The sequence below is a fragment of the Geodermatophilus sp. SYSU D00879 genome (assembly GCF_054050375.1).
On the sequence record NZ_JBJGZF010000010.1, the window covers coordinates 113,085 to 169,402 of the forward strand.

General features: G+C 71.6%; 54 protein-coding genes and 1 pseudogene (2 of these 55 cut by a window edge). 26 read left to right on the top strand and 29 right to left on the bottom strand.

The window, feature by feature from the left end:
• A protein-coding gene (locus tag ACI79B_RS14450) for an acyl-CoA dehydrogenase family protein (RefSeq protein ID WP_456928885.1) crosses the window boundary here: on the top strand, positions 1-466 show its 3' portion. Its footprint begins 608 nt before the window's first position; the window shows 466 of its 1,074 coding nt (coding positions 609-1,074); its start codon lies beyond the left edge, outside the window; it ends in the stop codon at positions 464-466.
• A gap of 45 nt (positions 467-511) precedes the next feature.
• On the opposite strand, the gene ACI79B_RS14455 is transcribed toward ACI79B_RS14450, so the two are convergent.
• Entirely contained in the window at positions 512-1,132 is a 621-nt protein-coding gene (locus ACI79B_RS14455) for a hypothetical protein (protein WP_456928884.1), read from the bottom strand.
• 139 nt (positions 1,133-1,271) lie between these two features.
• On the opposite strand from ACI79B_RS14455, the gene ACI79B_RS14460 reads away from it, so the two are divergent.
• The 7 genes from ACI79B_RS14460 to ACI79B_RS14490 all read left to right on the top strand — a co-directional run bounded on the left by ACI79B_RS14460 (position 1,272) and on the right by ACI79B_RS14490 (position 6,105).
• The gene (locus ACI79B_RS14460) at positions 1,272-2,006 is read left to right on the top strand and encodes a type 1 glutamine amidotransferase (RefSeq protein WP_456928883.1); all 735 of its coding nucleotides are present in this window, start codon (positions 1,272-1,274) and stop codon (positions 2,004-2,006) included.
• A 30-nt stretch (positions 2,007-2,036) separates the two neighbouring features.
• The gene (locus ACI79B_RS14465; protein WP_456928882.1) at positions 2,037-2,771 is read left to right on the top strand and encodes an alanyl-tRNA editing protein; all 735 of its coding nucleotides are present in this window, start codon (positions 2,037-2,039) and stop codon (positions 2,769-2,771) included.
• A gap of 118 nt (positions 2,772-2,889) precedes the next feature.
• Entirely contained in the window at positions 2,890-4,827 is a 1,938-nt protein-coding gene (locus ACI79B_RS14470; protein WP_457000178.1) for a hypothetical protein, read from the top strand.
• 321 nt (positions 4,828-5,148) lie between these two features.
• Entirely contained in the window at positions 5,149-5,319 is a 171-nt protein-coding gene (locus ACI79B_RS14475; protein ID WP_456928880.1) for a hypothetical protein, read from the top strand.
• A 50-nt stretch (positions 5,320-5,369) separates the two neighbouring features.
• Entirely contained in the window at positions 5,370-5,606 is a 237-nt protein-coding gene (locus ACI79B_RS14480) for a hypothetical protein (protein ID WP_456928879.1), read from the top strand.
• Positions 5,607-5,659: 53 nt separating this feature from the next.
• The gene (locus ACI79B_RS14485) at positions 5,660-5,830 is read left to right on the top strand and encodes a hypothetical protein (protein WP_456928878.1); all 171 of its coding nucleotides are present in this window, start codon (positions 5,660-5,662) and stop codon (positions 5,828-5,830) included.
• 53 nt (positions 5,831-5,883) lie between these two features.
• Positions 5,884-6,105 (top strand): hypothetical protein, encoded by a 222-nt coding sequence (locus ACI79B_RS14490; protein ID WP_456928877.1) that lies wholly within the window; start codon positions 5,884-5,886, stop codon positions 6,103-6,105.
• A gap of 60 nt (positions 6,106-6,165) precedes the next feature.
• Here the strand turns inward: ACI79B_RS14490 and ACI79B_RS14495 are convergent, their stop codons facing one another.
• From ACI79B_RS14495 to ACI79B_RS14525, 7 genes are all read right to left on the bottom strand, one after another.
• The gene (locus ACI79B_RS14495) at positions 6,166-7,221 is read right to left on the bottom strand and encodes a glutathione S-transferase family protein (RefSeq protein WP_456928876.1); all 1,056 of its coding nucleotides are present in this window, start codon (positions 7,219-7,221) and stop codon (positions 6,166-6,168) included.
• A gap of 142 nt (positions 7,222-7,363) precedes the next feature.
• Positions 7,364-7,789 carry a DUF1810 domain-containing protein gene (locus ACI79B_RS14500; protein ID WP_456928875.1) on the bottom strand — a complete coding sequence of 142 codons (426 nt, stop codon included), beginning with the start codon at positions 7,787-7,789 and terminating at the stop codon, positions 7,364-7,366.
• 81 nt (positions 7,790-7,870) lie between these two features.
• Positions 7,871-8,254 (bottom strand): type II toxin-antitoxin system VapC family toxin, encoded by a 384-nt coding sequence (locus ACI79B_RS14505; RefSeq protein ID WP_456928874.1) that lies wholly within the window; start codon positions 8,252-8,254, stop codon positions 7,871-7,873.
• Positions 8,251-8,472 (bottom strand): hypothetical protein, encoded by a 222-nt coding sequence (locus tag ACI79B_RS14510; protein ID WP_456928873.1) that lies wholly within the window; start codon positions 8,470-8,472, stop codon positions 8,251-8,253. The genes ACI79B_RS14505 and ACI79B_RS14510 overlap by 4 nt, the downstream gene beginning before the upstream one ends.
• A gap of 41 nt (positions 8,473-8,513) precedes the next feature.
• The gene (locus ACI79B_RS14515) at positions 8,514-8,795 is read right to left on the bottom strand and encodes a hypothetical protein (RefSeq protein WP_456928872.1); all 282 of its coding nucleotides are present in this window, start codon (positions 8,793-8,795) and stop codon (positions 8,514-8,516) included.
• Positions 8,796-8,967: 172 nt separating this feature from the next.
• Entirely contained in the window at positions 8,968-9,744 is a 777-nt protein-coding gene (locus tag ACI79B_RS14520; RefSeq protein ID WP_456928871.1) for a DUF6308 family protein, read from the bottom strand.
• A gap of 25 nt (positions 9,745-9,769) precedes the next feature.
• A complete protein-coding gene (locus ACI79B_RS14525; RefSeq protein ID WP_456928870.1) occupies positions 9,770-10,243 on the bottom strand; it encodes a TY-Chap domain-containing protein in 474 nt (157 codons plus the stop codon).
• 38 nt (positions 10,244-10,281) lie between these two features.
• Between ACI79B_RS14525 and ACI79B_RS14530 the strand changes: the two genes are divergently transcribed.
• Positions 10,282-10,851: a TIGR03086 family metal-binding protein gene (locus tag ACI79B_RS14530; protein ID WP_456928869.1), complete on the top strand. Its 570-nt coding sequence runs from the start codon at positions 10,282-10,284 to the stop codon at positions 10,849-10,851.
• Here ACI79B_RS14530 and ACI79B_RS14535 read toward each other — a convergent pair.
• The 4 genes from ACI79B_RS14535 to ACI79B_RS14550 all read right to left on the bottom strand — a co-directional run bounded on the left by ACI79B_RS14535 (position 10,848) and on the right by ACI79B_RS14550 (position 14,530).
• A complete protein-coding gene (locus ACI79B_RS14535; protein ID WP_456928868.1) occupies positions 10,848-11,858 on the bottom strand; it encodes a hypothetical protein in 1,011 nt (336 codons plus the stop codon). The genes ACI79B_RS14530 and ACI79B_RS14535 overlap by 4 nt on opposite strands.
• 81 nt (positions 11,859-11,939) lie before the next feature.
• Positions 11,940-12,506: a hypothetical protein gene (locus tag ACI79B_RS14540; RefSeq protein WP_456928867.1), complete on the bottom strand. Its 567-nt coding sequence runs from the start codon at positions 12,504-12,506 to the stop codon at positions 11,940-11,942.
• Between the two features lie 323 nt (positions 12,507-12,829).
• Positions 12,830-13,450 (bottom strand): hypothetical protein, encoded by a 621-nt coding sequence (locus ACI79B_RS14545; protein ID WP_456928866.1) that lies wholly within the window; start codon positions 13,448-13,450, stop codon positions 12,830-12,832.
• Between the two features lie 39 nt (positions 13,451-13,489).
• On the bottom strand, positions 13,490-14,530 hold the full coding sequence (locus tag ACI79B_RS14550; RefSeq protein ID WP_456928865.1) for a hypothetical protein: 1,041 nt from the start codon (positions 14,528-14,530) through the stop codon (positions 13,490-13,492).
• A 123-nt stretch (positions 14,531-14,653) separates the two neighbouring features.
• On the opposite strand from ACI79B_RS14550, the gene ACI79B_RS14555 reads away from it, so the two are divergent.
• The gene (locus ACI79B_RS14555) at positions 14,654-15,400 is read left to right on the top strand and encodes an enoyl-CoA hydratase-related protein (RefSeq protein ID WP_456928864.1); all 747 of its coding nucleotides are present in this window, start codon (positions 14,654-14,656) and stop codon (positions 15,398-15,400) included.
• Between the two features lie 6 nt (positions 15,401-15,406).
• On the opposite strand, the gene ACI79B_RS14560 is transcribed toward ACI79B_RS14555, so the two are convergent.
• From ACI79B_RS14560 to ACI79B_RS14570, 3 genes are all read right to left on the bottom strand, one after another.
• Positions 15,407-16,030: a hypothetical protein gene (locus ACI79B_RS14560; protein WP_456928863.1), complete on the bottom strand. Its 624-nt coding sequence runs from the start codon at positions 16,028-16,030 to the stop codon at positions 15,407-15,409.
• A gap of 135 nt (positions 16,031-16,165) precedes the next feature.
• Positions 16,166-16,627 (bottom strand): ester cyclase, encoded by a 462-nt coding sequence (locus ACI79B_RS14565; RefSeq protein ID WP_456928862.1) that lies wholly within the window; start codon positions 16,625-16,627, stop codon positions 16,166-16,168.
• Between the two features lie 93 nt (positions 16,628-16,720).
• Complete coding sequence (locus tag ACI79B_RS14570) at positions 16,721-18,265, bottom strand: acyl-CoA synthetase (protein WP_456928861.1); 1,545 nt, start codon at positions 18,263-18,265, stop codon at positions 16,721-16,723.
• Positions 18,266-18,497: 232 nt separating this feature from the next.
• Here ACI79B_RS14570 and ACI79B_RS14575 point away from each other — a divergent pair, with 232 nt between their 5' ends.
• On the top strand, positions 18,498-19,766 hold the full coding sequence (locus ACI79B_RS14575) for a diguanylate cyclase domain-containing protein (RefSeq protein ID WP_456928860.1): 1,269 nt from the start codon (positions 18,498-18,500) through the stop codon (positions 19,764-19,766).
• A gap of 40 nt (positions 19,767-19,806) precedes the next feature.
• Positions 19,807-20,391 (top strand): enoyl-CoA hydratase-related protein, encoded by a 585-nt coding sequence (locus ACI79B_RS14580; protein ID WP_456928859.1) that lies wholly within the window; start codon positions 19,807-19,809, stop codon positions 20,389-20,391.
• A 48-nt stretch (positions 20,392-20,439) separates the two neighbouring features.
• Here the strand turns inward: ACI79B_RS14580 and ACI79B_RS14585 are convergent, their stop codons facing one another.
• The 10 genes from ACI79B_RS14585 to ACI79B_RS14630 form a co-directional block, all read right to left on the bottom strand.
• On the bottom strand, positions 20,440-20,631 hold the full coding sequence (locus ACI79B_RS14585) for a hypothetical protein (protein WP_456926830.1): 192 nt from the start codon (positions 20,629-20,631) through the stop codon (positions 20,440-20,442).
• Positions 20,632-20,679: 48 nt separating this feature from the next.
• Complete coding sequence (gene brxL, locus ACI79B_RS14590; RefSeq protein ID WP_456926831.1) at positions 20,680-22,737, bottom strand: protease Lon-related BREX system protein BrxL; 2,058 nt, start codon at positions 22,735-22,737, stop codon at positions 20,680-20,682.
• Complete coding sequence (pglZ, locus tag ACI79B_RS14595) at positions 22,734-25,073, bottom strand: BREX-1 system phosphatase PglZ type B (RefSeq protein WP_456926832.1); 2,340 nt, start codon at positions 25,071-25,073, stop codon at positions 22,734-22,736. The genes brxL and pglZ overlap by 4 nt, the downstream gene beginning before the upstream one ends.
• A complete protein-coding gene (locus tag ACI79B_RS14600; protein ID WP_456926833.1) occupies positions 25,070-28,264 on the bottom strand; it encodes a hypothetical protein in 3,195 nt (1,064 codons plus the stop codon). The genes pglZ and ACI79B_RS14600 overlap by 4 nt, the downstream gene beginning before the upstream one ends.
• Entirely contained in the window at positions 28,264-31,710 is a 3,447-nt protein-coding gene (gene brxC, locus ACI79B_RS14605) for a BREX system P-loop protein BrxC (protein WP_456926834.1), read from the bottom strand. Before brxC ends, ACI79B_RS14600 begins: the two co-directional genes overlap by 1 nt.
• Positions 31,707-32,264, bottom strand: coding sequence for a BREX protein BrxB domain-containing protein (locus ACI79B_RS14610; RefSeq protein ID WP_456926835.1), 558 nt, complete (start codon positions 32,262-32,264; stop codon positions 31,707-31,709). Before ACI79B_RS14610 ends, brxC begins: the two co-directional genes overlap by 4 nt.
• A complete protein-coding gene (locus ACI79B_RS14615) occupies positions 32,261-32,860 on the bottom strand; it encodes a hypothetical protein (RefSeq protein WP_457000182.1) in 600 nt (199 codons plus the stop codon). Before ACI79B_RS14615 ends, ACI79B_RS14610 begins: the two co-directional genes overlap by 4 nt.
• A gap of 583 nt (positions 32,861-33,443) precedes the next feature.
• The gene (locus tag ACI79B_RS14620) at positions 33,444-36,551 is read right to left on the bottom strand and encodes a DUF3427 domain-containing protein (RefSeq protein WP_456926837.1); all 3,108 of its coding nucleotides are present in this window, start codon (positions 36,549-36,551) and stop codon (positions 33,444-33,446) included.
• Between the two features lie 47 nt (positions 36,552-36,598).
• A complete protein-coding gene (locus ACI79B_RS14625; protein ID WP_456926838.1) occupies positions 36,599-37,195 on the bottom strand; it encodes a GIY-YIG nuclease family protein in 597 nt (198 codons plus the stop codon).
• A gap of 314 nt (positions 37,196-37,509) precedes the next feature.
• On the bottom strand, positions 37,510-38,178 hold the full coding sequence (locus tag ACI79B_RS14630; RefSeq protein ID WP_456926839.1) for an HD domain-containing protein: 669 nt from the start codon (positions 38,176-38,178) through the stop codon (positions 37,510-37,512).
• A gap of 105 nt (positions 38,179-38,283) precedes the next feature.
• Between ACI79B_RS14630 and ACI79B_RS14635 the strand changes: the two genes are divergently transcribed.
• The 4 genes from ACI79B_RS14635 (at position 38,284) to ACI79B_RS14650 (ending at position 43,238) form a co-directional block, all read left to right on the top strand.
• On the top strand, positions 38,284-38,952 hold the full coding sequence (locus ACI79B_RS14635; protein ID WP_456926840.1) for an NUDIX hydrolase: 669 nt from the start codon (positions 38,284-38,286) through the stop codon (positions 38,950-38,952).
• A 115-nt stretch (positions 38,953-39,067) separates the two neighbouring features.
• Positions 39,068-41,530 carry an AAA family ATPase gene (locus ACI79B_RS14640; protein WP_456926841.1) on the top strand — a complete coding sequence of 821 codons (2,463 nt, stop codon included), beginning with the start codon at positions 39,068-39,070 and terminating at the stop codon, positions 41,528-41,530.
• Positions 41,527-41,931, top strand: a complete 405-nt coding sequence (locus ACI79B_RS14645; RefSeq protein WP_456926842.1) for a hypothetical protein — start codon at positions 41,527-41,529, stop codon at positions 41,929-41,931. Before ACI79B_RS14640 ends, ACI79B_RS14645 begins: the two co-directional genes overlap by 4 nt.
• Before the next feature lie 110 nt (positions 41,932-42,041).
• On the top strand, positions 42,042-43,238 hold the full coding sequence (locus tag ACI79B_RS14650) for a thermonuclease family protein (RefSeq protein WP_456926843.1): 1,197 nt from the start codon (positions 42,042-42,044) through the stop codon (positions 43,236-43,238).
• A 16-nt stretch (positions 43,239-43,254) separates the two neighbouring features.
• On the opposite strand, the pseudogene ACI79B_RS14655 reads toward ACI79B_RS14650, so the two are convergent.
• A pseudogene (locus ACI79B_RS14655) lies at positions 43,255-44,157 on the bottom strand (phosphorothioated DNA-binding restriction endonuclease).
• A 103-nt stretch (positions 44,158-44,260) separates the two neighbouring features.
• On the opposite strand from ACI79B_RS14655, the gene ACI79B_RS14660 reads away from it, so the two are divergent.
• The 4 genes from ACI79B_RS14660 to ACI79B_RS14675 all read left to right on the top strand — a co-directional run bounded on the left by ACI79B_RS14660 (position 44,261) and on the right by ACI79B_RS14675 (position 47,583).
• Positions 44,261-44,740, top strand: coding sequence for an HNH endonuclease (locus ACI79B_RS14660; RefSeq protein ID WP_456926844.1), 480 nt, complete (start codon positions 44,261-44,263; stop codon positions 44,738-44,740).
• Between the two features lie 170 nt (positions 44,741-44,910).
• Positions 44,911-45,777, top strand: a complete 867-nt coding sequence (locus ACI79B_RS14665) for a hypothetical protein (RefSeq protein WP_456926845.1) — start codon at positions 44,911-44,913, stop codon at positions 45,775-45,777.
• Positions 45,774-47,168, top strand: coding sequence for a DUF4407 domain-containing protein (locus tag ACI79B_RS14670; RefSeq protein ID WP_456926846.1), 1,395 nt, complete (start codon positions 45,774-45,776; stop codon positions 47,166-47,168). The genes ACI79B_RS14665 and ACI79B_RS14670 overlap by 4 nt, the downstream gene beginning before the upstream one ends.
• Positions 47,169-47,178: 10 nt before the next feature.
• The gene (locus ACI79B_RS14675) at positions 47,179-47,583 is read left to right on the top strand and encodes a hypothetical protein (protein ID WP_456926847.1); all 405 of its coding nucleotides are present in this window, start codon (positions 47,179-47,181) and stop codon (positions 47,581-47,583) included.
• A gap of 4 nt (positions 47,584-47,587) precedes the next feature.
• Here ACI79B_RS14675 and ACI79B_RS14680 read toward each other — a convergent pair whose 3' ends face one another.
• Complete coding sequence (locus tag ACI79B_RS14680; protein WP_456926848.1) at positions 47,588-48,106, bottom strand: HAD domain-containing protein; 519 nt, start codon at positions 48,104-48,106, stop codon at positions 47,588-47,590.
• Positions 48,107-48,250: 144 nt separating this feature from the next.
• Between ACI79B_RS14680 and ACI79B_RS14685 the strand changes: the two genes are divergently transcribed.
• The 5 genes from ACI79B_RS14685 (at position 48,251) to ACI79B_RS14705 (ending at position 53,105) form a co-directional block, all read left to right on the top strand.
• On the top strand, positions 48,251-48,727 hold the full coding sequence (locus tag ACI79B_RS14685; RefSeq protein ID WP_456926849.1) for a hypothetical protein: 477 nt from the start codon (positions 48,251-48,253) through the stop codon (positions 48,725-48,727).
• A 56-nt stretch (positions 48,728-48,783) separates the two neighbouring features.
• Complete coding sequence (locus ACI79B_RS14690) at positions 48,784-49,362, top strand: TerD family protein (RefSeq protein ID WP_456926850.1); 579 nt, start codon at positions 48,784-48,786, stop codon at positions 49,360-49,362.
• Positions 49,363-50,641: 1,279 nt separating this feature from the next.
• Positions 50,642-51,223 (top strand): TerD family protein, encoded by a 582-nt coding sequence (locus ACI79B_RS14695; protein WP_456926851.1) that lies wholly within the window; start codon positions 50,642-50,644, stop codon positions 51,221-51,223.
• 82 nt (positions 51,224-51,305) lie between these two features.
• A complete protein-coding gene (locus tag ACI79B_RS14700) occupies positions 51,306-51,947 on the top strand; it encodes a TerD family protein (RefSeq protein ID WP_456926852.1) in 642 nt (213 codons plus the stop codon).
• Positions 51,948-52,004: 57 nt separating this feature from the next.
• Positions 52,005-53,105, top strand: a complete 1,101-nt coding sequence (locus ACI79B_RS14705) for a DUF475 domain-containing protein (RefSeq protein ID WP_456926853.1) — start codon at positions 52,005-52,007, stop codon at positions 53,103-53,105.
• Between the two features lie 60 nt (positions 53,106-53,165).
• Here ACI79B_RS14705 and ACI79B_RS14710 read toward each other — a convergent pair whose 3' ends face one another.
• Together ACI79B_RS14710 and ACI79B_RS14715 are read right to left on the bottom strand one after the other, a co-directional pair.
• Positions 53,166-54,374 carry a hypothetical protein gene (locus tag ACI79B_RS14710; RefSeq protein WP_456926854.1) on the bottom strand — a complete coding sequence of 403 codons (1,209 nt, stop codon included), beginning with the start codon at positions 54,372-54,374 and terminating at the stop codon, positions 53,166-53,168.
• Positions 54,375-54,464: 90 nt separating this feature from the next.
• Positions 54,465-54,644: a type II toxin-antitoxin system VapC family toxin gene (locus ACI79B_RS14715; RefSeq protein WP_456926855.1), complete on the bottom strand. Its 180-nt coding sequence runs from the start codon at positions 54,642-54,644 to the stop codon at positions 54,465-54,467.
• A gap of 298 nt (positions 54,645-54,942) precedes the next feature.
• Between ACI79B_RS14715 and ACI79B_RS14720 the strand changes: the two genes are divergently transcribed.
• Positions 54,943-56,318: the 5' portion of a DUF4407 domain-containing protein gene (locus ACI79B_RS14720; protein WP_456926856.1), read on the top strand. 22 nt of this gene lie beyond the right edge of the window; the window shows 1,376 of its 1,398 coding nt (coding positions 1-1,376); the start codon lies at positions 54,943-54,945; the stop codon falls past the right edge of the window.

Here is a 56,318-nt window from a genome sequence, read left to right on the forward strand (position 1 = left end):
CCGCTACGCGCTGGCCCGCGCGGTGCAGATCTCCGCGGCGCTGGAGCAGGTGCTGGCCTGGACGGTGCAGTACGCCGGCGAGCGGCACCAGTTCGGCCGGCCGCTGGGCAAGTTCCAGGCGATCCAGGTGGAGCTGGCGCAGATGGCCGGGGAGGTCACCTCGACCGCCGCGCTGGTCGACGCCGCCGTCCAGGCCCTCGGCCGCGGCGAGGCGACGATCGGGCTGGCCGCGGCCGCCGCCAAGGTGCGCGCGGGGGAGGCCGTCGAGCGGGTGGCCAAGCTCGCCCACCAGGTGCACGGCGCGATCGGCTTCACCCAGGAGCACCGGCTGCACCACCTCACCCGGCGCTGCTGGTCCTGGCGCGACGAGGCGGGCAGCGAGCTGACCTGGTCGCGGTTCCTCGGCGCGGGCCTGGTCGCCGCCGGCCCGCAGGACGTCTGGCCGCCCTTCACCGCCGTCGTCTGAGCCGCCTGTCCGCCTCCCGCCCGCGGGAGGCGGACAGGCCCGGCCTCACACCGTCTCGGGCACCCGCAGGTGGGCGAGGACGAGGTCGAACTCCTCGGCGTCGGTGATCTCGAGCCTCATGGACCGGGCGAAGTCGTCCCGGGAGGCGCGGGCGTGGGCGCGGCCGGCGTCCATGTCCTCGCGGTCCTCGAAGGTCACCGCGGACGCGGCCCGGCCGCCCTCCCGGTCGACCATGAGGCTCACGCTGCAGAACCCGGGGTAGTCCTCCATCCGCGGCACCATGACGCTGCGGTAGGCGTCGAGCACCCGGTCCAGCCCGGCGGGGTCGGCGCGCCACCAGGTCACCCGGGTGCACGCGCCCGCCGGCGCCTCCGAGCGGCGGTGCATGACCGCGACCTCCCACTCCTGGACCGTGACGTCCCCGCCGAAGACCTCCGCGGCCTGCTCGCGCAGTGCGCGCGCCCGGTCGGCGCTGGCCCGCATCGACTCGACGTCGCGCCAGGACGAGGTGACGACGGCCCGGCCGCTGGCGCGGTCGGTGAGCATCGACAGGCCCACGAACCCGCGCATGTCGGCCAGCGCGGGCATGACCTCGTCGCAGACGAACGCGATCCCGTCGTCGAGCTTCTCCGGTGTGCCCGCGACGGAGGTCGAGCGTGCGTACATGGCCGCTCCTCTCTGGGGCGGCGCTGCCCGGGCGGCACCGCCGCGGGCGTCAGCCTGCTCCGGCGGCGGCCCGCCGGGAAGGGGGGCACCCCGGCGCGGGACGTCCGGGACCGTCGGTGAGCCCGCGGATACTGGGTGCATGCAGACCGCGCTCGTCCTCGTCCACGACGCCGACGCCTCCCGCGGGCACCGGCTGGTCGGCACCCTGCGCCCGGCGCTGGAGGCGCAGGGGCTGACGGTCGTCGTCGGGACGACGGTCGGCGACTCCCCGCTGCTCACCGACCTGCCCGACCCCGCCACGCTGCGCACGCTGGTCGTCATGGGCTCGGGCGCGGCCGCCTACGACGACACGGTGCCGTGGCTGGCCGCGGAGCTCGCCTACCTGCGGCGCGCGGTCGGCGCCGGGACGCCGGTCCTCGGCGTCTGCTTCGGCGGGCAGGCGCTGTCACGGGTGCTGGGCGGCGTGGTCGCGCAGGCGCCGCAGGGCGAGCACGGCTTCCTCGACGTCGAGACCGCCGACCCCGCGCTCGTGCCGGCCGGCCCCTGGTTCGAGTACCACGGCGACCGGTTCACCGTGCCGCCCGGCGCGGTGGAGGTCGCGCGGACCCACCGGGCGGTGCAGGCGTTCACCGCCGGCCCGCACCTGGGGGTGCAGTTCCACCCGGAGATCGACCCGGGCGCGTTCTCCGCCTGGGAGGAGACCTGGGAGCTGACCGGCCCGCCGCCGCCGGAGGCCGCCGCGCTGGTGCCCGGGCTGCGCCGGGAGATCGCCGAGCGGGAGCCGGAGGCCGCCGCGGCCTGCGCCCGGCTCGTCGAGGCGTTCCTCGACCGGGCCGACCGCGTGCGCCTGGCGGAGGAGGAGACGGCGGCCTGAGCCGGGGCGCGTTCGGCAGGATGGGTGCCCGTGAGCGCTGACCGGCACGGGCACACCCACCGCCTCGACCTCGACGACGCCACCGTGCGGGAGTGGGACGCGACCGTCGTCGCGGCCGACCCCGAGCAGGGGATCGTCCTCGACCGCTCGGCCTTCTACCCGGGCGGCGGCGGCCAGCCGCCGGACGAGGGCGTGCTGCTGTGGGGCGGCGTGCGCACCCGGATCGCCGGCACCCGCAAGGGCGACGAGCTGTACCTCATCCCGGTCGAGGGCGACCCGGTGCCACCGCCGGGCACCGCCGTCCGCGGGGCGCTGGACGACGAGCGCCGGACCGCGCTCATGCGCACCCACTCGGGCTTGCACGTGCTCACCGGCGTGGTGCTGCGCGACTTCGGCGCCAAGGTCACCGGGGGCAACATGGAGCCGCTGACCGCGCGGATGGACTTCGACCTCGCCGAGGTGCCGGCCGACTTCAAGGACCGCGTGGCCGAGGCGGTGAACGCCGAGATCACCGCCGACCGGCCGATCCGGGTCCGGACGCTCCCGCGCGACGAGGCGTACGCGATCCCCGACCTCATCCGGACCGCGACCGACCTGCTGCCGCCCGACATCGATCAGGTGCGGATCGTCGACATCGTCGGTCTCGACCTGCAGGCCGACGGCGGCACGCACGTCGCCTCGACGGCGATGGTCGGCCGGGTCGAGGTGGTCAAGATGGAGAACAAGGGCCGCGGGTTCCGCCGGCTGCGCATCCGCGTGGTCTAGGTCGGGTCGTTTGGGTCGGGGAGGTCCCGGTACGCCCCGTAGCCGTGATCGACGAGCATTTCGGATGGAGTCGTTCTAGTCTGCGTCCGTGCGGGAGGGGACTTCCACACGGGGGTCGGTGAGCAGCGCCGGAGTCGCTGACTGGGCCCGTCGGGTCCTCCTCCTGTGCGGCCTGGTGGCCGGCGTCTACACGCTCCTGGTGGTCGTCTCCAGCTCGGCGCGCGCCGAGGACCCGCCCGCTCCGGACGGCTCCCTGCTCGGCGGCGTGGTCGAGGAGGTCACCGCGACGGTCGACGAGGTCGCCGTCGAGCACGTGGTCGAGCCGGTCGTGGAGTCCGTGGTCGAGCCGGTCGCCGACGCTCCCGCGGAGACGTCCGAGCCCCCACCGGCGCCCGAGCCCGCTCACGTCCCCGAGCCCGCTCACGTCCCCGAGCCCGCTCCGGAGGCGGTCGCGGGCACTTCCGCGGAAGTGTCCGAGCCGGTCCTCGAGGTGCCCCTCCCGGTCGTCGACGACGTCGTCGCCCCGGTGGTCGAGGCGGTGGTCGAGCCGGTCGCTCCGGTGGTCGAGACCGTGACCGAGCCGCTCGCACCGGTGACCGAGCCGGCGACGGACCCGGTCGCGCCTGTCGTGGAGACGGTCACCGAGCCGGTCGCTCCCGTCGTCGAGGCAGTGACCGAACCGGTGGCCCCGGTGGTCGAGACCGTGACCGAGCCCGTGGCTCCGGTGGTCGAGACGGTCGTCGAGCCGGTCGTGGAGACCGTGACCGAGCCGGTGGCTCCGGTTGTCGAGCAGGTCGTCCCGCCAGTGGTGGAGACGGTCGCCCCGGTCGTCGAAGCGGTCACCGAGCCCGTCGTCCCCGTGGTCGAGGACGTCGTCGCCCCGGTGGTGGAGCCCGTCGTCCCCGTGGCCGAGGCCGTCACCCCGCCGCTGGTGCCGATCGTCGAGACGGTCACGGAACCGGTGGCTCCTGTCGTCGAGGTCGTCCCGCCGGTGGTGGAGACGGTGGCCGGGCCGGTCGTCCCGGTGGTCGTGGACGTCGTCGCGCCGGTGGTCGAGGTGGTCACCGGTCCTGTGGCTCCAGTGGTCGAGCCGGTGACGCCCGTGGTCGAGACGATCACCCAGCCGGTCGTGCCGGTCGTGGAGACGGTGACCGAGCCGCTCGTCCCCGTCGTCGTCGAGGACGTCGCACCGGTGGTCGGCACGGTGGTCGAGCCGGTCGCGCCCGTCCTCGAGACGGTCGTCGATCCGCTGGTGCCCGTGACCGATACGGTCACGGCGCCCGTCGTGCCGGTGACCGAGGTCGTCACCGGGACGGTCGGACCGGTCGTCGACACGGTGGTCGAGCCCCTCCTGCCCGTCGCCGTCCCGGTGGTCGAGGCGGTGACCCAGCCGCTCGTCCCGGTGGTCGAGGCTGTCGCGCCGGTGGTGGAGACCGTCGTCGCGCCGGTGGTGGAGGCCGTCGCGCCGGTGGTGGAGGCCGTCGCGCCGGTGACGGAGGCTGTCGCGCCGGTGGTGGAGGCTGTCGCGCCGGTGGCCGAGCCGGCCGCCGCCGCGGTCGAGACCGTGGAGACGCCGGCCGCCGGTGTGACCACTGCACCGGCCACCACCCCGTCGTCTGCTCCCGTCGCGGAGGCCGCCCCCGTGGCCGGGGCGGCGACCGTCGGGACCACGCAGGCCCCCGGGCTTGCCGTCGCCCCGGCGACCGTGGCCGTGCTGCTCATCGCCCCACGGGCCGAGTGCGGCGCGTCCGACGACGCCACCCCGAGCCCGGCGTCCAGGACCGCGCACCGGCAGCAGTCCACCGCTCCCCGGCCCGCCGACCCGCCGTCGCTCGAGAACGAGCTCCCCACCGAGCCCACGGCGCCGGTGGCGCCCGAGCCGCGGCCGATCGCGCCGCCGGCGCCCACCATGTCGGCCTCGACCTGGCTGACCACCCTGGCCGCGATCTGCCCGTCGGGCGTGCCGGCCACCGCTTCCTGCACCGTCCCGGTGCCGATGTCGGCTTCCGCCGTCGTTGCCGCCGTCCTGCGCGACCCGTCCTTCTCTCCCGACTGACCTCCCTGCCAGGCGCGCACCAGCCGCCGGCCGAGGTCGGGGATCCCTCCCGCACCGCACCGCCGACTGGGCGCTGCCTTCCCGGGCGTGACCCCGATCTGGCCACCGCTGGGCCGGGGCCACCGGGCGGGGAGGTATCGGGGCTGGGGGTTCCTCGCACAGGTCGGTCGCGCGGCACCCCTGACCTCCCCGCCCGACACTCCGGACGACGGGGGCGGCGGCGACACCGGCGCCCCGCCCCCGTCGACCGATCCCACCGTGACATCCGCGGGACGCCGGACCGCCATGTGCGCGTCATGTTGCTGTGCTAGTCATGACGTCATGACGACTTCGTGCGCGCTGCGCCCGCTGCCCGACCGCGCCACCGTCGTCGACGTGTACGGCTCGCGGTTCCTGCTCGAGTGGCTCGACCGGGACACCCTCGCCACCGCCGCGGCGACGGCCCGGTGCGCGGCCGAGGTCGAGCGCACCGAGGAGTGTGCGGCCGGCTGAGGCGCGTGGACCCCTGGCGCCCGGCCGACGCGTCGGGCACGGTGCCGCCCGTGCTCCCGTGGATCGTGATCGCCTTGGTCCTGCTCGTGCTCACCGCCATGTTCACGGCCGCGATACGCGCCGCCCGGCGCGGCGGCCGGCGCTCCGGCGGCGACGGCGGCGGCTGGTACGGCGACAGCGGGAGCTGGGGCGACGGCGGACACCACGGCCACCACGACGGCGGCGGCTGGGGCGGCGACTCCGGTGGCGGTGGGGGAGACGGCGGCGGCGGAGGCGGCGGGGACTGACCCGCGCGCCGACCCCTGGCGCTGCGGCCCGCCGTCCGGCACGGTGCCCGGCCGTGGCCGCGCTCTCGATCCTCGCCGTCGTCGCGATGGCGTTCTACTGCATCCTGTCCTGGCAGCGTCCCCGGCCCGGGGGCGGTGACGGGAGCTGGTCCGGCGGCGACTGGGTCGACAGCGGCTCCGACGGGGGCTCCGACGGCGGCGGGGACGGCGGCGGCGGGGACTGAACCGGGGTCGGAGGGCCCTGTCGTCCGGCCGGGACGCGCGGGACCTTCGCGCCATGACCGTGATCGTGGTGCTCGCGGCTCTCGCGATGTTCCTCTTCCTGGTCGTCGCGCTGCAGCGGTACGGCACGGGCGCCGAGGAGTGGCGTGGTGACGACTACGGCCTCGGCGAGCGGGGCGTTCGCCCCGACCCGTCCCGCTTCCCGCTCGGCGGCAGGGCGAGCGGCGACGTAGGCGCCGGCTTCGACGGTGGCGGCGGAGGCGGCGGAGGCGGCTGAGGCCCGGCCGCGCTGACGGCGTCGTCCCGCCCGGACGGCACCGTCAGGCAGCGGGGACCGTCAGCGGCGCTCGTCGTCGGGCCGGTGCCCGATGCCGCCGGGACCGTGTGACGCCGGCACCTCCTCGCCGGCGGCAACCGGCCCGGGCGGGGTGCCGTCGCCGAAGGGGGAGCCGCCGAGCTCCTCGCGCCCGTGCGGGGTCAGCCAGTTGGACGTGTCCGGGCCCATCGGGATGACCTGCGTCGGGTTGATGTCGGCGTGGACGACGTAGTAGTGCTCCTTGATCTGCGGGAAGTCGGTGGTGTCACCGAACCCCGGCGTCTGGAACAGGTCGCGCGCGTAGCCCCACAGCGCCGGCATCTCCGACAGCTTCTGCCGGTTGCACTTGAAGTGGCCGTGGTAGACGGCGTCGAAGCGGGCCAGCGTGGTGAACAGCCGGACGTCGGCCTCGGTGATCGTGTCGCCCATGAGGAAGCGCCGCGTCGACAGCCGCTCCTCGAGCCAGTCCAGCGCCGTCCACAGCCGGTCGTAGGCCTTGTCGTACGCGCGCTGCGAGCCGGCGAAGCCGCAGCGGTACACGCCGTTGTTGACCTCCGTGTAGACGCGCTGCATCACCTCGTCCATCTCGTCCCGCAGGTGCTCGGGGTAGAGGTCGGGGGCGCCGTCGCGGTGGTACTTGGTCCACTGCGTGGAGAAGTCGAGCGTCATCTGCATGAAGTCGTTGGTGACGACGGCCTTCGTCGGGACGTCGACCATCGCCGGCACCGTGATCCCGCGCGGGTACTCGGGGTCGCGGGCGAAGAAGGCCTCCTGCAGCCGCTCGTAGCCGAGCACCGGGTCGCGCCCGCCCGGGTCGAGGTCGAAGGTCCAGCTGCGCTCGTCGTGCGTGGGCCCGCAGATACCCATCGAGATGACCGGCTCGAGGCCGAGCAGCCGGCGCACGATCGCGGCGCGGTTGGCCCAGGGGCAGGCGCGGGCGATGACCAGCCGGTAGCGCCCCGGCTCGACCGGCCAGTCGCTCGAGCCGTCGGCGGTGATCCGGTCGGTGATGTAGTTCGTGTCGCGCTTGTACTCCTGGCCGTTGCTGACGTAGCCGGATCCCTGGTCGTCGCTCACACGATCAACTCTCGCCGACCGCGCCTCCCGCCGCCCGGCGGACCGGGGTGACCCGCAACTCCTGCCCCAGGAGTGCCGGTGGTGGTCCGCGCTCGCTCGTGCTCTGCCCACAGGTGTGGGCAGAGCACGAGTCGGCGGAGGACTACAGCCGGGACGTCGTCGCGTCGTCCTCCTCGCCGCCGAAGTACCGGTCCAGGACGGCGCGGAACACCGGCTGGCCGGGATCGGCGCGCGCGAACAGCGTCATCGACGAGCGCAGCTTCACCGCGTCGGTGGACCCGAGCACCGCGGCGGCATCGGAGCCGGGCAGCTCGGTGAGCGCCTGCGCGGACTCGACCAGCCGCGGGCCGAGCACCGGGTGGGCCAGGTAGGCGCGGGCCTCGTCGAGCCCGGAGATCGCGAACCGCTGCGCCGTCGCGCTGCGGCCGAGGCCGGCCACCTGCGGGAAGACGAACCACATCCAGTGGCTGGTCTTGTGCCCGGCGCGCAGCTCGGTGAGCGCCTGCGCGTAGGTGTCGGTCTGCGCCTCGACGAAGCGGGCCAGCCGGTACGGGTCGTCGTCGGTCATGCGCAGGGACTTCCCCCGGTCCGCCGGGCGACACCCGGGTGCCCGTGCTCGCGCGCCGCTGCCACGCACCTCCGCGGGGAGCTACCGCGGGACGACCGTCACGGCGCAGCGGAGACCCGGCGCCCGCGCGAGACGCCCGTCGGCGGTGACGAGCGGGCAGCCGAGGGCCTCGGCCAGCGCGACGTAGGTGGCGTCGTACGCGGTGAGGTTCTCCCGCAGCCGCCAGACGCGGTCGAGCAGCCCGGTGACCGGGTGCCGGGCGGCCCCGAGGCGGCGCCAGGTGTCGAGGGCCGCCCACCCCTGGCCCGGTGTCACGGAGCCCGCGGTCGCGGCCCGCCGCAGCGCGCTGGCCACCTCGACGTCGACCAGGTGGGGCACCTGGATCCGCTCCCGCGCGAGCAGGTCCCGGGCAGCACCGGCGTTCAGCAGGCCGGAGACGACCGCCGAGGCGTCGGCGACGATCACCGCCCCGCGCGCTCGGCGTCCAGGTCGGCGACGACGTCCTCGGCGGGGATCCCCAGGTCCGGCAGGGCACCGAGGAGCGCGGGGTTGTCCGCGCGGCGCGAGGCCTCGGCGAGCTCACGGACGGCCAGCGCGCCCACGGACGTCGCCTCGCGGGCGGCGAGCCGCTCCAGCCGCTCGACGACCTCGTCCGGGACGTTCCGCAGGTACAGCGTCCTCATGTCGCAGGATGCTAGCAACCTGCGAGCATTCTGCGGGCGGCTCAGGCGGCGCCGGCCTCCGCCTCGTGCTGGGCCTTGGCCGCCTCGGTGAGCGTCCGGGCGATGGCCCGCACCGCGGCACCGGTGACGGGGACGCGGCGCCGCTCCACCCGCGCCGGGGCGCCGCGCCGCTCGACCGGAGCGGGGCGCGGGGCGGGGACGGCGGCGGGTGAGGTCTCCCGGGGCGGGAGGGCGTCGCGGCACCAGCGCTCGCAGTCGGCCAGCAGGTTCCCGGTGGTGAGGGGAGCGGCCATCACCGTCTCGAGCCGGGTGCGGGGGTGCATGCGGTCCTCTCGTCCCTGGGCCGTCGTCGCGCCCGTTCCCTACTCGTATCGGCAGACCGGGCGTCAGGCGGAACGGCGCGCCGGTGCCGGCGTTGATCATCGCCTGCGTGCCGCTCGCACCGGCGTGTCGGCGCGTGTCGCGTGCACTCATCCGATGATCGACCGGCGCCGGTCACGCCGGGAGCAGTTCCTCCAGGCCCTGGTCCGACTCGGCGGCGAGCGCCCGGCCGACGGTGACCGCGTGCGTCATCCGCAGCGAGCCGGACAGCCACAGCAGGACGTCGTGCAGCCGCACCCGGCTGAGCGGGCGGCCGAGCAGCCGCGCCGTCGCCGTCTCCAGCGCGGCGAACGCGTCGGCGTTGGCGGTGAGCTCCCGGTGCACGATCGCCGCGGGCCCGCTGTCGCCCTCGCGCAGGTGGCCCCACAGCTGGCGGCGGGTGTGCCCGTCGGTCAGCGGCACCAGCGCGGGGGAACGGTGGTGCAGCGCGGCGACGACGTGCCGCGCCCCCGGCCCCTCGGTCGCCGACCGCAGAGCCGCCCCGACCGTGCCCGGCTCCATGAGCACCGAGAACTCGTCGGCGGTCAGCTCCCACATCGGGCGCCCGGCCGCGCGGTCGACCGCGGCGGCGTAGTCCGTCCAGACGTCGTCGAGCCGACCGCGCACCTCGCGCCACCCCGCCGGGTCGAGCCGGCCGTGCAGACCCTCGGCGAGCAGGACGTCGCGGTCGGTGGGTCCGTCGCCGGTCTCCGGTGGCTGCCCGTCGAAGCGGTCGAAGGCGTAGGCGAGCACCTGCACCCACCGGCCCTGCGGCACGCTGGGGGAGCGGAAGAAGAGCGGACGCCGCCCGCGCGCGTACCCGAGGACGGCGGCCAGCGCGGTGGCCAGCGGGATCGGGTCGGGCCCCGCGCTCGGGAGCACGAGGGCAGCCGCGTCCGGTCCGACCGACACGGGCCCATTGAACTCCGTCCGCGGCTCAGCGCGGCCGAAGCGGCAGGACCCGCGCCGGGGGAGTCGTGTCGTCGCCGGCGCCGTCGTCGGGCAGGTGCAGGCGGCGCGGATCGGCGACGTCGAACACCCGGCGGAAGGTCTGCACGGCGAGCTCCGCGGCGTCGCGGGCATCGTCCGGGTCGACGACGCCCGCCGGCGTCCCCGCGCCCGGGTACCAGGTGACGCTGTGGTTCGGGGAGCCGCCGTGCGGGTCGATCGGGGCCCAGCCGACGGCGCGGATCCGCTCGTCGAGGACGGCGGCGCGCGGCGCGAGGTCGTCGAACAGGCGCGGGTCGCAGCACTCGCCGAGCAGGCTCGTCCCCTCGTTCATGAACTGCACGTAGGCGCCGTCGGGGACCTGCGCGATGACGAACCGGCCGTCGCCGAGCCGCTCGAGCAGGCCGGCCAGCCGGCGGCGGAACGGCTCCCACCGGGCGGCGTCGCGGTCGTACCTCGGCACGCCGCTCATTCTGGGGGACGGCGGCGGTCTCCCCTGGCATGACGATCGACCTGGGACCCGCAGCGGCCGCCACGGCGGGGGTCGTGGCCGGGATCCGCGACGACCAGCTCACCGCCCCCACCCCGTGCGAGGGCACGACCGTGGCCGGGCTGCTCGGCCACCTCGCCGGGCTCGCCTACGCCTTCCGCATGGCCGCGGAGAAGACGCCGGTCGACGGCACCGCCTCCACCGACCCCGCGCACCTGCCCGCCGACTGGCGCACCTTCGTCCCCGCGCAGCTCGACGCGCTGGCCGCGGCCTGGCGCGACCCCGCGGCACACGAGGGGATGACGGCGGCGGGCGGGGTCGAGATGCCGGGCGAGGTGACCGCCGTCGTCGCGCTCGACGAGGTCGTCGTCCACGGCTGGGACCTCGCCGCCGCCACCGGCCAGCGTTACGAGGTGAGCGACGCCGACGCCGACACCTGCCGCGCGTTCGCCGAGTCCTTCGGCGACGACCGCCCGCCGGACCTCTACGGCCCGGTCGTGCCGGTGCCCGCCGACGCCCCCGCGCTCGACCGGCTGCTCGGCGTCACCGGCCGCGACCCGGGCTGGAAGCCGCCGGCCTAGCCGAACCGCCAGAGCACCGGCTCGCCGCGGCAGTCGCTGACCACCGACGCCCTGCCGGACCCGTCGACGTCGGCCCCGTCGACCGCGCCGCCGTCGCACAGCTCCACCTCGGCGACCACCTCGCCCGCCGCCAGGTCGACGCTGCGTTGCAGCACCCGCGGCACCTCGCCGTCGGCCACGGTGTCGACGAGCGTGGCCTCGTCCCCGTCGACCGTCACCAGCGCAGGCAGGTCGCCGGGCACGGTGGCCAGCACCTCGGAGCCGCGGGCGATCGAGACGTCGCCGGACCCGCCGACGGTGGCATACACGTGGCCGTCGACGACGGTCAGCGGGCCGGCGGCACCCGGGCCGAGCGGCACCTCGCCGATGATCTCCAGCTCACCGTCGATGATGACGACGGACGCGCTGCGCCCGGTGTCCGTGGCGACGACGACCAGTCCGTCCCCCGAGGTGTGCAGGTCGCGCGGCGTGCCGGGCAGCGCGACCTCGTCGCGGACGACGCCGCTCTCGGGGCCCACCGCCACCAGGCGGTGCGTGCCGTCGATGCCGCTGAGCGCGAGGTGCAGCACGCCGTCCCGGACGACGGCGTCGAGCGCCGCGACGTCGGCGGCACCGAGCGTGCCGACCGGCCGCGGCGCACCGACGCGCCGCAGGTCCGCCTCGACGAGGGCGACGCGGCCGGCGGCGAACCCGACGACCACCACGCCGTCGCCGTCCGCGGCGATGCGGGTGAGGCCGGGCCGCTCGGAGTCGAGGCCGCGGAGCGGGACGGCGGTGACGGTGCCGTCGGCGGCGACGTCGGCGAGGGTGAGGGGGCCGCCGGGCGGCGCCAGCAGCGCGACCGACCGGCCGTCGGCGGTGGCGGCCACGTCGAGCACCTCGGCGTCCGCGCCCGCGACGTCGGTCAGGGACACCCTCGTCGGCCCCGGGATCGCCGTCCCCGCGATCGCCCCGCCACAGCCGGTCAGCAGGAGAGCGGCGAGCACGAGCCCGGGGCTGGGGCGCATGCCGGCGAGTGTGTTCTCGACGTGAGGACGACGACAAGGAGTCGCGGCGCGGCCCGGCGCACGCGCGGGCCTGCGAGCTGGTCAGTCGTAGGGGTTCGTGAGGACGGCGGCGGCCTCGACGACGTCGAACCTCACCGGCGGGCCGTCGGTCGTGGTGGTGCCGGGGACGTCGGCCGGCGCGCTGCCGTCGACGGTGAAGGTGGCACCCCAGGTGACGGTGAGCGACGCGGTGTACGTGCCCGAGCGGTAGAGGTGCTCGGTGGCCTGCTCGGGATGGGCGCCGCCGGGGACGGTGGTGGTGAGCGTGGGCACGGCGGGGTCGCCGGTGCGCCAGGTGTAGCGCTGCGCCTCGGCGACGATGACGACGGCGTAGCCGCGGACGTCGACGGTGAAGGTCTGGGTGGTCGGGGCGTCGGTCCAGAAGACGACCGGCAGCCCGGCCAGGCCCCGCCCCGGTGGCGCGTGCGAGGTGGTCAGCTGCGGCAGCGGCAGCCGCTGGAAGTAGGCGAACACCTCCTCCGGCGACGGCGGCGGGTTGAGCGCCGTGATGTCGATGCACGCCGTGCGGAGCGTCGTCCAAGCGCCGAGCAGGTCTCCAGGACCGAAGCCGGGGGTTACCGGGATTACTGCTGTGCCGTCCGGACGCACGACGGGGCGCTGCTGGACGGAGAGATAGCGGACGACCTGCCCTGGTTCGGCGGGGCAGTCCTGAAAGTCGATGGCCGTGCAGGATCCCTCGCGTTCGTCAGTGAGCGCACATGGGCGGATCAACCGCCAGACGTAGTCCACAGCTGCGGTCCCGCCACCGCTGACTAGCTCGTTGACCACCCCGCCCGAGTACTCGACCGTTGCAGCCCCATTTTCGAGTCCGGTGTCGGGACAGCGGGTCCAACCACAGTCCGCTGCAGCTGGCGCAACTCCGAAGCAAGCCAGCAGAAGCGTCAACACCACGCATAGCGGACCGCGACAGCTCATCCCAGGTTGAACTCCGTGACGAGCCAACTCCCAAGGTTCGACGACCAAGCGAGATACAGGCCAGAGCCGAGATTGGCCTCCGCCGGCGGGCCGACTTCGACCACATTCCCGGCGGCGTCCGTCTTCGAGACGGCGTTCACACTTGCTGCAAACGAGACGAGGGCTCGGTTGTCCTCAAGCAGCGGAGCCGCTACAGCACTGACGGCGATCTCGCCGCCGGCATAGCGCTGGCTAACAGCAGCGGTCTCGTCGTAGGCGTTGGCGATGCGCACACACTCGTCACACTCGGGACCGAGGTCGCGGATGGGCTGGCCAGCAGGGATCGCCTGCTGGCGGTTGAGCAGGTCGATCCAGTAGCGGAGGAAGGCCTCGGCGCCGGCGGCGTCCTGGGTGCGGGCCTCGGGCGGTACGGGGAAGTCAGCCGGACCCACCACGGGCAGGGCCTCGGTGGTGCTCGCGGGCGCTGACGTCGTCGGCAGACTCGTGCTCGGCGCCTCGTCGTCGTCACTGGCCGCGCAGGCGGGCAGGAGCAGCGCCGCGCCGAGGACCACCGCGATGAGGCTCGTCCGTCCGGTGCCGGGATTCCGCACGATCGCGGACGATAACCAGAACAGCACCGCTCCGGATCGAACCCTGGGGACAACCCACCCGAACGGCTACCCGAGCACGAACGCGGTGGTCGACGAGTTGTCCGCGTTGATGCACGAGCCGATCACCGTGAGCCGCTCACCCGTCAGCGCCATCCGGCCGAAGACCCCCTGCCCCTCGCACAGCCGGACGTCGTCGACCTGCTCGCCGTCGGCCAGGTCGAGCGTGACCACGCCGGACTCCACCTCGAACCCGGCCACCGCCAGGTAGGCCACCCGCCCGTCGGGAGAGACGGCGAGGTCCGCCGGGGGACGGTCGGTGCCGGGGATGGGGTGCGTGGCGGTCACCTCGCCGTCCTCGACGACCGACAGGCGGAACGGGTCGTCGCCGTGGACGGTGAGCGTGACGACCGCATCGCCGTCGTCGGTCAGCCGCAGCGCGGACGGGATGCTGGCCGGGCGGTCGGAGGCCAGCTCGACGAGCTCGCCCCGCCCCAGGTCCTCGGCCCAGGTGCCCAGGACGGCGACGTCGGCCAGGTCGAGCGCGCGGGCGTCGCTCATGAGCGCGACCGGCCCGTCCGGTCCGGCGGCGAGGTCCTCGACCGTGAGGCCGGGCTCGAGGTCGGCGGTCGCCTGCACCTCGCCGGCAGTCGGGTCGACCGCGGCCAGCCGACCCTCGGCCACCACGTACAGCCGGCGGCCGTCGGGGGAGAGGGCAGCGGCCTCCCCGTCGACGTCCAGCTCGACGGTGCCGCCGCCCACGGTGGTCAGCCTGCCCGGGCCGAGGACGAGGACGGCGCCGTCGGGTCCCACGAACAGCTGCTCGCCGGGGCCGTCCAGCCGCTGCACGTCGCCGACGCCGTCCTCATCGACCGGCGCCAGGTAGGTGACCGACGGGTCGGCGCTGTCGGCGAGCAGGACGAGCGCGCCGTCCGGACCGGCGGCCAGGTCGAGGACGTCCACGCCGGCGGGTGCGACGGCGTCGAGGTCGGCGGTGCCGAGCAGCTCGGTGAACGTCGTCGGTGCCGGGCTGGGATCGCCGTCCACACCGGTGCAGCCCGCAGCCAGCAGCGCGACAACAGAAAGAGCAGCGGCGCGGCGGGCGGGCATGCGAGCTCCGGAGGTGGGGAGCCGAGTGTGGGACCGGCCCGCGCAGGGCGGCAACACGGCGTCGTGGTCTGATGCCTGCGGATGGTCCCCCGGGCCTGCGGGCCCCGATCCGGAGGTGCGCTCGTGGCTGACGCCGAGGTCCTGCTCGAGGTCGACGGCGGCGTGGCGGTGGTGACGCTCAACGCGCCCGACCGCCGCAACGCGCTGACGCCGCAGATGGCCGGCGAGCTGATCGACGTCTTCGACGAGGTGGACGCCCAGCCGGAGGTCGGGGCGCTCGTCGTCCGGGCGGTGGGGAAGTCGTTCTGCGCGGGCGGCGACGTCGCGACGCTGACGAACGCCGGCAAGGACCCGGCCGCGCCCGACGCCTACGAGGGCATGGGCCGCATCTACGACTCCTTCTACCGGCTCGGCCAGGTCAAGGTGCCGACCATCGCGGCCGTCCGCGGGTCCGCCGTCGGTGCCGGGATGAACATGCTGCTGGCGGCCGACCTGCGGATCGTCGCGAACGACGCCCGGCTGCTGGCCGGCTTCCTCAAGCGCGGCCTGCACCCCGGCGGGGGGCACTTCGTCATCCTGTCGCGGCTGATCGGCCGCGAGGCCGCCGCGGCGATGGCGCTGTTCGGCGAGGAGATCAACGGGACCAAGGCCGTGGAGCTGGGCCTGGCGTGGGAGTCGGTGGACGACGCCGCCGTAGAGGACCGCGCGCTGGAGCTGGCCCGCCGCGTGGCCGCCGACCCCGAGCTCGCCCGCGTGGCCGTGGGCAACTTCCGCAGGGAGGTCGTCAACGGCGCGGTGAGCTGGGAGGTCGCCACCCAGTTCGAGCGCCCCGCGCAGATGTGGTCGATGCGCCGGTCCGCCGAGGACTGAGACCGCTCACACCGCCTCGGGGACGTGCAGGTGGGCGAGGACGAGGTCCATCTCGGCGACGTCCACGATCTTGGCGCCCAGGGCCTGCGCGAACTGCTCGCGCAGCGACCGGGCGTGCCGGCGCACCAGCCCCGCGGCGTCGCGGTCCTCGAAGCTGGTGACGCTGACCGTCCGGCCGAGGCGCCGGTCGACCAGCATGCTGACGCTGCAGAAGCCGGGCAGCTCCTGGAGCTTGGGCAGCAGGTTGTGCCGGTAGGCCTCGAGCAGGTCGTCGAGGTGGTTCGGTGCGATGCGGGCCCAGGTGACCTGGGCGCCGGCGCCGTCCCCGGCCGGACGGTCCCGGTGGAGGACTGCGATGTCCCACTCCTGGACGTCGGCGTGCCCGCCGCCGAGGACGTGCAGCAGGCGGTGCTGCACCGTGCGGTCCTCGGCGGCGGTGGCGCGCATGGCCTGCTCGTCCCTCCAGGCGGTCGCCACGATGCAGCGGCCGCTGTCGCGGTCGGCGAGCATGGAGAGGCCGACGCAGCCGTCGGTGTCCTGGACTTTCGGCAGGACGTCGTCGCGCACGTAGGCGATGGCGGCGTCGATGCCGGCCGCGTGACCGCGGATGCTCGTGGACCGTGCGTGCATGGGCCGCTCTCCTGACCTGGCGGGAACGCCCCTACGGCGTTCCGGCTCAGCCTGGCGACGCTCGGTGCGCGAGGCAATGGCCCGGACGCCGAGCGACCCGTCGTCCTCGGCGGATCGCGGTGGACGTCGGGGCGGTCAGCCCCCCATGCCCGGCGCGGGCGGCAGCACACCCGCCTTGGTCAGCCAGCCGAGCCAGTCACCGAGGTGCCAGGCCTCGGACACCTTCTCCCCGGTCCAGTGCAGGACGTGCGCGCCGTCGGCGGACGAGTGGTTCCCGGTCGGTTCCACTCCCGGGAGCACCGGCGTCGTCCCGGAGAGGACGGCCTCGACCGTCCAGCGGTGGACGGAGGTGGTCCCGTCGACGACGTGCTCGTGCACCTGGACGTGGATGTCGGAGAAGCCCGTCCGGAAGCCGGCGATGAAGTCCCGCAGCTCATCCCGGCCCATGTCCGGGAACGGGGGCCCGTGGTAGACGAGGTCCTCGGCGAACACCTCGTCCACGACGGACAGGTCGCCCTGCTCCCAGGCCGCCACGAAGCGGGTCATCGCCTCACGCGCCCGGTCCTTCGAGACCGCTGAGCCCGTGGTCTGGGTCATGGCACGGCTCCTTCCGCGGATGTCCTGGACGTCCCCGATGCTCTCCTCGGACCGGCGTGCCGGACCAGGGGCGTCCGCCCCTGCACGCGGCCGTCAGTGGACGGCGCGGTCCTGCCCGGCCCAGTAGGGCTCGCGCAGGGTCCGCTTGAGGACCTTGCCGACGGGGGAGAGGGGCAGCGCGTCGACGACGTCCATCGACCTCGGCGTCTTGTACCCGGCGATGCGCTCGGCGCAGAAGGAGCGCAGCTCCTCGAGGGTGACAGCGGCGCCGGCCGCCGGGACGACGACGGCGTGCACGCGCTCGCCCCACGTCTCGTCGGGGACCCCGATGACCGCGCAGGTGGCCACCGCCGGGTGCTGGGCGAGCACGTTCTCCACCTCGACGGAGTACACGTTCTCCCCGCCGGAGATGATCATGTCCTTGATGCGGTCGGTGAGGTACACGTAGCCCTCGTCGTCCATCCAGCCGGCGTCGCCGGTGTGCATCCAGCCGCCGCGCAGCGCCTCGGCGGTCTCCTCCGGCCGGTCCCAGTAGCCGAGCATCACGTGGCCGCCGCGGACCACGATCTCCCCGACCTCCCGGCGGGGGAGCTCGACGTCGTCCGGGCCGACGACGCGGACCTCGGCGTGCGGGGCGGCGCGCCCGACCGAGCGCCGGTGCGCCGGGTCCTCGTGGTCCTCGGCCGTGAGCAGGGTGGCCACCGGGGCGACCTCGGTCATGCCGTAGGCCTGCAGGAATCGGGCGTTGGGCAGGGCCTTCATCGCGCGGCTGAGCAGGGCGTCGGACATGGGGGAGGCGCCGTACCCCACCCGGCGGACGCTGCTCAGGTCGAACTCGTCGACCCGTGGGTGGTCGACCACCAGCTGGATCATCGTGGGGACCAGCAGCAGGTCGGTGACGCCGTGCTCCTGGACGGCGGTCAGCACGGCGACCGGGTCGAACGCCGGGATCATCACCTGGGTGGCGCCGATCACCACGGCGCCGACCCAGTTGGAGAAGGCGGCGAGGTGGAACATGGGCGCGGAGTGCAGGCCCACCCCGCCGGGCGGGAAGTGGTTGGCGACCAGCGCGCCCATCGACGACGTCAACAGGTTGTCGTGGCTGAGCATGACGCCCTTGGACCGGCCAGTGGTGCCGCCGGTGTAGAAGACGCCGGCGAGGGCGTCGCCCCCGCGGCGGACGTCCTCGACCGGCTCGTTCGCCTCCACGAAGTCCTCGAACGCGAGCATGCCCTCGGGGGTCGGGCCGTCGCCCGCGTGGACGACGTGCTCCAGGCGCGGGTGAGCCGCCCGGATGGGCTCGGTGTACGCGGCGAAGACGTCGTCGACGACGAGGACCCGGGCGTCGACCTCGGCGAGGGAGTCGGCGATCTCGGGGACGCTCCACCGGATGTTGACCGGGACGACGACGCCGCCGGCCCACAGCGTCGCGCCGAGGAACTCGTGGTAGCGGTCGGAGTTCAGGGACAGGACGGCCGCGCGCTCGCCGTCCCTGATCCCGAGCTGCTGGAGAGCGGCGGCCAGGCGGGCGATCCGGTCGACGGACTCGGCGTGGGTCCGGGTGCGGCCGGCGCAGGCGGTGGCGATCTCGTCCGCGCGTTGCTGGACGTGGCGGTGCAGACCCTGGGTGACGTACACGGTGCCGACCTCCCGATCTGGGTGGGACCCGGAGCGTCGCGACGGCGGGTTCCGCGACGACAGAGGCGGACGGCCCTGGGCCGCGGGACGGGCCGCGAACCGCGGGAAGTCGCGGTCCCGCCGAGCTCAAGGCCGCCGTCGGGGAGGACCGGCTCGGCGCCTCGACGTCGAGGAGTGTCCCGGTGTCGCAGCGTGTTCCGTCGGTGACGCTCGGCGGCTAGCGTCGCCGCGCGTGACCGCCGCCGTCCCGACGCCCCGCCTGCCCGAGTCCGCGCCGGCCGACGTCCCGCTGCCCGATCCGCGGCCTGCCGTCGCCGAGGCGGCCCGGCTGGCCGCGATCGCCAGCTACCGGCTGCCGGGGCACGCGGGGGTGTCCGACCTCGACGCCGTCGTCGCGTACATGGCGCGGACGGTGGAGGCGCCGATCGCGGTCATCAACCTGGTCGGCCCGGACGAGCAGTGCTTCCCGGCCGAGCGGGGCGCGGGCGCGCCGTACTCGCACGTGCCCGACGAGCTGTCGTTCTGCGCGTACGTGGTGGCGCTGCGGGCGCCGCTGCAGGTGGCCGACGCGCTCGACCACCCGGTCTTCCGCGACAACCCGGCCGTGGCGGCCGGCGCGATCCGCTCCTACCTGGGGGTGCCGCTGATCGACGAGGACGGCTTCGTCCTCGGCTCGCTCGGCGTCTTCGACGACGAGCCGCGGGCGTTCTCCCTGGCCGAACAGGAGCTGCTGGAGAACCAGGTGCGGCTGGTGCGCAGCGTGCTGTCGCTCCGGCGGCAGGTGGCTTCGCACCGGTGGGACGGCGAGCTGCTGGCCGCGCAGGGCCGGACGCTGGAGGTGGTGACGGCCGGCCTGCCGCTGGAGACGGTGCTCGAGACGCTGGCCGCGTCGACGGCGGGACTGGCCGAGGACGCGGACGCCGACCAGGCGGTGCGGCTGCAGGAGACGGTGGACCGGCTGACCGCGGTGGCCACCAAGGCCGACGGGTGGCGGCAGGCGCTGTTGCGGTCGGCACGGCAGGACCCGCTGACCGGGCTGGCCAACCGCAGCCACCTGCTCGACACCGGCCGCGCGGCGCTGGCCGTCGGGGGAGCGGTGCTGTTCGTGGACGTCGACCGGTTCAAGGAGGTCAACGACCGCGGCGGGCACGCGGTGGGGGACCAGCTGCTCGTCCGGCTCGCCGACCGGCTGCGCCGGCACTTGGAGCGGGAGCTGCCGGGAGCGGTGGTCGGCCGGCTGGGCGGGGACGAGTTCGTGGCCGTCCTGCCCGGAGTGGACGCGGCGACGGCGGAGGCCATCGGGCACGGACTGGCCGCCGTGCTGGTGGACGAGGTCGAGGTGGGACGGCGGACGGTGCGGGTGTCGGCCTCCATCGGGCTGGCGATGGCTGCGCCCGGGACGACGCTGGACGAGGTTCTCTCCTTGGCGGACCGGGCGATGTACGGCGCCAAGGAGCGCGGCCGCGGCGTCCTACACATCGTTCAGGACCTCTCGGCGTAGGCAGTGGACGCCGAGCCCGAGGATGGCCCGCAGATAATGCATGTGGTGCGCGAGTCGTTGCGTTCTAAGTGATGACGTCGCGACGCTGACGAACGCCGGTAAGGACCCGGCCGCGCCCGACGCCTACGAGGGCATGGGCCGCATCTACGACTCCTTCTACCGGCTCGGCCAGGTGAAGGTGCCGACCATCGCGGCCGTCCGCGGGTCCGCCGTCGGCGCCGGGATGAACATGCTGCTGGCCGCCGACCTGCGGATCGTCGCGAACGACGCCCGGCTGCTGGCCGGCTTCCTCAAGCGCGGCCTGCACCCCGGCGGCGGGCACTTCGTCATCCTGTCCCGGCTGATCGGCCGCGAGGCCGCCGCCGCGATGGCGCTGTTCGGCGAGGAGATCAACGGCACCAGGGCCGTGGAGCTGGGCCTGGCGTGGGAATCGGTCGAGGACGCCGCCGTCGAGGATCGGGCGCTGGAGCTGGCCCGCCGCGTGGCCGCCGACCCGGAGCTGGCCCGGGTGGCCGTGGGCAACTTCCGCAGGGAGGTCGTTAACGGCGCGGTGAGCTGGGAGGTCGCCACCCAGTTCGAGCGCCCCGCGCAGATGTGGTCCATGCGCCGGTCGTCACAGGGCTGACTGGTCCGGCGCCCCGGCCCTGTCGGAGCCGGGGCGCCGGGACGCGGGTCACGGGGTGCCACAGACGCGGAGCCCGCCGTCCTCCTCCACAACCAGTAGCGCCGTCCGGTGCGTCTCTTCGTCCCGGCGGAACTCGACGCCGACGATGTGGGACTGCGGTGCCGTGAGACCGTCGGCGCGGACGCCGGCGACGCGGAAGGTAGCCCGCAAGGCGGCCCTTACCCAGTCGACGCCAGCCATCACCCACCTGCGAGGCCTGCAGATGAACATTCGCGACTGCGTGACAGCTTATTCGTCCAACGCCTTCACGAGGGCGTCCTGGGCGTCGCTGTAAAAGAGGAACGAGACCTTAGTGGCAACCTCATCGCTGACGTCAAGCAACTGGCGCCGTGCGGCCACCGGGAGCAGCAGCGTCGTGGCTCCCTTCTCCATCGCATGCTCGGCCAGCGCAGCAGCGTTCAGGACGGTCTCCACACCGCCACCGAGAGACAAGTTGCCGACCGCGATCAGCCCACCTCGGATGGACCGTTGCAGCATGGCGGAGCAAAGCGCTAGGAGGATCGGCAGACCAAGGCCGGCGCCGGTCTTCGCGGCGTCGAGCGCGCGTACCTGCGCCGTCAAGTTGTGCTCGCGGGGATCGCGGTCCCCCACAAGCGAACGCGCCTGCGCGATGAGATTCTGCTCGGCGACCTTGAAGCTTTCCCGAAGGGGGGGCGGCGCGGCCTGGTTGAGGAGTCCCCGGGCCCCGGCGCCAGGCGTGTCAGCTGCCTCGATGCGATAAAGACCAGGCCCAGCTTCGCCACCACCTTCAGCGATCGCCCAAACCTGTCCGGGTGGGAGCGGGTCGAGCCCGATCGAGTCGGGGCTGGCGAGCTCGGGGGTGGTCACGAATTGCTCGACGCCCTCCGAGATGCGGTAGCCGAACTGGGTGTTACGGAACTCGGCCGAACCGATGCGCCGCTGTTGCTCCTTCACCCGCCGACGGCATTCAAGAGCGATACGGACGGCCCACTCCAGGTCCTCGTCGGAGATCGCGGCTTCCGCGTCTGGAGATAGAAGCTTCAGCAAGCCATCGACCGTCTTGTTGATGGCGGACAGATCGCGACCAGATAGCGCGTCGGAGTAGTTGACTCGTCCCTGTATTGAGGCGAGTCGAGACTGAGTTCGCAGGTGTGACCAGCACTCGGAAAGGAAGTCACTGACGAGGCCGAAGTGGTGAGTGAAGTAGGTCGGGTTCAGCTTCGGGACGTCCCAGCCAGGCAGGTAGGCGTGGATGCGGTCCATGAACGCGGTGTCGTCGCGCATCTCAGGCGGCAGCGGCGAAAGGAGGTGTCCGATCCTCTGTTGGTGGGTGACATCGACGTCGAAGTTGCCAACGAGAACGATCGAGCCGTCCGCGCGGATGGACTCACGGCCGCGGGAGAACTCGCCGGACTCCATGTAGCCCTTCATGATGTTGACGCCGTCCTTCTGATCGAAGGAGACGCCGGAAACCTCGTCGAAGCAGACAACGTCGTACTGGGCGACGAGTCCGCGCTGGCCGGTGGCGTTGTTGACGAACATGCGGGCGACAGTGGCCTTGCCGCCGGAGATCAGGTGTGCATAAGGCGAGACCTGCTGGAACAGGTGTGACTTGCCGGTGCCGCGCGGGCCGAGCTCGACCATGTTGAAGTTGCGCTGAACGAACGGGACCATGCGCAGCAGCAGGACGTCCTGTTCGCGCGGTGACAGCTGCCGCGGCTCAAAACCCACCGAGCGGAGCAGGAGATGCTTCCACTGGTCCGTCGTGAACTTGGAACGGCCCTCGGCAAGACGCTCCAACGAGTCGCGAGTCGAGAGCTGAATCGGGCGCAAGGAACCGATTGCAAACGGCTTCCCGTTGCTCTCGTCTGCGATCACTGCGTCGTAGTAGAGGTCGACCTCGGCGTAGAAGCCACCGGTGAGCATGCGCTCGTTGTCTCGCACGACGTCGTCGTTGATGCGCACGTCCCTTAGTCCCAGGCTGGGCAGCTCTGCCAGGTACACGTTCGACTTCGCGTCCAGGCGCGCTTTGACGAGGTCGATGAGCTTGATCGTCATCCGCTCGCGTGCTCGCGACTTGAACAGTTCCTCTTCGCCGGCCCGCACGGTTCGGTCCGACAAGAGGCGGCGAACGACTTGAAGACCCTCCTCAATCTCTTCGAGGTCGGTGGTGGCGCAGTAGCGACCAATGAGGAATTCACCGACGTACGTCGGCACCGGGTACGCGCCCTTGAACTGCTGCGCGAGGTCCTTACGCACAACGTAGCCCTCGAAGGCTGAGGCGGCCAGCTCATCAATCGCGTCGAATGTGATCGTGTCGGTCATGCGGCGCCTCCCACCGTCGTTTGGCGTTGAGCGACGACGCTTCCGTCAGGCGACAGCAGCACGACGTACCCCATGGTGCCCTCGGCTGCTTCATCTTCGTCGACGAGCACCTTGATCTCTCCGGGCTCTAACGGCGACTTCGGTCCGCCGACCGAGGAGGCAGCGTCGGCAGGAGCGAGACGCACCTCGGCAACGACATCGGCCTCGGCGGGCTCGTAGTCAATCCGGCAACGCTGGCCCGTCCAGCGAATATCGGCGATCTGTACAGGTCCAGAGGCACCTGCGCTGGCGGTGACCTCTATGACGGGGGTGACGCACTCCTGATGGCTGAGCCCGCCATGCTCGTATATTGTGCCCGCCTCGAAGGCCGCTGCGCCGGGGGCGCTAACCATCTCGATCGAGGAACCCCACGTCCAGTCGACAATGGGGAAATTTGGGCGCGCCGCTCCAGCCTTCAACCGTGCGACCCGAGGCTTGCGCGCAGCATCACCCTCGGTGATGGCGAGCGGCAACTCCACCTTCTGTGCTGGCGCAGCAGGCATGACGAAGCCGTGGTCGGTCACGACAACGACCCGGCGCCAACCCGCAGCCAAGAGTCCTTGAATGCGCTCCGAGACGAGATCAAGGTACTGGTCAAGCATGTCGGCGAGAGCATGGCCTTGGGCGTGACCAAACTCGTCGATGGAGTTCGTCTGCGTCCAACCGACCTTGTTGCCGTCGCCGGTCTCGCCCGACCTCCAATCGAGATACTGCACGCCCGCATCCGCAAGTGCGGATCTGAAGACCGCGCCCTTCACCGATCGGCCCTGGGCGTCGGCCGCATCGAACGCCGGACCGGCGCCGAATTTTGCTCGAACAGGCGCCACGGCGGGCTGGCCGGTTGGGGTCAGCGTCGGGAACGCCGCGAGTCTCGGTGAGGTGGACACCTCCAACGATGCCAACCGCTTGGCCAGCCGCTGTCCGAGATCGAACCGCAAGGCATCAACAAACACCACGCACGTTCCGGCAGGGACGTCGAGGCCGGTCTCGCCGTTGTAGCCAGCAACAGCGGCGGACTGGAAGGTGCGTGCAGCGTCCTCCACCCACGGGTCGTAGATCAACTTGAGCGCCTTGCACACGGCGTCGCGATCTGCGGCGGAAGTCGCCGCCGCGATGGCCCGCAACGCGAGGTCATCGACCTTGTGACCCTCGGCCGCATGCCATGTCGCCTGGGACTTCAGGTCTCCGGTGGGCGCTGGGTTCGCCGTCAGGTCCGCAAGCTCGGCGATGTAGCCAGTGGCGCGGGCGAGGGGTGCCTGGCCGAGCTCCCCCCAGACGCTCTCTTCGCGCCGCAGATGCTCGGCAGCGAGCTCCTTGACGGCTGCGCGAGTCTCAGCGAGGTCACCCTTCGCCTCAAGCGCATTCAATGCGCTGCGGAGCTCGTCTTCCTGCTCCTGATTCCACGATGGCCAGGAGTCCGGGTGTGGATCGGTTTCGCCGAACAAGTCGCCCTGGGGGCGAACCTTGTCCAGTGTTGCTGGGATGTTGGGATAGCGACGGGGGTTGTCGGTGAATCGCGCCCACACGCCGCTCCATGCGCCCTCGCGCGCGCCAAGGCGCCCGGCTGCCTCAAGTTGGCCGCCCCTGGCGGGGTCGAAGCCGTACGAGGATCGGCAAGCCTCGACGAAGGCCTCCCACCGAGCGCCCTGAAGCTCCTGCTTCGTAGCCTCCGGCTCGTCGATCCACTCCAACAGAGTCCGCACGCTGTCCGTCATAACGAGCGAGTGCAGGCGCGAGGAATCCAATCGACCCATACGCAGCAGCTCTTCGACGTCCTCCGAAAGGAGCCGGTCCAGCACGCTCGTCAGCGCGGACCTCGTCTTGGAATCGGTCGCGATGTCGAGGCCCGCCCCATCCTTCGAGCCGAGGAAGGAGTGCGGGGTCCATGCCGCACGACTGTGCGCGGACGGCCACCAGTTCGATCGCAACGCAACCTCAACAAGGGGTGACACCACGGGGTCCAGGCTGGTGACGTCGGACAGTGCGCTTCGCCCGTGGCCGGGGAGGTAGATCACCCAAGGGTTCCGGTCGTTTCGTTCGGCGAGGTGTACAGGCAGCTCGACTGACTCCGACGCGGCGAGGACCGCGCGAATCCAGATGGCCGGCCCCTGGGCCTTCGCGGGGTCATACTCTCCCAGCACCAGGACCGGAACTGCCTCCTGGAGTAGATGGATCACCGGCTCCCAAACACGGTCAGGATCGGGCCAGAAGACCGCTGCGGGTGGCGCGCTTGCGTCTGTGTTGTACTTCGCCGCCTCGCGTAGGGCGTGGGCAACGACCGCGCGCACGGCGCTCACGTTTTAACTCCTTCCTGCCGGCGTGCCTCGCGGCGCTCCTCCAGCGTTGGGTGAAGATTATTGAGCCGGTCAGAACCATCGGCGTTCGTGCCGCGATCCTTGTCCCTGGGGCCGTTGACCTTGGAACGTAAGACGCCTGCCGTCACGAACGGACGGATGTTCAGGCGGACGCCGTCATCCAGGTCGGGGTTCCAGCCGATTGGCTGCTCGTGGAGTGCCTTCCACCGAACGTAGATGTCATACGGCGGTGCACCGTCGAGGATCAGCTTGAGCTTCTCCTGCAATGCCTCAGCCGCAGCGAGACGCGCATCTGCACCAGCCCGACCGGCTGCAGTCTCATGCCTTTGGCGCTCGATCCACGCACCCAAGGACGTGAACGTGAGCTTCTCCAGCGCCTTGTGGTCGAGCCGGTGGTAGTTGACGATCGCCGAGAACCCGTCCTTACGGCCATCCCAGATGTGCCACAGGAAGGGGCGGTTGTTGAAGACCTTGACGTGCTGCGCGAAGAAGGTGTCGCGGAGCCAGTCCTCCAAGCGAGCGTTCTTGCCGCCAGCGTCCGTTACGAGCGTCCGTTCTACTGCGCTTGACCACTCGTCACCATAGGCGGCTGCGAGCAGTTCGCGGAGACGTGTCGCAAGATCGGGCTCCCCCGGGAGCGACTGCAAAGCTGCAATGCCATCTCGGTCAACGAACTGGTCGAGTTCGTCAGGCTTCTGGTCTGGCCATGCGTACCCGAGAAGGCGGGCAAGGGCTACCTGCAGGGGTGCCGTTGAACCCTCGGGCCTCCCTGCGAACAACCACTGCGTCGGATCTTCCACATGTGCAGTCGGAATTGGTTGACTCGCAGCGACAGTTCGCCAATGCTCCAGATCGAAGGGTGCGCCAAGAACGGCCGCTGTTGATGCCCCGACCTTGGTGTCGATCGCGCGTACGGCTCGCTCCAATTCCCCAGACTCGGCGAACTTCCATATGGCAGGAAGATCTTCTTGCCTGTTGGGGACCGCGATGACACAACTCTTGTCGAACAATCCTCCGAGATAGATGGCGCACCTAAAGGCGCTCATGCGCCCAATAAGCACCCCTCGCTGCTCTAGGTGATTCATCCCTTGAATACGCGCACCGTCAGACTCGACAAGGGGGCCACTCCCTCCATCCCATCGGACAACGAACTCAAGTCCCGCGAACGGTGCCGTCGCTATCGGCGCACCCTGGATGCCAACCCAGCGCTCTCCGTCGAACTCGATCTCCCAAAAACGGCGTATGAATCGTCCATTGTCTCCGGTAGAAAGGCCCTCTGCGCCGGTCGAAACGGAGGACAATCTCGTTGTGACCGACTGTGCGACTGAACTGAACGCAATACCTTTATTGGCGCGCCAGGACTCCGGGTCGATCAGTGCGAAGGGCCCCTCGCGAAGCAGTCTGGCCTTATCTTCGATTGACCCTTCGTTCACCGTTGTGATGCTCAGTGCTGCCGTCGCGACCCCTCCTGAGGTCGGCATACCAACTCCCAGCAGGGCCGGCTGCACGACCTCCCCACTGATCTCGCGGAATGCCCTGGAGCCCAGGGTGCAGTACACCTTCACGCTGGCCTGTTCGATCAGGTCCTTCCGGAAGTCTTGGAAACTCCGAAGGAACCCGAGAGGTCCGGGAATAACGGCGCAGGTATGAACGGCCGCCGCCGAGTTTGCAGCCCAGCGAAGCACAAAGGCCGCCCCCAGCTCGCCTCCGGAGTTCGGAAACTCAGTCAGGATGTGCGTGCGCAGGGTCTCCGACTGCAATTGCGACCCCAGGTACGGCACATTCGTTGCAACGAGTGTGTAGCGCTGTCCCATGAGCCCCGCTGCACCGACGACGTCGTCAACGGCATGGCCCAGCACCGCGTCGTCTTGTCGTTCAGCTCGAATCGCCTGTCGGAGCAGGTCGCGCACCTGTTGCCACTCGGTCCCGACGCTCAGGTCGGCGCCGAAGAGTCTATCTCCCTTTCCGTTCGGACGTGGATCGATGAGCGATCCGAGGGTGTCCGCGTCCCGGAACAACGAGTGGAGGCGACGCATCACCTTCCGCAGCTCATTGTCTGCGCCGGCGAGCGCCTCCCAGTCCGATCGGGTCCCGCGAACAGGGACCCCTGAGCAAGCAATCTGAGGGGCTGGAAGATCACGGAACCCGCCCTGCTTCCACGCTTCGAGGGCGACGTTGAACGTGGCGATCTGGGTGCACCGGGGATCGAGTTCAAGACCGTGAAGGTTCTCCCGGAGAACGGCGTCTTGCGCCTCTGCCGGAGACAGGCCCTCTTCTTCGGCCCGCATTCGCCAGAGCATCCCGAACATCGCCACCAGGAAGTGCCCTGAGCCGCAGCACGGGTCCATGACCGTGACCTCGGCCGCGGTTGTCGGCCACTCGTCGAACGTGCCCGCGGCTGGCGTGCCGTCGTCGAGGCGGCGCAGGTAGTCCCACTCGTCGAGCAGCGGAGAGTCGGGATGGCGGGTAGCCCACCATGCGCCGAGGGAGTTCTCCAGCAGGAAGCGGACCATGTAGTTCTCGGTGAACAGCTGGGTGACCGGAGAGAGGTCGGCGCCACCGATCTTGACCCCGGAGTCGTTGACCCGCTTCTTCTCGGCCGTCTGCCAGAACTGATACACCCAGCCCAGGGCGTCTTCGGTCTCGAACAGCTCTGACGGCAGGCTGAGGAGAATCTTCTCCAGTTCGAGGCGGTGTTCCGTGGCGAAGCGGACCTGGACGGCCGGGTCGTCCAGCCGGAAGACGCCCGGAAGGATCTCGGCTGCGAAGCGGGCGGCTACGGACCAGCCGTCGGGCTCACCCATGTCGTCGGCGAGGTCTGCACAGTCATCGAGCGTCAACGAGGTGTCGCGGAACTCGGGGTGGCGTAGCAGGCCGTTCACCTCAAGGAACCGCGCGAACAGCAGCCGGTGCCATTGCTCGTAGGCGACCTCGCGCATCAGGTTGGTGAGGTCGGCTCCGCTGCGGGCAGTGACGTCACCGAGCTGGCGCGCCTTCTCCCGCAAGGCCAAGCGCACCGAGTTGTCGTCGTCGTTGAGGTAGGCGGGCCGGCTGGGCTCCGCTACGGCGAGCGCACGCAGCGCATCGGCTGCTGCCTGCTCGGCCGCAATCCGAGCGCGCTGCACAGCGCCGTCAAGATGACGACGCTGGCCGGCGTTCAAGACAGCACCCATCAGCCCTTCACCACCACGGTGTCGTGGTCGGTGAGGGCTTGTGTCAGCTTGGCTCGCAGGTCATCGAGATAGGCCTCAACTTCGTCCGCGGTACTGATCGTCGCTGTTGGCAACGTGACTGTGCCCGCCTTCGGCGCCGTCAGCCGCACCGCAGCCTCCAGCGCCTTAGCGGCACGGGCCGGCACGGCGTCAACCTCCGCACCCCACGACGAGAGTGGCCTGGCCCGGACCGCCTCGACCACTGCGGTTGCATCACTGAGCGAGGGCTTGGGCTCGGGCGACAGCTTGTTCTCGCCGAGGAGCTGTTCCTGCTCGGCGGAATCGAGCGACGCCCAGGCGGGCTGCTTTGCGAGCCCGTCCACTGCACTCTTGCGCGCCGCCTCCAACGAGTCGGCCGCAGAGCTGACAGCCTCACGAACGGCACTGGCAAGGTCGGTCGCGATGGGACTGATCTGGTCGTTGTCGGCGAGCAACTCGCGGGTCTGCTCGAAGGCGTCGAGCCGTGAGCGCGCCTCTACAGCGCTGTCGAGTCCGACAGCGGCGGTCGCCAAGGCGCGTGCCGTGGACAGAGCCTCAAGCCTGGGTTGCCGACGCCTGCCTATTGCGTCGAGGCGATACACGAACTCCGTCAGGTCGTCCCTCGCCGCGAGCAGAGCATGGACGCGGTCGTTGCCGGATGCTGTCTTGATCTGGTCAATGCCGGCCGGGAGCACGATGTCGGGAAGCGGCGCAGGGCCGCCGATCGCGGCGGCTCTCTTTGTGAGTTCCGTGACGGCCTGCTCGGCGCCGGATACTAGGGTGTCGTTGTCTGCCGTGACCCCGAGCTTGCTCAGGAGGCTGCGAGCCGCGATCTTCTCGGCGGCCTTCAGGACGGTCGACTCACGTCGCAGGTGCACCGTGCCGAGGCGGGACTGTGACAGGACCTTGTCGGTTGATGCGTCCGAGCCGTTAATCGTTGCCCGCACAAGACCATTGTCGAGCAGCACGCCGATCGCACCCATGAGCGCGTCGCGCGGCCATCCAAACGGGGCCGACAGAACGGCCTTCTCCACGTCACTTGCGGGAGTTCCTGCACCGCCGATGCGGCCGAGGACCTCCTTGACCACGGGATGCTGCTCTGGGTCGGCGTCATACCCGACCTGCTTGAGGGCGTCGGCTCCCGATCCCTTCTTGATCCGGTCAATCACCTGGCTCCACCGCGCGTCGTCGGCGTCCCCAAACTTGCTGAAGAGTCGCGTCGCCGCCGACTGTGCCCCGTTCTCGATGCGGTCACGCAGCGCGGTGCCAGTGGGGGAAGACCCACCGCCGAGTTGAACGCTTGCCTTGGAGACGATGTCACGGATGTGATCGCTGACCTGTCCCCGTGCGCGTGCAAGCCGCGTCTCCATCGCGCGCCTCGCCTGCTTGCCCTCGTCGTCCTGCGGGATCCCCTGCTGGTCCAGGGTGCGCTGCGCCGCGATCTGATTCCGCAGGGCCCCAGCGAAAGCCTGGGCTTGGGCGCGGGGCAGGTGTACGAGGACGACGGGCGAGTTCGGGCCGAGACTCTTGGCCAAGTCATCGAACTGCTTTGCGGTGGTGCCGTCGTCCCACTCCGAGCGAAGCCACACGGGGATAGTGTCGGCGACGTCTGGCGCGGCGCTGTCGGTGTGAAGCGCGAGCTTGCGGGCGACCCTCGCCTTGCCTTGGGGGACCGTGGAAGGCAGCGCTTTCTCGACCTCGGCGCGCAACCGAGTGTCGCGCTCAGTGCTGATCTCGCTTTCGGTGAGTTGGGCCGAGTGTCGGCGGTAAGCCTCGTCCCACGCCCGTCCGGCAGCCGTCTGAAGCCGGTATTCGTCGCCGTCCTGCTGGAGAATGCCCTCTGCCGTCAGCGCCGCCAGCACCTCAGGTACTTCCTGGCGAAGTGCGGTGCCGTCGTTGGCCAGATCCTCGACGAGCAGGTCGACGAGGTGATCAACCTTGGCTCGGACCCCAATGTCGCCGGGAGCCGTCGTCGGCAGCAGGCTGATGAGGTGAATCAGGCCGAGCACGCGGCCACGTAGTGGCTCCTTCTCCCCCTGCTCATGGATGAGTCGCTGGGTCTCCTTCAGCAGCAGTCCGGCACCATTGAGGTCCTCGTGCTTGGCCGAGTAGAGGTAGTCCGCGCCGACGACTGTGCCGACAGGCTTGCTAGCAACCAGCCTATTGGCGTCGTGGACGATGCGAAGCTGCGAGCGCAACTGCCCCGCTCGGCCAGCGTCGGCCTGACGCAGGACACTCTCCCAGAATCGCCGACGGCTAGGGAGAACGGGGTAGTCCTCCACCAGGTCAGCGTCGTCCTGCGCGGTGTGTTGAATCTTGCTGCCGGCGAGCTGCCGCGAGATCTCACCTGCGACGCCCGCGAGCGCACTCTCCAGTGTTGAGCGCTGGGCGGGCTCCTTGCTAAGTAGGACTCGCCGAACGACGGCATCGACGTCCTGGTTCTTCAAGACGACCTTGACCGTGAAGCGATCCTGAATCTTCTGAAGAGTGGCGTCGGCGGTCAACTCTTGCTGGCCGGTGGCTACGAGCAGCACTCGCCCATCCAGCTCACGGGACACGGACTCGACGAGATTCTGGACCTCCATCGCGCGCCCGCCATCGCCGCTGATGTACTGCTGGACCTCATCGAGCACGATCAGCGTGGGTGGAATTGCGCCACCGCCGACGTGCTGGAGGACCTTACGGAAAAGGGCAATCGTCTCGTCGGTATTGAGGGCAGACTCGGGCGGGAACTGACTCCGCAGGGCCTTCCGGACTTCCGCACCGTTGGCAGCGAAGCCGGGAGCGACATCCAGGATGGCGTCGGCGAGCCGCGTGCTGAGGTTGTATTCGCTAAGTTCCTCAATGAAGTCTGCACCGGCCGCCTCGACGCGGGTGCGGACGGCATCCAAGTCGCCCTTGCCCGCGAGCCAGAGGGCGACCTGGGCAGGCGCAACCCGTGAAGGCAGGCCGGCCGCTCCCAGCACGATGGCGAGAAAGACGGCGTTGAGACTGTCACCGCTGCGGTCCAACGCCCCCGCCGCGGACCACGGTGGAACCCGGTCACGCTTGCTAACAGTAGAAAGCTCGACGAGCTGGTCCTTGATTCCCTGGGGCAGGTTGACCAAGCCGCGCGCCGACGCACCGTTCGGGAGCGCCGTGTCGGCCCACAGGTGCTGAAGGACACGCACCAAGTGCGACTTGCCGCTTCCGTAGAAGCCAGACACCCAAACCGCAGGCTGAGTCGTGCTGCTGCGGTGACGGATGTAGGAGCCAAGGATGCGCTCAAGTCCGCGCTCGTATTCGCCCTCCGAGACGAAACTCGTGAGTTCGTACTCAAGGATCCGCCACTGGTTTGAGTCGTCCGGGCGGTCGACGTTGGTGACCCCGTCATTAGGGATCTCGAAGTCCAGTGGGCGGCGGGTGAAGAGCCCGTTGTTGGTGGTCACGCGATGTCCTTCTGTGGGTCGATAACGCGAGCGCGGTAGTTAAAGCCATCCCTAGCATCCAGCAATCGAAAAGAGTGCGTTTCGGGATCGTGCAAGCCGGGGAACAAGACGAGCAACCGCCCGCTGACCTTGTCGTCTATCGCCTTAATGACGCTCGACGCGCGCAGGAAGGGAAAGATTGAACCGATCCCTACCAACGTGACAACGTCGTTCTCTGGCGCCGCGCCGAGCTGTTGGCGAATCTTCGCGACAAGTTCGGCCTCGAACTTGTCAATGATGGCCGAGGTGAAGTCCGTCGGCTCCTCGAAGAACGCCTCGGCGTAGCGATGCGTCGCAATCCACGCCCCAAGCTCATCGGTGATGTCGATGACGGTCCATCCGTGTCCGCCTTGCCCAGTCGCCAACTCGAGCCTTGGGAGGGTGGCACGGATAGAGCGCTCCATGTCCGGCGGGTAGACGAGCATCCATACACGCTCTCCACCGGACAGTCCGGGACGCCAAGGCAAGCCCAGCTCGGCGACATAGGCATCCACGAGTTCTGACACGCGGCTCATCGGCGACTCCCGTCGATCATTGGAAAGCTGACATCGACGACGTTTCCCGCGACTAAAAGGTCGATGAGTCCCTGAGTGTGGGCACGTCGGAGTGCGTCGAGTCCGACACCGGGCGCAAGGTCGAGCAGCGCGGCCCAGGGCGTGTCGAGGACCCCTGATCCGCGGTTGCCTGCCAGATACCCAAGATAGGCGGCATAGGCAATCGCGGCCGGCAAGGCCTCGATCGACTGACGCACCTTCTTCCGGCGTCCGACGAGGTGACCCGTCTGGGTCCAAGACGCGCCCGTGTTGCGGCCCGTCTTGCCGAGCGTCGACTGCGACAAGTCGACACCGTAGACGGCGGACACTGACCCTGTTAAGTCATGAGACGTGACAGTTTCCCCGGGCCGTGTTTGTCGGATTGTGGAGAAGGATGCACGAAAAATGCCGTCTCGGATGAAGGCGAGAATGCCGGCCATCAGAGGCTGGGCGTTCGAATCAACATTCCACAGTCGGCGAAGAGCGGCGAACTCGCGTCGCGAGGGATCCAAGAAATAGAGCTCGCGCAGATGGCGAAACGAGCGCTGGCGGCCAGCCTGCGTCGGACGACCGAGCACATTGCCATCTACTACTGCCTCGCGGTATCGGTCCTGTGGGGCATTCGCTGGGACGGCTCGAAGTAGCTCAGCGAGGTGCGGTATGCCGATGGTGTGACTCGCCGTAGTGCGCAACGACCCGAGGGCGAAGTGGTCCTCTTGGGCATCGAAAACGGACATCCGCGGCGAAACTCCCGATCACTACGAGGCGCCGCGAGATCGCCCCGCGACGCCGAGCTATTTCTGTGCTCCCTGTATCTTCTCAGAGTAGTGGAGGCATCGAAAGGCTGGTTAAGAGGCGCATTCAACCGCTCCAAGTCTGAGCCGGCTCACACGAGCCGCTTCTAGGCGATGAGAGCAGGGTAGTGGCCCGCCCGCGTCGGCCGCGGTTATGGGCGCGACCGGGCCGCGGGGCGTCGGGTATTCCACCAGGCAACCCAACCGACGGTCGCGTACTTGCATTGGAGACGGTCTCGTGCGGCCCGGCGTGGAAGACGATGGCGCGGATCGAAGCTGCCAAACCACCCGCAATGGCTAGTGGAGTCGACCAGCCGGGTGGTCCCGTCAGCCAGGCTGGGGCCGGTGCTCGCCGCATGATCGTCGATCACGCGACCTTGACGGCGTGGAAGACGTCGGCCGGCAGCGCGTGGTCCAGCTGCCAGAGGATGCGCATCGGGCGCTCGCCGGTGTGGGAGATGTAGGACATCTGTCCGGCGTAGAGGTAGGGCGGCGTGCCGAGCGTCCCGTCCGCTGTCTTGGACTCGCGGACGAAGAGGTGCACGGACGTGCCCATCGTCCGGTGGTTGACGTAGCGCTGCCCGGTCTGCGACCGCTCGGCCGTCGCGTTCTGCGACTCCCACTGGAACAGCGTCGGCGTGATGGCGTGGTCGGCGTACATCGTGGTGGGCGAGAAGTGTGCCTCCGTCTTCTGCAGCGTCACGAAGAAGACGTCCGCGCGGTCACCCGGCACCCAACGTACGCCCGAGCCCCATGTGCCGTTGAGGTCCTCGAGCCCGAAGGCTGCCAGCGCCTCATCCCGGCTGTAGCGCGCGTGCACGTGCAGCGGGCGGTTGTCGGCCTCACTCAACGGAGGGGCCACTCGGTGGATCCGCTCGTGCAGGACACCGCTCAGTTCGACCAGTTCCTCGGCGCGGCTTCGGTTCGCCAGCAGTCGGGCGAGCGACTCCTCGATGCTGCTGAACGGCGTCCGCGAGCCGAACAGCGAGAAGTGCAGCATCGCGGCCAGTCGACGCAGACGAGCGCTGGTCGGTGCTGCGGTGTCCGGTCGCGCGGCCGACTGGAAGAACCGCAGCCGCTCGAGGTCGTCGACGTGCAGCATGCGGCCGAGTGCGGCACCCAGGGCGGCGTCGTCCGGACCGGGTGCGTCCTCGACCCAGCCGGCGGCGCGCTGTAGGTCCAGCCAGCTGCGGCCGTTGCCGCGGTAGAGGTCCTCGACCTCGACGCCCGTCTCCTCGAGGAAGTCAGCCAGTGATGGCGACTGCTCGCGCTTGGCCTCGCTGACCAATCCCTTCCACGACACGCTCAGCGACTGCTTGATGTTGTCGAGGACGATCCGCTGCGCCACGCGGTCGAGCTCGATGTGACAGCCGGCCGGGAGGGTGGGGAAGCCCTGCTCGACGTCGCGCTGCACGCCTCGCCGCGAGCTGCCGGTCAGCGCGCGGAAGCGCAGGTCGAAGCGGAACTCCTTGTGCTGGGCGCCGATGAAGTCGAGGACGGTCAGGCAGGCCTTGTCCTCGGCCAGGCGCAGGCCACGGCCCAGCTGCTGGAGGAACACCGTCGCGCTCTCCGTGGGTCGCAGGAACAGCACGGTGTCGACGGTCGGGATGTCGAGGCCCTCGTTGAACAGGTCGACGGCGAAGAGGACGTTGACCGTGCGGTCGCGCAATGCGGCCAGGGCCGCTGCTCGCTCTTCGCGAGTCGAGGTCGACGTCACCGCGCGGCTCGGGATGCCTGCCCGGGTGAACCGGTCGGCCATGTACTGCGCGTGCTGGACGCTGACGCAGAACCCGAGGGCTCGCATCCGGCCGGGGTCCTCGACCTTGTCCTTCACCGCCTGCAGGACGAGCCGGACGCGGTGGTCGTCGCCGGTGTAGACGTTGGTCAGCTCGGTGGTGTCGTACCCGCGGCCGCGTTTCCACCGCAGCTGGTCGAGGGCGACGTCGTCGTGGATGCCGAAGTACTGGAACGGTGCGAGGAGGTTCTGCTCGAGGGCTTCCCACAGCCGCAGCTCGACGGCGGTGCGTCCGTCGAACCAGGTGCGCACGTCGGCGCCGTCCGTGCGCTCTGGCGTCGCCGTCAGCCCGAGCAGAACCGTGGGCTTCAGGTGCTCGAGCAGCCGCCGATAGGTGGCCGCCTCGGCGTGGTGGAACTCGTCGACGATGACGACGTCGAAGTGCGTGGGATCGAGCTCGTCGAGGTCGAGCTGGTTGAGCGACTGCACGGACCCGAATACGTGCCGCCATTCGCGGGGCCGCTGGCCGCCGACGAACAGCTCGCCGAAGTCGCCCTGCCGCAGCACGTGCCGGAACGTCGACAGGCTCTGGGTCAGGAGCTCTTCGCGGTGGGCGACGAACAGGAGTCGGTCGACCATGCCGCTCTCGCGCAAACGCCGGTAGTCCAACGCGGAGACGACTGTCTTGCCGGTGCCGGTCGCCATCACGACGAGGTTGCGCCAGCGGTTGTGGACGGTCCGCTCGGCGTCGAGCGCCTCGAGGATCTCCCGCTGATAGCCGAAGGGACGGACGTCCAGCGTGGTGATCTCGATGGGCAGGTCGGACGGACCGCCGCGCTCCGCGGCCAGTGCCGCGCGGAGGCGGTCGCCGTCGCGGTGCGGCTCGTAGGTCTCGAAAGACGGGTCGAGCCAGTAGCTGTCGAAGGTCTCGGCGAAGGTGGTGAGCAGGTGCGCCTGCTCGACGTTGGAGAGCCGCACGTTCCACTCGAGACCGTCGGTCAGAGCGGTGCGGGACAGGTTCGACGAGCCGACGTACGCCGTCGACAGGCCCGTGGCACGGCGGAAGAGCCAGGCCTTGGCGTGCAGCCGGGTCGTCCGGGTCTCGTAGGAGACCTTCACCTCGGCGCCCAGCTCGACCAGGCGATCGAGCGCGCGCTGATCGGTGGCGCCCATGTACGTGGTGGTGATGACGCGCAGCCGGCCGCCGCGCTCGCGCAGCTCGGTGAGCTGCTTCTCGATGACCCGCAGGCCCTGCCACTTGATGAAGGCGCACAGCAGATCGACGGAGTCCGCGGAGGCGAGCTCACGGGCGACCTCGAAGCCGATGCGCGGCTGACCGCGGCCGTTGACGAGCAGGGCGCTGGTGGACATCGGGACGGCCGGTCGCTCCGGAAAGGTCGCCGGCCCGGGGGTGGGGGAGGGGCGGGTGACGGCAAGCAGCGTGCGCGGTGGCTCGACGACGGCGTCCTCGGGAGCGGCCGCGTCCGGGGCCAGTGCGGTGAGAGCCTTGATCATGTCGTTGGCCAGCGCGACCTGGCGTCCGACCGCGGCCCGGTCGCTTCCGCCGGCGATGCGCAGGGCCCGTGATGCCAGCTCGGCGATGTGGCGGGTCAGCGTCTCGTGCGCATCGACCGGGTCGAGGTCGCCGAGGGAGACGAGGTCGGAGTCCGTGCCGGCCAGCTGACCGTGCAGTGCCTCCGTCAGCAGGTGCTCATAGACGCCGGGCGTCAGTTCTCCCACGGACGGACGGTAACCGGAACGCCACCGTCAGCTGGTGGTGCCACTCGCTAGCGGCCACCGACCCGGGGATTGGGCAGGACTGGCAACTCGTTCGCGGCGGCGACTGCTGAGCGGCGCACCTCGGTCAGCGCAGCGTGGAAGGCGTTGCGGCTGTTGCCCTCCAGGTTGAGCGGGAGGTCCAGCGTGGCGATGAGTCTGTCCTCGAGCTCCCATGGTCGCGGGTGCTCGACGACGCTCACGAAGGCGTGTTCGGCCATCCAGGCCGACAGAACCTGTTCGCCGTCGACGAAGGTCCGCCGCCGCCCTGAACCCACCCGGCGCAGCTGGATGCCCAACTCGTCAGCGAGCAGGCAGCCAAGCGTCTTGCGGAGAGTCGAGCCCTCGGCGTTGCCTGCATAGTGAGTGGTGATCCGCTGACGGAGCTGGCCCTTGCTCGGCGGCCGCCCGTTCGTCGGCGGTCGCTTCGGGCTGATGCCGGTGTACAGCAGTGTCAGCCCGCGCCATGTACGGCAGCCTGTCGCATCCAACGTCGTCGGCAGCCGGTTGAACCACCACCCATAGACGCCCGGCCTCGCTGGAATGGGACTGGGCCTGCTCAGGACCTCCCCGCGACACCACACGTACTCGGGGACGAGGAAGCGCATGACTTCGTCACTCGCGCTAACCGGGCTGCTCATGCGGCAAGCGGCTGGCCGTGGAACACCTGCTCGCGCGGCCACATGACGTGCTGGGTCGCGGGGTGCGGGGTGTCCGGACGCGGCCGGAGCCGAGGGCCGAGGAACTCGTCGACGGCCCGTGCTTGCGGAGCACGAGTCGAGTCCACTTGACCGAGGACCGCGCGCGCTCGAGCGTCGAGGGCTGTCACCGCCTCACTATCACCGACGAGCAACACGACGCGGAGGAGCGCCACGGGTGCGCGGCGATTCCCCAAGGACTCGCGTTCAGATCAGCGCGGAGCTCAACAGCCTCCGCTGGGCATCTCCGTCGGAACGTCTGCTCGGGTGACTCCAGCCGCATCCACGAGTTCGTCCACTGCGCGGTGCAGTGCGGCAACGATCGAGCTGCCCGGCAGTCGCTCGGCGACCGCCCGCTCGACGCTCGTGTAGTACCAGAGCAGCTCGTCGCGCGAGGCGTTGAAGGTCAACCAGAACTGTGGCCCGTACCGGCGGACGTCGGCGGCGATGCAGAGCCCGTTGTGCGTCTTGTCTGCCGCGGTCACCAGCAGGGCGTCGAGGGACTTGTCGTCCAGCCCGGCGACGTACGGCCGCTTGCGCTCGGCCCATGTGCCGCTGCGGTTGCCGTCGGCGTCCAGTCCGTCCGAGCACGCCCGCACGATGTCCGCGACGTCGTCGCCGAAGCGCGACCGGATCTCGGCCAGGACGGCGCCGCCGGTGCCCTTCGGCGCGTCCTCGACGGCGTCGTGCAGCAGCCCGGCGATCGCCTGGTCCTCGCCGCCGCCGTGCTCGAGCACCAGCGCGCTGACGCTCATCAGGTGCGTCAGATAGGGCACCCGCGAGCCCTTGCGCAGCTGGTTCCGGTGGTGCTCCGACGCGTAGGCCAGCGCCTCGTCGTAGCGACTCGACAGCGGGCCGCTGCCCATCGTCCGGCGGTCCTCGAGTGACGTCATCCGCTCAGTCCTCCCATTCGGCCGACGGTGCCCCTCGCTCCGCGCCGACCGCTCGCGTAGTTTGCGCACGAACGCGCAAACTCATATTAGACGGGAGTCGCGTTAATGTCCACGGCCGAGTACCGCGACAGCTCCGGCCGGCAATTGGTCGACTACCCGCGGCCGTCGGTCGCCGTCGACACTGCCGTGCTGACCCCCGACCCCGAGCGGGGGCTGCTGGTCCTCCTCGTCCGCCGCGACAGCGCGACCCGGTCCGACGCGTGGGCGTTGCCGGGGACCTTCCTGCACGAGGGGGAGACCCTCGCCGACGCGGTGCTGCGGTCGCTCGACCAGAAGGCCGGCCTCCGTGGGCAGGCGCCGCGGCAGCTGCACGTCTTCGACGACCCGCGGCGCGACGACCGGGGCTGGGTTCTGTCGGTGGCGCACGTCGTCCTCCTCCCCACGGCGGTCGTCGCCCCGGTCGCCGAGGAGCGGCCGGACGACGTCCAGCTGCGCCCGGTGGCGGAGGCGACCGGCCTGCCCTTCGACCACGACGACATCGTGGAGATGGCGGTCGCCCGAGTCCGGGCCGCCTACGCCGAGCGGTCGGATCCGGAGCGGCTGCTGCCGGAGCCGTTCACCCTGCGCGACCTGCGGCGGCTGCACGAGGCCGTCGCCGGCCGGCGCCTGCAGCCCGACGTCTTCCGGCGGCACGTCAGGGACCGCCTCGAGAGCACGGGGGAGATGACCCGCGGATCGGTCGGGCGCCCGGCCGAGCTCTTCCGGCACGGCTGACGACCGGTCGGGGTGGCGTCTGAGGTTTGTGGGACGTGTCGGTTCCCGACGTCCGCCGGACCGGCCGCCGCCCGTGTGACGGTCGCGCCGTGCTGCTCAGGAACCAGGTGGCCGCGTGACCGCGGCAGAGGACGCGCTCCTCCCGCGGCTGTTCGACCGGATCGTCGAGGCGTGCGGGTCGGGGAGCCTGGGCGACCGCGCCGGCGACCTCGTGCTCGCCGCCTACCAGGGCGACGCCGAACTGGCTGCCGCCGTCGCCTTCACCGGCCCCCGCGAGGAGCCCGAGGCGCCGGCGGCTGCGGTCGTCGACGTCCCGCGCACCTACCTGAAGAGCATCACGGTGTCGGGTTTCCGCGGCATCGGCCCCGAGAGGTCCCTCCGGCTGCAGCCCGGCCCCGGCCTCACGCTCGTCGTCGGCCGCAACGGCTCGGGCAAGTCCAGCTTCGCCGAGGCCGCCGAGATGGCGCTGACCGGCAGCAACGCCCGCTGGAAGGACCGTGCCGCGGCCTGGACGAGCAGCTGGCGCAACCTGCACAGCAGCGACGTCGACCCGTCGGTCGGCGTCGAGCTCGTCGTCGACGGGCAGCCGGGCGTCACCAAGGTGCTGCGCACGTGGGCCGGCGACGACGTCGAGCAGTCGCAGGCGTCCGTGCAGCAGCACGGCGGCCGGCGTGAGCTGCGCGAGCTCGGCTGGGACGAGGCGCTGGTGTCCTACCGGCCGTTCCTCTCCTACGCCGAGCTGGGCACGATGCTCTCGGGCCGTCCCTCGGACCTCTACGACTCGCTGTTCCGCATCCTGGGCCTGGAGCGGGTGGTGCACGCTCAGACCCGGCTCAAGGCCGAGTGCAAGCGGCTCAAGGACGCCGAGACCGCGGTGAAGCAGGCGCGCAAGGTCCTGCTCGCGGACCTCGACGGCGTCGACGACGACCGGGCCCGCCGGGTGGCCGCCGTCCTCGGCCAGCGCACGCCCGACCTCGACGCCCTCCGCGAGGTCCTGCGTGCCGAGACGGAGCCCATGGCCGACCTGGCCCCGCTGCGCGCCTGGGTCGCACTCCCCGTCCCCGACCCCGACCCGGCGCTCGCCGCCGCCGACAGGCTGGAGGCCGCGGCGGCCGCCGTCGCCGCCCTGAGTGGGGACGACAGCGAGCACGCCCGGCGGCTGGCCGACCTGCTCGAGGCGGCACTGGTCCACGCCGGCCACACGGCGACCCCCGACTGTCCCGTCTGCGGCGCGGCGGACCGCCTGGACGACGCCTGGCGCACGGCCACCCGGGGCGAGGTCGCTCGCCTGCGCGCGCAGGCCGGCGCGGCCGAGGACACGCACCGCGAGCTGCGCGCGGCCCGCGCGGCCGCGGCTGCCGCTGCACCGTCGCAGCCCCGCCTGGTGGAGACCGTCCCGGCCGGCGTGCCGGGGGAGGGGCTGGCCGAGCGCTGGCGAACCTGGGCCGCCGCCGTCCACGACGACGACGCGTCGGTCGGAGTCAGGGCGCTCCGCGAGGGCACGGCCGGCCTGGTCGCCGCCCTCCAGGACGCCGTGGCGGCCGCCCGCGCCGAGCTCGGTCGCCGCGAGGACGTCTGGCAGCCGCTGGCGCAGCGCCTCCGCGAGCACGTCGACGCAGCTGAGGCGGTCTTCCTCGCCTCCGATGTCTGCGCCGACCTGCAGGCGGCCGAGAAGTGGCTGAAGGCCCAGACCGACGGACTGCGCGACGAGGGGCTCGCGCCGATCGCCGAGCGGGCCGCCCGGACGTGGCAGGAGCTGCGCCAGGAGTCGAACGTCGACCTCGGGCCGGTCCGGCTCGAAGGGAGTGCCACCCGCCGTCGCGTCGCCCTCGACGTCACCGTCGACGGCGAGGCCTCGGCCGCGCTCGGCGTCATGAGCCAGGGCGAGCTGCACGCACTGGGCCTCGCGCTGTTCCTGCCGCGCGCCATGCTCGACCAGAGCCCGTTCCGCTTCCTCGTCATCGACGACCCGGTCCAGGCCATGGACCCGGCCAAGGTCGACGGCCTGGCGCGGGTGCTCGCCGAGGTCGCCGGCACCCACCAGGTCGTCGTCTTCACCCACGACGACCGGCTGCCCGAGGCGGTCCGCCGGCTGCAGCTGGGCGCCACCATCTGGGAGGTCACCCGCCGGGAGCGCAGCGTCGTCGAGCTGCGGAAGTCCGAGGACCCGGTGGCGCGCTACCTCGACGACGCACGGGCCGTCGCACTGACTCGTGACCTCGGCGAGGCAGCCCAGCGGCTGGTCGTGCCGGGCCTGTGCCGCTCGGCGATCGAGGCGGCCTGCCACGAGGTGGTCCGCACCCGGCGGCTGACGTCCGGTGTGCGGCACGCGGAGGTCGAGGAGGCCCTCGCCGGCGCGCGGACGACGACGGCGACCATGGCGCTCGCGCTCTTCGACGACGCGGCCGAGGGCGGTCAGGTCCTGCCCACGCTGGACCGGCGCTTCGGCCGCCGGGCCGCGGACGCGTTCCGCTCCTGCAAGGAGGGAGCGCACGGCGGGCACGACGGACTGATGGCCGACCTGGTCAGGGACGTCGAGCAGCTGGTCGCCAGCGTGCGCCAGGCGGCGTTCCGGTGACGGCCACCCTCCCTGGCCGGGACGACCTCGCCGGCCCCGCGGACGAGCTGCTCGACGACGCGGACCGGCTGCTCGCCGGCGACCTGACCACCCGCGGCGGCTGGTGGCCGCGGGCGACCGGCTTCCTGCTCCGCGCGGCCCTCGAGCGCGAGCTCGCCGCCTACTGGACGCGCGTCGCCCCCGGTGTGGAGCAGTGCTCGATGCGGGCGCAGCTCGCCGTCCTCCGCCGGCCCGAGTACGCCGGCGTGCGGACCGCCACTGACGTCGCCGCCGCCTGGCTGGCGCTGAGCCGGGCCTGCCACCACCACGCCTACGAGCTGGCGCCCACGGTCGCCGAGCTCCGCAGCTGGTCGAGCGCTGTGCGTTCCGCGACGCAGGAGCTGCGGCGCCTCGCCGGCTGACCGGATCGGCCGCCGGCTCTCCTGGGTGAACCCGTCCGGTGTCCCCCCGGTTCCGGAACGCCCGTTCCTACGATGACGCGGCGCTTCCCGCTCACCGTCCCGGAGGATCCGTGTCCGTCCTGCATGCCCTGCCGACTGCGAAGGTCGTCTCGGCCGTGCTCGGGGCTGTCGTCGTCGGCTCCATGGTGGTGGGCGCCTCCGACCGGTCCGTCGAGGCGACGGTCGTCGACGTGGTCGACGGCGACACCATCGACGTCTCGTACCTCGGTGGCGAGCACCGCGTCCGGCTGCTGAACATCGACACGCCGGAGTCCGTCGATCCGGAGCAGCCGGTCGAGTGCCTGGGACCCGAGGCGACCCAGTATCTGGAGCAGACCCTGCCCCCGGGGACGGTGGTGCGACTCGAGTACGACATCGAGCGCAGGGACGGGTACGGCCGGGAGCTGGCCGGCGTGTACCTCGGGGACCGGCTCGTGAACGCGGACATCGCCCGCGAGGGCCTCGGAGTCGCGATCGCCATCGGCCAGAACATCCGCTTCCTGCAGGACGTGCGAGCCGGTCAAGCCGAGGCGCAGCGCACGAAGCGGGGCCTGTACGCCGAGGACGTCGCCTGCACCGTGCCCGCGCAGGTGACGGCGGTCGAGAACGCCGCAGCCGCTGAACCCATGACCGCGAGTGCCGCCCCAGCTGACATCGCGGCTGCCGGCGAAGCCATCGCGCAGTCGCTGCTCGACGCCTCGGCTCTCGTCGGGGTCCTGGGCGGGGACCCCGACGCCTTCCCCTTGCTGGCCTTCGACGCTGATCAGGAGGCGGCGCTCCGCGGGCGGGTGTCCACCGCACAGGCAGCGCTCACCTCTGCCCGCGACGCCAACGCGGCGACGCTCGTCGCGGCCCAGGAGCGGGTCGAAGCCGAGCGCCGTGCCGCGGAAGAGGCCCAACGGGCTGCCGAGGAGGCCGAACGCGCCGCGGCCGAGGAGGCGGCCAGGCAGGCAGCCGAGGAGGCCGCAAGACAGGAGGCGGCCGAGGAAGCGGCTGAGCAGGTTGCCGAGCAGCGTCCTACCCCGGCCCCGCGGCCATCGTCGCCGGCGCCATCGTCCGGCGGTGGTTCGGGGAGCTCCGGCTCCAGCACGCCGTCGTCCTCCGCGCCCTCGCCGAGCGGCAACACACCGGCACCAGCTCCGGCACCGACGGGGGGATCCGACGGGTACACCGGGTGCCGCGCCTACGGCCCTCACGGGACGTCCGTGGACGACAAGGGGCGGCGGTACACGAAGATCGACTGCACCACCGGTCTCCCGATCGGCTGACCCGCCGGAGGCGAGCTCACGCAGCCAGCGGAAGTCCGTGGAACACCTGCTCGCGGTGCCAGATGACGTGCCGGACGGCCGGTGCCGGGGTCCCGGGACGTGGCTGCAGCCGGCGGCCGTGGAGGTCGTACACGGCGCGGCCGTGCGGAGTGCGGGCGGAGAAGCGCTAGGACACCACGAGCGTCAGGTCGTCGTCGAGGCCGAGGACGCCGCGGTCGAACAGCTTGTGGTGCAGCGAGCAGAGCGCCAGGCCGTTGTCGAGCTCGTCGGGCCCGTCGACGGTGAACCACCGGATGTGCGCCGCCTCCAGGCCGACCGGCACGCCGCCGACCTGTCCGTCGAAGCCGCAGAACGCGCACTGCCGGTCCCACGCCTCCAGCACCTGAGCCGGCCACGCGCTGCTCCTCCGCCGGCTCGCCACGGGCTCGACCGTGCCGCCGTGCAGGAGTTCCGGGTCGCGCCCGACGGCGACCAGCACGTCGGGTGCGACGGTGGCGGGGAAGTGGGCCTCGACGAGCCCGCGGGCGACCTCGTCGACCAGGCCGGGGCGCGACCGCAGCGCTGACTCGAGCGATGCCTCCAGCCGGCCGGTGACGCCGGCACGCAAGGGGCCGACGTTGTCCATGGGCACGTCCCGGTCGAGGGTCCAGACACCGTCGGAACGCAGCCGGGTGAACGGATACGCCGCGCTCTGTGCGCGGCCTGTCCTCGTCGGCGGGCCGAACTCCTCGATGAGGTCCGCGAGCTCCTGCTCAGCGACGTCCCACGGCAGCTCGCTCGACCCGCCGGCCGCCAGCCGGCTCAGCGCCAGGAGCAGCAAGAGCGGCTTGTGCGGGGAGCGCCGGCCGTCCTGCTGGTGCTGGCGGAGTGAAGCTAGCCGGTCGAGGACCGCGCGGGTCTCAGCGTCCCGAACCGTCACGCCGACCACTATCGCCCGACGGCGGCACCACGTCCGGGAGCGGGACGGATGCGTCGGCTCAACCCAGAGGCATGGCAGGCCGATCCCCACCCACGTGTCCGCGGTGTCCGCCTCCCTCGTCACCCCGTCGGACGTGTTCGGTGACGTCCTGCGCGGCGTGCTGGCCTCCGTCCTGGAGAAGCCGTGGCTCGTCGCGCTGCTCGCGCTGATGACGGTGAGCGCCGTCGTGAGGCTGGTCCGTGGCGTCATCCACGGTCTGCACCCGCGCGACCCCGTACGGCGCTTCTCGCAAGCGGACAAGCGCGTCATCCTCGGCCGCGCCGGACACCGCTGCGAGCACCACTCGCTCATCGACGGCCGCTGCCGAGCAACCGAGGACCTGCAGGCCGACCACGTCCACCCGCACAGCCGCGGTGGCGCGACCAGCATCGGGAACGGGCAGGCGCTGTGCCCGCGTCACAACAAGCAGAAGTCGGCGCGGGTGCCGTGGAACTGGGAGCTGCGGCGACTCGCACGCCGTCGGGGCGCCTACTTCCCGCCCGGCACCCCGACCGCGGTCGTGCGGCACCGGGCTCGCGCGTGAGGTCGCTCGCACTTCCTCGAGGGAGCGGGCACCTGCCTGACCCGGACGGGTGAGGCGCCGCTGCCTCTCGTCGGTGCCGCCCGGTACCAATCCCGAGGACTCCGAACCGATCGGGTTCCGTTGGTCCGACGACGTGCTGACAGGCGGGTGCGACCCGCACACGGGGAGAGATGTTCCGCCAACCGCTGCGCCGCGATCCGCTCGTCGTCGGCTGGGCCGTGGTCCTGCTGCTGGCCGCCTTCGTCGCGCTCAACGCCAACACCGAGTGGAGCGGCTCCGTCGAGCCCGAGCGCGTCGCCGGTTTCATCGTCGACCTCGCCACGGCGTTCCTCTGGTCCTTCTTCCTCCTGCTCCTCGTCGCCTGGCTGCGCGCCAAGGGCTGGTTCGGCGACCCCGCCGGACCGGCGCCGAAGCACCCGAAGCCCGAGCAGCCCCGGTCCGCCCTGCCCTGGACCGACCGCTGGATCCGCGACTGGCGCCAGGAGGCGGCCCACGGGCGGCCAGCCGACGACGCCGAGCCGCAACTGCTCGCCTGCCGGCACGGCGTCCCCGCCGGCCCGGCACCCGACGGGCAGGTGCCCGTCCTGCGGGCGATCTCGGTCAGCCACACGATCGTCCGGCCGGGCTCGGAGGTCCTCGTCACCTGGTGCTTCGAGCACGCCCGCGACGTCCTCGTCGACGGCCACCCCGGCCACCCGCCGTGCGGCGAGGCGCTCGTCCGCATCGAGTCCAGCCGGCGGGTCGACGTCACCGGCCGCAACCGCTTCGCGACGACGCCGGCGGCCACCCCCGTCGTCGCCGCCGTGGCCGTTCCGCAGCTCGACCTGCCGAGCGTCACCGCGCCGCCGCCGGTGTCCCTGCGTGCCGACGTCGCCGCCGCCGTCGGCGCATCCTCGCCCGTCACCGACCGGCTCGACGCCTTCTGGGCCACCCAGGACGCCCTCCGCCCCCGGATCGAGGTGTCGCCGCGCCTCGTCGGCGTGCCCGACTCCCTCCTCGACAGCCTCCGGCGTGCCGGAAGGAAGGACACCCTGTGAGCCGCCGCCGGTCCCTCCGAGCCGTCGTCAGTGAGCAGCTGCTCACCGTCGCCGGCGCCAACCGCGAGGTCCTGCAGGACGCCCCGAAGGAGCGCGGCAAGCAGGTCGCGATGGGCGCGGTGCTCGTCTGCACCGCCGCGCTCGCCGCGGTCTCGGCGAGCTACGCGCTGTACGTCGCGCTGCACCTGTGGGTGCCCGTCGCGGTCCCCGGCGGCCTCGCCTGGGGCCTGGTCATCCTCAACCTCGACCGCTGGCTGGTCGTCTCCACGCCGCGGCTGACGAGCAAGGTCGGCACGATCGCGATGGCGCTGCCCCGCGTGGGCCTCGCCGTGCTCATCGGCGCGGTCGTGTCCACCCCGCTCACCCTCGCCGTCTTCAGCGCCGAGATCGACACCGAGGTCGAGGTGATGGCGGCCCAGGCCGAGGACGAGTTCACGCGGCAGCTCGCCGAGGACACCCGCTACGCAGACCTCCCCGCGCAGCGCGAGCAGATCGCGACGCTCCAGGCCGACATCGCCGACGGCGTCACCCAGGCCGACGTCGCCGAGGACCCCGCCGTCGCGGCGTTGCAGGAGCAGCTCACTCGCAAGACCGAGGAGTTCCAGGAGGCCGAACGCGACTACCAGGAGGAGCTCGACGGCTCAGGCGGTACCGGTGTCCCGGGCCTCGGCTCGGTGACGACTGCGAAGAAGGAGCGCCGTGACCGGCTCGAGCGAGAGGTCGGCGAACTGACGCAGCAGCTCGCGGTGTTGAAGGCCGAGGTGCTCCAGCAGCTCCAGGCGGAGGAGGCGCAGAACACCGTCACGCAGCAGGCGGAGGTCGAGCGGCTGCAGGCGCTGGTCGCCGACGCCGAGGAGCAGCGCGCCGACGACGTCGCGGCGCACGACGCGGCCGTCGGCAACAGCGACGGGATCCTCGCCCGGATGACCGCGATGGAGCGCATCCAGGACGACGAGCCGACGCTCGCGACGGCGCACGCGCTGCTGTTCGCGTTCCTCACCGCGCTCGAGTGTCTGCCGATCCTGTTCAAGACGATGCTCGCGCTCGCCCCGCCGTCCCTCTACGAGCGGCTGCTCGCGCTGGGGGAGGAGAAGGTCGAGGAGCGGGTCCGGCTGCGGATGCAGTCCGAGTACGAGGAGGCCGAGGTCCTGGCGAAGTCGGCGCTCGCGGCCGCCGAGGCGCGGGCGGCCCGCACGCTGGAGGCCGAGTCCCGGGCCACCGGGCTGGTGCTGGAGGCCCAGCTCGAGGTGACCCGGCAGGGCGTCGAGCGCTGGAAGGACCAGCAGCTCACCCCCGCCGGCGGCACCGGTGCCGGCATCGGCACGAGCTTCGTCAAGCAGCCGCGTCCTGGCCCGCGGCCCGACCCGTGGCCGATCGGCACTCAGAACTGACAGGAGACCGATGACCCTGACCGAGCGGACGCTGTGGGCCCTGGCCGCGGCCGACTATCCCGCCGTCTCCGTGCACGACTACGACGCCGTCCACCGCACCTTCGGTCCGGCGTTCGGCCCGTGGCGGCCGGTCGTCGTCGGCCGGGAGGGCGGTCCCGTCACCGTGCTCGCCGCGGGCGGCAACACGGACCCGCTGGCGGCGTTGGTCGCCGTCGCCGAGGAGTGGCGCGCGCTGTGCGACCGGCCGGCGCAGGTGCCGCTCGCCTCGTGCCCGGAGCATCCGGCCGCCGGCGACGTCGCCCGCTCCGCCCCGCAGGGGCTGCTCCTGCGGCACGGCCTGGCCCGGCTCGACGGGGACGCGGGCGACGTCGACGTCCCCGCGGACCTGCCCCTGGAGCTGCGCCCGCGCCGGTGAGCGGTCACAGCCACGCCTCGATCTCGTCGATCTGGGCGTGGGTGAGCCCGACGTACAGGTCGGGCGCGACCACCAGCACGTGCGGGTGGGCGGCCAGCCAGTCGCCGGTGTCCGCGGCCTGCTCGGCCAGGTCGTCGTCGATCCACACGATCCGCCGGTCCGGCTCCGCCGCGGCCACCTCCTGGGCGACGGCCAGCTTCCACCAGCCCGACCCGCCCCAGAGCGGTCCGAGAAACCCGGTCGGCGCGGAGTCGGTGCGGGCGTGGGTCTTGAGCCCACGCGGCAGGCCCATCGGTTCGGCCAGCAGCCGGTCGGCGTCGGTGGTCCAGGTGGTCAGCCACTGGATCTCCACCCGACCCGACTCGTGCAGCTCCCGCAGCCGCGCGGTGACGGTGGGGTCCCAGGACAGCACGAAGCCGTTGAACGTCCCCCGCTGCCAGCCGTCGGGCAGCGTGCGGACCGGCGCGTTGAGCACGCCGTCGACGTCGAGCAGCAGGATCGGACGGTCCCCGGTCGAGCCCATGGGCGGTTCCTACCCCCGGCGACGGGCGCCCGGTGCCCCCTGGCCGACACGTCTGCAGCGATCTGGTGACGACGCCGCGAGTCGGTCTGGCGTCCGGACGCATTCTCGGCTTTACTCCGCGGGCCGCCGACAAAGGAGTCTCCCGTGGTCGCTGGGCGCATTCGGAGCAATGTGCTGGAGAAGCGTGCTGTCGTGACGTTCGGGGGACTCGTCGCTGTTTCCGTGACATTGACGGCGTGTGGTCAGGGACGTTCCGTGGAGGCGTACTGCGACGTCTTCTACGGCGAGGGTCAGGAACTGAGGGACGCCTGGACCCAGGCCGGCAACACCGATGACCCGCTGGCGGGCATGGCAGCCATGTTCTCCGCTCCGCGCGATCTCGCCACCTTCTTCGGTCGACTCGCGGAGGTCGCTCCCGACGAGATCGAGCCGGACGTGGCGGCGCTGCATGACGCATTCCAGGAGCAGGCGGACTCCCTGGGCAGCCAGGCGGGCGAGCTCATGGACAACCCACTGGGGGCTCTGGCCGGTGCGTTCGCGGCCGGGTTGTCGACCAGTGGCGCGGAGCAGCGGGTCAACCAGTACACCCTCGACAACTGCGGTCCTCCGCCGACGAACTGACGGAGAGGGCCGTTCGAGGCCAGGACATCCACGAGGAACGAAGGGAACGGGGCGAAGTGGTCAATCTCGGCAAGGGTCAGACGGTCTCACTGCAGAAGCGGGGCGGAGGGTCGCTGACGCATGTGCGCATGGGCCTGGGCTGGGACGCCGCCCCGCGACGGGGCCTCTTCGGCAAGATGAAGAGCCAGTCGATCGACCTCGACGCATCGGCCCTCCTCTTCGACGGGAGGGGTCGGCTGGTCGACCAGGTGTGGTTCCAGCAGTTGCGCAGCAAGGACGGCTCGGTCCAGCACACCGGGGACAACCTGACCGGTGAGGGCGAGGGCGACGACGAGTCGATCCTCGTCGACCTCCAGCGCGTCCCCGGCAACGTCAGCCAGATCGTCTTCGTGGTCAACTCCTTCACCGGCCAGGACTTCAGCCAGATCACCAACGCGTTCTGCCGGCTCGTCGACTCCACCGCCCGCGACGCCGAACTCGCGCGCTACGACCTCTCCGGGTCCGGCACGCACAACAGCCAGGTGATGGCCAAGCTCACCCGGAACGGCGGGGGCTGGAGCATGACCGCCATCGGTGCCGTGGCCAACGGCCGGACGTTCCAGGACCTGCTGCCGACCGTGGCGGGTCACCTCTGACGGTCTCCGTCGTCCGCTCCGTCCGCCGCCGGCGGGAGCAGCAGCCGGGCGGGGACCCGTGGTCGAGCACCACGGGTCCCCGCCCGTCAGCGGATGACCGGGCCGGTCCTCACCAGTAGGCCGAGTCCCAGTCCGTCGCGTCGTCGAGCACGGCCCCGGAGCCCGACGCGCACAGCTGGGACACCGCCTGCGTGACGCCCTGGATGTTGCCCGGGTCGGCCGTGTCCAGGTCGTGCTCGTCGAGCAGGTCGGAGAGGGTGTCCGTCTGCTCCGTGAGTCCTGGGCGTTGAACTCCCCGCAGGTGAGATCGCCGGTGCTGCTGCAGCCGGTCAGGCCCGCCAGGGGGACGAGGACCAGTCCGAGAACGGCGAGGGTGCGGTGGTGTCGAACGGTCATGACGGCGCCCCCGTGTCGTGTCGTCGGCCGGTCCACCGCGGCGCCGGAATGCGTCCGCGGCCCGGCGCGGCGGACAGTGGAGCGCACCCCGTCACCGCGGACGAGCATTCCCGGCATTGTCCCGGCCGGTCGGTCCTGGTCGACTCTCCGTATCGATCTGAGAATGGCATCTCGAAGCGTCCTGTGCCTTTCGAGGGCGACTGGTACGCGCGCACCTCGAAGTCGTTTGTCTCGTTCGTGCCTCGGCGCGCCGATGCTTGTCATGCGCGATAGCGGGGAGTGCGACTTCCCCTCGCCGGTGCGGTCGGACGACGGGACGGTGGTCATGGCGGGAAAGGTGGCGCGGGCCTACAACGGCGTCGCGCGAACCTGAAATGTGCTCTTCGGGCTCCTGCTCATCGCGGGCAGCTTCATCGTCATCTTCGGTCCGAGTACCGCGGAATCGCCGAGCCGATGGGCCGGGCTGCTCGGGATCGCCGTCGGAGGATGGTTGCTCTACCGGAACCTGCCGCGCCGCTCGGCTCGGCGGGCACCGTGATGCGGGGCTGATCGACGTCCCGGATCGGGAACGGCGACGGGCTGCCGGTGGTGATCACCGGTAGCCCCTCGCCGTTCTCGGGGTTCCCGTACCGGGTGCCAGGGGATGCGCGCCGGTCCTCGGCGCCGTCCACGCCCCGTTCGTCTCGTCCGGCTCTCGGTCCGTGCGCACGAGTCACAGGTGTCCCGCGGTCACCCCTGCGGGGCGGGAGGTCGTGGTGCTACGGGTCACGGTGCGGCAGCATCCCGAGGCGGTCCGCAACCGTTCCGGATCGATCGGCCACGCGCCGCGCGGTGCGGCATCCCGCCGCCCCGCGACCAGGAGCACCACGGGAGAAGAACAACCATGACTGTCGTCCTCGCCAAGGGTGGGAACGTCTCGCTGTCCAAGGAGGCCCCCGGCCTCACGGCCATCAACGTCGGTCTCGGTTGGGACGTCAACACGTTCTCCAACTTCGAGTACGACCTCGACGCATCGGCGATCATGCTCGACGCGAGCGGCCGGGTCACCCCGGACGACTCGGGCTTCGTCTTCTACAACAACCTGCGCAGTCCCGACGGCTCGGTCGTCCACACCGGCGACAACCTGACCGGTGAGGGCGACGGGGACGACGAGATGATCGAAATCGACCTGACCGCGGTCCCGCAGTTCGTCCAGAAGATCGTCTTCCCGGTCTCCATCCACGACGCCGACAACCGCCGGCAGAACTTCGGCGGTGTCCGCAACGCGTTCATCCGCGTCGTCGACCGAGTCACCGGCCGGGAGGTCACCCGCTACGACCTCACCGAGGACGCCTCCATGGAGACGGCGATGGTCTTCGGTGAGCTCTACCGGCACAACGGCGACTGGAAGTTCCGCGCCGTCGGCCAGGGCTACGCCTCCGGCCTGCGCGGCATCGCGCAGGACTTCGGCGTCAACGTCGCCTGACCCGGCCCCTCGGTCCGGCCCCGCAGCGACAGCGCGGGGTCGGGCCGCCGGCCCGAGCCCTTCCCCCGAGAACAGGCAGGTCATGATCGACTACACGCGCCCGCCGAAGCAGAAGCCGGCCAGCGTCTCCCTCGGCAAGGTCACGCTCACCAAGGCGGCCCCGTCCGTCTCGCTGTCCAAGGCGCAGGGCGCCCGCGGGCAGTGGCGCGTCAACTTGAACTGGAACCAGCGTCCGGGACGCGGGTTCTTCGACAAGCGTGAGGCGGTCGACCTCGACCTCGGCTGCCTCTGGGAGACCGCCGACGGCGACAAGGGCGTCGTCCAGGCGCTCGGCAACACGTTCGGTGATCTGCACCGGCCGCCCTACGTCCTCCTCGACGGCGATGACCGGTCGGGCGCCAACACCGGCGGCGAGAACCTGATCGTCAACCTGGACCACCTCGACGAGATCAAGCGCATCCTCGTCTTCGCGTACATCTACGAGGGCGCGCCGAACTGGGCCACGGCCCAGGGAGTCGTCACGCTGTTCGGTCAGAACGGCAACGAGTTCACCGTCCATCTCGACGAGCACGCCCGGGACGCGCGCTTCTGCGCCATCGCCATGCTGACGAACGAGCGCGGCGATCTGCGCGTCCAGCGCGAGATCCGCTACCTCCAGGGCAGTCAAAGCCATCTGGACCAGGAGTACGGCTGGGGTCTCCGCTGGAAGGCCGCCCGCAAGTAGCCCGCTTCCTCCTCCCACCCGAGACCGCCCTCGCTGCGGTCCCCTGAAAGGCACCCCTTGATCCGCTACTTCGGCTTCTCCGTCTTCCTGACGGCGGCCGCCCTCGTCACCGCCGTGCTCTTCGGCGGTCCCGCCGCGCTCCTCGCCGTCGCCGTCCTCGGCGTCCTCGAGGTCTGCCTGTCCTTCGACAACGCCGTCGTCAACGCCAAGGTGCTCCGGAACATGAGCCCGCTGTGGCGGAAGCTGTTCCTCTACGTCGGCATCTTCATCGCCGTGTTCGGCATGCGGCTGCTGCTGCCGATCCTGCTCGTCTCGGTGACGGCGCAGCTGTCGATCCCCGAGGTGTGGGACCTGGCGCTGACCGACCAGGAGGCCTACGCGGAGAACGTGGAGGCGTCCGCCGAGGCGATCTACACCTTCGGCGGGATCTTCCTGCTGATGATCTTCCTGAACTTCGCCTTCGACGAGGAGCGCGACGTCCACTGGCTCGCCTGGCTGGAGAAGCCGCTGGCCAAGGCCGGCAAGCTGCCCTACCTGTCGATCGTCATCGCGCTCGCGGTCATCTACACCGGCTCGCAGATCGCCGACGACGACAAGTACGGCACCGTCCTGCTCTCCGGCCTCGCCGGCCTGTTCACCTACCTGCTCATCGGCGGCCTCAACGAGCTCATGGAGTCCGACGACGACGAGGACGAGGAGTCGACGCCGTCGGCCACCGGCACCGCCACCAAGGCGGTCGCCGGCGCCGGGTTCGCGGCGTTCCTCTACCTCGAGGTGCTCGACGCGTCGTTCAGCTTCGACGGCGTCATCGGCGCGTTCGCCATCAGCAGCGACATCCTGATCATCGCCCTGGGCCTCGGCATCGGCGCCTTCTGGGTGCGGTCGCTGACGATCTTCATGGTCGACCGCGGCACGCTCGAGCAGTACCGCTACCTCGAGCACGGCGCCATGTGGGCGATCGGCGTGCTCGCCGCGATCATGATCCTCGAGCTGCGCTTCCACATCAGTGAGTACGTCACCGGCCTCACCGGCCTGCTGTTCATCGTCGCGGCGGTCGTCGCCAGCGTCGTCGCGCAGCGGCGGGAGGAGGCCCGCGAGGTCCCCGCGGCGTCGTCCGACGAGGACCCGCAGCCCGAGCGGGAGACCGTCTCGGTCTGACCCCCGCTCCTGCACGACCCGGTGCCCCGGCCGCCTCGCGCGGCCGGGGCACCGGCGTCCTCAGCCGACGAGGACGGCGAGGTCGGCGTGGACGTTCTCGTCCTGCTCGCAGGCGACGGTGGCGGCGACCGTCCGCCCGTCCGCGGCGAGGGCGAGCGGCGCAGGGATCCCGGCCGGGCACAGCTCGATGTCGGCGACGGCCTCCCCGGTGGCGAGCTCGACGGTGGTCAGGCCGACGCCGTCCTCCGCGCGCCCGTGCACGAGGTAGACGTGCCGCCTGCCCGACTCGACGGCGAGGTCCGTGCCCGAGCCGGGCAGCACCGCGGTCGAGGTGACGGCGCCGTCCCGGACGGTCACTAGTCGCGGCTCGCCGGTGTCCCACTCGCCCGCGACGACCGACGCGACCGCGGTCCCGTCGGCCAGCACGGCCAGCGCGTAGCCGGTGCTCTCCGGCTCCTCGACCAGCTCCACCGGCTCGCCTGCGGGCAGCAGGTCGGCGTCGTACTGCGCCAGCACGACGCCGTCGACGTCGCCCTCCGCGTCGCGGTCGACGGTCACCAGCGCCGCCAGGCCGCCGTCGGGACGCAGGGCGACGTCCCGCGCCACCGCCTGGCCCGGGGTCTCGACCTGCAGCGACGCGCTCGCGGTGACCTCGCCGGTGGCGACGTCGACCGTGGCCAGGCGGCTGACCGTGTCCCCGTCGACGTACCACTGCAGGCTGGCGTGCAGCGTCGTGCCGTCGGGGGAGAGGACGGCGGTGCCGGTGTCGGGCGTGCCGAGCTCGGCGTCGGCGGCGAGGCGCCGGACGTCGGGCTCGTCGCTGCCCGGCGCGAGGACGGCGAGGGCGAGGTCCAGCTCGCGACCGCCGCCGCTGGTGTCGGCGGGCACGATCGGCACGAGGGCTACCACCGTGCCGTCGGGCGCGACATGCACCTCGCCCATGTCGAGGGCGGGCGGGCCCTCGGTCACCTGGCCGACGACCAGGCCGCCGTCGCCCGGGATGAGTTCGACCAGGACGCTGCGGTGGTTGCTGCCGATATCGCCGGTCATGAGGACGACGAAGCCGCCGTCCGGGGTGGCGGCGACGTCGGAGAGGCGCACGTGCCCCTCGACGTCCGCGTCGACCTCCACCCGGCCGAGGACCTCGGTGAGCGGTCCGGCGGCGGCCGGCCCGCCCGGCTCGGCGACGCCGACGACGGGGGTCGAGCAGCCGGACGCGAGGACGGCGGAGGCGAGCAGCGTGGCGGCGCCGGGACGGGACGAGCGCATGGGGGAGTGCTCCTGGGGTGCGTGGGCTGGTGCCCGCACCCTCGGCCGCCGCGCTTGCGGGCCCCTTGCGTCCGGCTTCCCGCGTGGGCGTCAGCCGATCCTCGTCACCGGACACCGCAGGCCCGGTGCGCGCGCCAGCCGGCGGTCACCGGTCACCAGGCCGGCCCCGAGGACCTCCGCTAGCGCGACGTAGACCCCGTCGTAGGCGGTCACCGCTTGGCGGAGCTCCAGCGCCCGGCCGAGCAGCGGGTCGTGTCCGTGCCGGGCCACCGGCAGCTTCCGTGATGAGTTGCCGGCGCCGGTTCGAGCCGCGGACGGGCCTCGGCGGTGCGTCGGTGGAGGTCATCCTGCCCCGGACAGGAGAGAGGTCCTCGGTTGCGAGCCGGTCGACTACCGGCTGTCGGAGGTCGGACAGCGTGACCAGCGACACGCCAAGGCGGAGCCGGACCATTCCGTTCGGTCACGTGGGGCGGGTGTGACGACGGCGTCCCGCCTGGTGCACCGACTGCCGATGGGGCAGGGGAGCGGCGGACGAACCACGACCCCCGGCGCTCGGGGAGTGCACGACATGGCTGGACGACGACGGCTCCAGGACCGCCTCGCGGTCCTCGGCGGCGCGCGGCCCGACCTGCTCGAGGCGGCGCCCGGCGCGCGTCCGCGGTTCGCCGCGCTCGGCGGGGTCCTGCTCAGCACCGGCGGCCTCGCCGTCGCGTCGGCGGCGTTCGCGCTGCACATGGCCCTCGGCGTCTGGTGGCCGTTCGCGCTGGTGCTGGGCCTCGGCTGGGGCGCCGTCGTGGTCAACCTCGACCGGATGCTGCTCGTCGGCATGGCGCACGACGCCTCGCTCAAGCGGAACCTCGCCCTCGCCGTCCCGCGCGTGGGGCTGGCGCTGGTCCTCGGGGTCGTCGTCGCGACGCCCCTGACGCTGCAGGTGTTCCACAAGGAGATCGACGCCGAGATCACCGTCATGCAGGCCGAGGCCGCGGACGCGTACCGGCAGTCGCTGGAGTCCGACGCGCGCTTCGCCGGCCTCGACGAGCTGCAGGAGCGGGTGACGCAGGGACAGGACGTCGTCGCCACCGGCGGGCAGGCCGACCCGGCGCTGGCCGCCGTGCAGGCCGACGTCGCGGCGAAGCAGTCCGCCTACGACGCCGCCCTCGCCACCCAGCGCGACCTCGAGGCGCGCGCCCAGTGCGAGCTCGACGGCACCTGCGGCACCGGGGACCCCGGCACCGGCGACGCCTACGTGCAGGCCCGCGCGGCCGCCGACGCGCAGGCCGGCGTCGTCGCCTCGGCCCGTGCGGCCCTGGACGACGCGCAGGACGCGGCGTCCGGCGCCGAGTCGCGCAGCGCCGACCTCGCCGCCGCCTCCCTCGCCACCGACCAGGCGGAGCTCGCCCGGCTGACCGCTGAGCTGGACCGGCTGCAGGCCGCGTTCGACGCGACCAACGAGGGCTCCGGCGGCATCCTGCTGCGGCTGGAGGCGCTCGACCGGCTCAGCGACCGCAACGCCACGCTCGCCGCGGCGAAGTTCATGCTGTCTCTGTTGTTCATGTGCGTCGAGATCCTGCCGGTGCTCATGAAGGTGCTGCTCAACTTCGGCCCGCCGACCGCCTACGACAAGCTCGCGGCGCTGCGCGACAGCGGCGACGTGGACATCGAGGAGATGCAGCAGCAGTCGCGGCGCACCGTGGCCGAGGCCAAGGAGGAGATGCTGGTCATGGCCGAGCAGGAGCGGCTGGACCGGCAGAAGGCCGCCATCCGCGCCCGCCACCTGGCCACGCTCGCCCAGGTGCAGGCGGAGGCCGAGGAGGCCGCCCGCCCCCTGGTGCCGCAGCCGGCGGGGCCGGTCGACGAGCCCGTCCAGAAGATCTGGGACACCGGCCCCATCCGCCTGGCCCGCTCGGCCGCCCGCACGATCCGCCCGCCGCGCCGGCCGGGCAA

Excerpts from the sequence above, each read along its gene's own strand:
- ACI79B_RS14455 (WP_456928884.1), bottom strand. The coding sequence starts at position 1,132 with ATGTACGCACGCTCGACCTCCGTCGCGGGCACACCGGAGAAGCTCGAC.
- ACI79B_RS14460 (WP_456928883.1), top strand. The coding sequence starts at position 1,272 with ATGCAGACCGCGCTCGTCCTCGTCCACGACGCCGACGCCTCCCGCGGG.
- ACI79B_RS14475 (WP_456928880.1), top strand. The coding sequence starts at position 5,149 with ATGACGACTTCGTGCGCGCTGCGCCCGCTGCCCGACCGCGCCACCGTC.
- ACI79B_RS14490 (WP_456928877.1), top strand. The coding sequence starts at position 5,884 with ATGACCGTGATCGTGGTGCTCGCGGCTCTCGCGATGTTCCTCTTCCTG.
- ACI79B_RS14500 (WP_456928875.1), bottom strand. The coding sequence starts at position 7,789 with ATGACCGACGACGACCCGTACCGGCTGGCCCGCTTCGTCGAGGCGCAG.
- ACI79B_RS14510 (WP_456928873.1), bottom strand. The coding sequence starts at position 8,472 with ATGAGGACGCTGTACCTGCGGAACGTCCCGGACGAGGTCGTCGAGCGG.
- ACI79B_RS14515 (WP_456928872.1), bottom strand. The coding sequence starts at position 8,795 with ATGCACCCCCGCACCCGGCTCGAGACGGTGATGGCCGCTCCCCTCACC.
- ACI79B_RS14530 (WP_456928869.1), top strand. The coding sequence starts at position 10,282 with ATGACGATCGACCTGGGACCCGCAGCGGCCGCCACGGCGGGGGTCGTG.
- ACI79B_RS14535 (WP_456928868.1), bottom strand. The coding sequence starts at position 11,858 with ATGCGCCCCAGCCCCGGGCTCGTGCTCGCCGCTCTCCTGCTGACCGGC.
- ACI79B_RS14550 (WP_456928865.1), bottom strand. The coding sequence starts at position 14,530 with ATGCCCGCCCGCCGCGCCGCTGCTCTTTCTGTTGTCGCGCTGCTGGCT.
- ACI79B_RS14560 (WP_456928863.1), bottom strand. The coding sequence starts at position 16,030 with ATGCACGCACGGTCCACGAGCATCCGCGGTCACGCGGCCGGCATCGAC.
- ACI79B_RS14565 (WP_456928862.1), bottom strand. The coding sequence starts at position 16,627 with ATGACCCAGACCACGGGCTCAGCGGTCTCGAAGGACCGGGCGCGTGAG.
- ACI79B_RS14580 (WP_456928859.1), top strand. The coding sequence starts at position 19,807 with ATGTGGTGCGCGAGTCGTTGCGTTCTAAGTGATGACGTCGCGACGCTG.
- ACI79B_RS14585 (WP_456926830.1), bottom strand. The coding sequence starts at position 20,631 with ATGGCTGGCGTCGACTGGGTAAGGGCCGCCTTGCGGGCTACCTTCCGC.
- brxL (WP_456926831.1), bottom strand. The coding sequence starts at position 22,737 with ATGACCGACACGATCACATTCGACGCGATTGATGAGCTGGCCGCCTCA.
- ACI79B_RS14600 (WP_456926833.1), bottom strand. The coding sequence starts at position 28,264 with ATGGGTGCTGTCTTGAACGCCGGCCAGCGTCGTCATCTTGACGGCGCT.
- ACI79B_RS14610 (WP_456926835.1), bottom strand. The coding sequence starts at position 32,264 with ATGAGCCGCGTGTCAGAACTCGTGGATGCCTATGTCGCCGAGCTGGGC.
- ACI79B_RS14625 (WP_456926838.1), bottom strand. The coding sequence starts at position 37,195 with ATGCGCTTCCTCGTCCCCGAGTACGTGTGGTGTCGCGGGGAGGTCCTG.
- ACI79B_RS14630 (WP_456926839.1), bottom strand. The coding sequence starts at position 38,178 with ATGACGTCACTCGAGGACCGCCGGACGATGGGCAGCGGCCCGCTGTCG.
- ACI79B_RS14635 (WP_456926840.1), top strand. The coding sequence starts at position 38,284 with ATGTCCACGGCCGAGTACCGCGACAGCTCCGGCCGGCAATTGGTCGAC.
- ACI79B_RS14665 (WP_456926845.1), top strand. The coding sequence starts at position 44,911 with ATGTTCCGCCAACCGCTGCGCCGCGATCCGCTCGTCGTCGGCTGGGCC.
- ACI79B_RS14675 (WP_456926847.1), top strand. The coding sequence starts at position 47,179 with ATGACCCTGACCGAGCGGACGCTGTGGGCCCTGGCCGCGGCCGACTAT.
- ACI79B_RS14680 (WP_456926848.1), bottom strand. The coding sequence starts at position 48,106 with ATGGGCTCGACCGGGGACCGTCCGATCCTGCTGCTCGACGTCGACGGC.
- ACI79B_RS14695 (WP_456926851.1), top strand. The coding sequence starts at position 50,642 with ATGACTGTCGTCCTCGCCAAGGGTGGGAACGTCTCGCTGTCCAAGGAG.
- ACI79B_RS14700 (WP_456926852.1), top strand. The coding sequence starts at position 51,306 with ATGATCGACTACACGCGCCCGCCGAAGCAGAAGCCGGCCAGCGTCTCC.
- ACI79B_RS14710 (WP_456926854.1), bottom strand. The coding sequence starts at position 54,374 with ATGCGCTCGTCCCGTCCCGGCGCCGCCACGCTGCTCGCCTCCGCCGTC.